The sequence below is a fragment of the Fulvivirga maritima genome (assembly GCF_021389955.1).
In the GTDB taxonomy this organism is placed as follows: Bacteria; Bacteroidota; Bacteroidia; order Cytophagales; family Cyclobacteriaceae; genus Fulvivirga; species Fulvivirga maritima.
On the sequence record NZ_CP089980.1, the window covers coordinates 5394037 to 5451707 of the forward strand.

46 protein-coding genes and 2 pseudogenes (1 of these 48 running past the window's edge) are annotated in these 57671 nt (G+C 37.4%); 18 read left to right on the forward strand and 30 right to left on the reverse strand.

Annotation, left to right across the window (positions count from 1 at the left end; genetic code table 11):
- Positions 1-2101: 2101 nt before the first annotated feature.
- The 6 genes from LVD15_RS22720 to LVD15_RS22745 all read right to left on the reverse strand — a co-directional run bounded on the left by LVD15_RS22720 (position 2102) and on the right by LVD15_RS22745 (position 16583).
- Entirely contained in the window at positions 2102-4489 is a 2388-nt protein-coding gene (locus tag LVD15_RS22720; RefSeq protein ID WP_233777483.1) for an ABC transporter permease, read from the reverse strand.
- A gap of 7 nt (positions 4490-4496) precedes the next feature.
- Positions 4497-6908 (reverse strand): ABC transporter permease, encoded by a 2412-nt coding sequence (locus LVD15_RS22725; protein ID WP_233777484.1) that lies wholly within the window; start codon positions 6906-6908, stop codon positions 4497-4499.
- On the reverse strand, positions 6908-9310 hold the full coding sequence (locus LVD15_RS22730; RefSeq protein WP_233777485.1) for an ABC transporter permease: 2403 nt from the start codon (positions 9308-9310) through the stop codon (positions 6908-6910). The genes LVD15_RS22725 and LVD15_RS22730 overlap by 1 nt, the downstream gene beginning before the upstream one ends.
- A gap of 2 nt (positions 9311-9312) precedes the next feature.
- The gene (locus LVD15_RS22735) at positions 9313-11724 is read right to left on the reverse strand and encodes an ABC transporter permease (RefSeq protein WP_233777486.1); all 2412 of its coding nucleotides are present in this window, start codon (positions 11722-11724) and stop codon (positions 9313-9315) included.
- A gap of 87 nt (positions 11725-11811) precedes the next feature.
- Complete coding sequence (locus LVD15_RS22740) at positions 11812-14217, reverse strand: ABC transporter permease (RefSeq protein WP_233777487.1); 2406 nt, start codon at positions 14215-14217, stop codon at positions 11812-11814.
- Positions 14218-14219: 2 nt separating this feature from the next.
- Positions 14220-16583, reverse strand: coding sequence for an ABC transporter permease (locus tag LVD15_RS22745; RefSeq protein ID WP_233777488.1), 2364 nt, complete (start codon positions 16581-16583; stop codon positions 14220-14222).
- A gap of 186 nt (positions 16584-16769) precedes the next feature.
- On the opposite strand from LVD15_RS22745, the gene LVD15_RS22750 reads away from it, so the two are divergent.
- Positions 16770-18137, forward strand: coding sequence for a sigma-54-dependent transcriptional regulator (locus LVD15_RS22750; protein WP_233777489.1), 1368 nt, complete (start codon positions 16770-16772; stop codon positions 18135-18137).
- Positions 18138-18148: 11 nt separating this feature from the next.
- Here LVD15_RS22750 and LVD15_RS22755 read toward each other — a convergent pair whose 3' ends face one another.
- The 3 genes from LVD15_RS22755 to LVD15_RS22765 form a co-directional block, all read right to left on the reverse strand.
- A complete protein-coding gene (locus tag LVD15_RS22755; RefSeq protein ID WP_233777490.1) occupies positions 18149-18337 on the reverse strand; it encodes a hypothetical protein in 189 nt (62 codons plus the stop codon).
- Positions 18338-18489: 152 nt separating this feature from the next.
- Positions 18490-19971 (reverse strand): peroxidase family protein, encoded by a 1482-nt coding sequence (locus LVD15_RS22760; RefSeq protein ID WP_233777491.1) that lies wholly within the window; start codon positions 19969-19971, stop codon positions 18490-18492.
- Positions 19972-20059: 88 nt separating this feature from the next.
- The gene (locus LVD15_RS22765) at positions 20060-20752 is read right to left on the reverse strand and encodes a response regulator transcription factor (RefSeq protein WP_233777492.1); all 693 of its coding nucleotides are present in this window, start codon (positions 20750-20752) and stop codon (positions 20060-20062) included.
- Positions 20753-20954: 202 nt separating this feature from the next.
- Here LVD15_RS22765 and LVD15_RS22770 point away from each other — a divergent pair, with 202 nt between their 5' ends.
- Both LVD15_RS22770 and LVD15_RS22775 read left to right on the forward strand, forming a co-directional pair.
- A complete protein-coding gene (locus tag LVD15_RS22770) occupies positions 20955-22304 on the forward strand; it encodes a sensor histidine kinase (RefSeq protein ID WP_233777493.1) in 1350 nt (449 codons plus the stop codon).
- Between the two features lie 95 nt (positions 22305-22399).
- Positions 22400-23083 carry an alpha/beta hydrolase family protein gene (locus tag LVD15_RS22775; protein ID WP_233777494.1) on the forward strand — a complete coding sequence of 228 codons (684 nt, stop codon included), beginning with the start codon at positions 22400-22402 and terminating at the stop codon, positions 23081-23083.
- Here the strand turns inward: LVD15_RS22775 and LVD15_RS22780 are convergent.
- Together LVD15_RS22780 and LVD15_RS22785 are read right to left on the reverse strand one after the other, a co-directional pair.
- Positions 23067-23231: a hypothetical protein gene (locus LVD15_RS22780; RefSeq protein ID WP_233777495.1), complete on the reverse strand. Its 165-nt coding sequence runs from the start codon at positions 23229-23231 to the stop codon at positions 23067-23069. The genes LVD15_RS22775 and LVD15_RS22780 overlap by 17 nt on opposite strands.
- A gap of 77 nt (positions 23232-23308) precedes the next feature.
- Positions 23309-23512: a YtxH domain-containing protein gene (locus tag LVD15_RS22785; RefSeq protein ID WP_233777496.1), complete on the reverse strand. Its 204-nt coding sequence runs from the start codon at positions 23510-23512 to the stop codon at positions 23309-23311.
- A 257-nt stretch (positions 23513-23769) separates the two neighbouring features.
- Here LVD15_RS22785 and LVD15_RS22790 point away from each other — a divergent pair, with 257 nt between their 5' ends.
- A complete protein-coding gene (locus LVD15_RS22790; RefSeq protein ID WP_233777497.1) occupies positions 23770-24216 on the forward strand; it encodes a sll1863 family stress response protein in 447 nt (148 codons plus the stop codon).
- A 210-nt stretch (positions 24217-24426) separates the two neighbouring features.
- Here LVD15_RS22790 and yaaA read toward each other — a convergent pair whose 3' ends face one another.
- The gene (gene yaaA, locus LVD15_RS22795; RefSeq protein ID WP_233777498.1) at positions 24427-25191 is read right to left on the reverse strand and encodes a peroxide stress protein YaaA; all 765 of its coding nucleotides are present in this window, start codon (positions 25189-25191) and stop codon (positions 24427-24429) included.
- Between the two features lie 103 nt (positions 25192-25294).
- Positions 25295-26497: a BaiN/RdsA family NAD(P)/FAD-dependent oxidoreductase gene (locus LVD15_RS22800; RefSeq protein WP_233777499.1), complete on the reverse strand. Its 1203-nt coding sequence runs from the start codon at positions 26495-26497 to the stop codon at positions 25295-25297.
- A gap of 159 nt (positions 26498-26656) precedes the next feature.
- Here LVD15_RS22800 and LVD15_RS22805 point away from each other — a divergent pair, with 159 nt between their 5' ends.
- Entirely contained in the window at positions 26657-28204 is a 1548-nt protein-coding gene (locus tag LVD15_RS22805) for a GH3 family acyl-acid amido synthetase (protein WP_233777500.1), read from the forward strand.
- A 373-nt stretch (positions 28205-28577) separates the two neighbouring features.
- Here the strand turns inward: LVD15_RS22805 and LVD15_RS22810 are convergent, their stop codons facing one another.
- Positions 28578-29192 carry a toxin-antitoxin system YwqK family antitoxin gene (locus LVD15_RS22810; protein WP_233777501.1) on the reverse strand — a complete coding sequence of 205 codons (615 nt, stop codon included), beginning with the start codon at positions 29190-29192 and terminating at the stop codon, positions 28578-28580.
- Positions 29193-29314: 122 nt separating this feature from the next.
- Between LVD15_RS22810 and LVD15_RS22815 the strand changes: the two genes are divergently transcribed.
- The gene (locus LVD15_RS22815) at positions 29315-29467 is read left to right on the forward strand and encodes a hypothetical protein (protein WP_233777502.1); all 153 of its coding nucleotides are present in this window, start codon (positions 29315-29317) and stop codon (positions 29465-29467) included.
- Positions 29468-29518: 51 nt separating this feature from the next.
- Here the strand turns inward: LVD15_RS22815 and LVD15_RS22820 are convergent, their stop codons facing one another.
- On the reverse strand, positions 29519-30292 hold the full coding sequence (locus LVD15_RS22820) for a hypothetical protein (RefSeq protein ID WP_233777503.1): 774 nt from the start codon (positions 30290-30292) through the stop codon (positions 29519-29521).
- A gap of 366 nt (positions 30293-30658) precedes the next feature.
- Between LVD15_RS22820 and LVD15_RS22825 the strand changes: the two genes are divergently transcribed.
- From LVD15_RS22825 to LVD15_RS22865, 9 genes are all read left to right on the forward strand, one after another.
- Entirely contained in the window at positions 30659-30850 is a 192-nt protein-coding gene (locus LVD15_RS22825) for a hypothetical protein (protein ID WP_202245152.1), read from the forward strand.
- Positions 30851-30924: 74 nt separating this feature from the next.
- Positions 30925-32829, forward strand: coding sequence for a histidine kinase dimerization/phosphoacceptor domain -containing protein (locus tag LVD15_RS22830; protein WP_233777504.1), 1905 nt, complete (start codon positions 30925-30927; stop codon positions 32827-32829).
- Positions 32801-33523, forward strand: a complete 723-nt coding sequence (locus LVD15_RS22835) for a response regulator (protein ID WP_233777505.1) — start codon at positions 32801-32803, stop codon at positions 33521-33523. The genes LVD15_RS22830 and LVD15_RS22835 overlap by 29 nt, the downstream gene beginning before the upstream one ends.
- 88 nt (positions 33524-33611) lie before the next feature.
- Positions 33612-34748, forward strand: a complete 1137-nt coding sequence (locus LVD15_RS22840; protein ID WP_233777506.1) for a toll/interleukin-1 receptor domain-containing protein — start codon at positions 33612-33614, stop codon at positions 34746-34748.
- 96 nt (positions 34749-34844) lie between these two features.
- On the forward strand, positions 34845-35114 hold the full coding sequence (locus tag LVD15_RS22845; RefSeq protein WP_233777507.1) for a hypothetical protein: 270 nt from the start codon (positions 34845-34847) through the stop codon (positions 35112-35114).
- Positions 35087-35503 (forward strand): hypothetical protein, encoded by a 417-nt coding sequence (locus LVD15_RS22850; RefSeq protein ID WP_233777508.1) that lies wholly within the window; start codon positions 35087-35089, stop codon positions 35501-35503. The genes LVD15_RS22845 and LVD15_RS22850 overlap by 28 nt, the downstream gene beginning before the upstream one ends.
- Before the next feature lie 182 nt (positions 35504-35685).
- Positions 35686-36882 (forward strand): hypothetical protein, encoded by a 1197-nt coding sequence (locus LVD15_RS22855; protein WP_233777509.1) that lies wholly within the window; start codon positions 35686-35688, stop codon positions 36880-36882.
- Positions 36883-36967: 85 nt separating this feature from the next.
- A complete protein-coding gene (locus tag LVD15_RS22860) occupies positions 36968-37294 on the forward strand; it encodes a hypothetical protein (RefSeq protein ID WP_233777510.1) in 327 nt (108 codons plus the stop codon).
- 36 nt (positions 37295-37330) lie between these two features.
- Entirely contained in the window at positions 37331-37747 is a 417-nt protein-coding gene (locus LVD15_RS22865) for a DUF3761 domain-containing protein (RefSeq protein WP_233777511.1), read from the forward strand.
- A gap of 31 nt (positions 37748-37778) precedes the next feature.
- Here LVD15_RS22865 and LVD15_RS22870 read toward each other — a convergent pair whose 3' ends face one another.
- The 8 genes from LVD15_RS22870 to LVD15_RS22905 all read right to left on the reverse strand — a co-directional run bounded on the left by LVD15_RS22870 (position 37779) and on the right by LVD15_RS22905 (position 43435).
- Positions 37779-38426, reverse strand: a complete 648-nt coding sequence (locus LVD15_RS22870; protein ID WP_233777512.1) for a DnaJ domain-containing protein — start codon at positions 38424-38426, stop codon at positions 37779-37781.
- A 1-nt stretch (position 38427) separates the two neighbouring features.
- Positions 38428-38667, reverse strand: a complete 240-nt coding sequence (locus LVD15_RS22875) for a hypothetical protein (protein ID WP_233777513.1) — start codon at positions 38665-38667, stop codon at positions 38428-38430.
- Between the two features lie 61 nt (positions 38668-38728).
- Positions 38729-39319, reverse strand: coding sequence for a hypothetical protein (locus tag LVD15_RS22880; RefSeq protein WP_233777514.1), 591 nt, complete (start codon positions 39317-39319; stop codon positions 38729-38731).
- A 106-nt stretch (positions 39320-39425) separates the two neighbouring features.
- Entirely contained in the window at positions 39426-40427 is a 1002-nt protein-coding gene (locus LVD15_RS22885) for a hypothetical protein (protein WP_233777515.1), read from the reverse strand.
- Between the two features lie 4 nt (positions 40428-40431).
- Positions 40432-41349, reverse strand: coding sequence for a hypothetical protein (locus LVD15_RS22890; protein ID WP_233777516.1), 918 nt, complete (start codon positions 41347-41349; stop codon positions 40432-40434).
- Entirely contained in the window at positions 41252-42457 is a 1206-nt protein-coding gene (locus tag LVD15_RS22895) for a phospholipase D-like domain-containing protein (protein WP_233777517.1), read from the reverse strand. The genes LVD15_RS22890 and LVD15_RS22895 overlap by 98 nt, the downstream gene beginning before the upstream one ends.
- 142 nt (positions 42458-42599) lie before the next feature.
- Positions 42600-43100, reverse strand: a complete 501-nt coding sequence (locus LVD15_RS22900; RefSeq protein WP_233777518.1) for a mismatch-specific DNA-glycosylase — start codon at positions 43098-43100, stop codon at positions 42600-42602.
- A gap of 50 nt (positions 43101-43150) precedes the next feature.
- Positions 43151-43435 (reverse strand): hypothetical protein, encoded by a 285-nt coding sequence (locus tag LVD15_RS22905; RefSeq protein ID WP_233777519.1) that lies wholly within the window; start codon positions 43433-43435, stop codon positions 43151-43153.
- A 582-nt stretch (positions 43436-44017) separates the two neighbouring features.
- Here LVD15_RS22905 and LVD15_RS22910 point away from each other — a divergent pair.
- The 3 genes and pseudogenes from LVD15_RS22910 to LVD15_RS22920 all read left to right on the forward strand — a co-directional run bounded on the left by LVD15_RS22910 (position 44018) and on the right by LVD15_RS22920 (position 49456).
- Positions 44018-45100 carry an efflux RND transporter periplasmic adaptor subunit gene (locus tag LVD15_RS22910; RefSeq protein ID WP_233777520.1) on the forward strand — a complete coding sequence of 361 codons (1083 nt, stop codon included), beginning with the start codon at positions 44018-44020 and terminating at the stop codon, positions 45098-45100.
- Positions 45097-48149, forward strand: a pseudogene (locus tag LVD15_RS22915) (efflux RND transporter permease subunit). Before LVD15_RS22910 ends, LVD15_RS22915 begins: the two are co-directional and overlap by 4 nt.
- Positions 48146-49456, forward strand: a complete 1311-nt coding sequence (locus LVD15_RS22920; protein WP_233777521.1) for a TolC family protein — start codon at positions 48146-48148, stop codon at positions 49454-49456. Before LVD15_RS22915 ends, LVD15_RS22920 begins: the two are co-directional and overlap by 4 nt.
- A 49-nt stretch (positions 49457-49505) precedes the next feature.
- Here LVD15_RS22920 and LVD15_RS22925 read toward each other — a convergent pair whose 3' ends face one another.
- From LVD15_RS22925 to LVD15_RS22950, 7 genes and pseudogenes are all read right to left on the reverse strand, one after another.
- On the reverse strand, positions 49506-49997 hold the full coding sequence (locus LVD15_RS22925; protein ID WP_233777522.1) for a hypothetical protein: 492 nt from the start codon (positions 49995-49997) through the stop codon (positions 49506-49508).
- Between the two features lie 45 nt (positions 49998-50042).
- Positions 50043-51620 carry a leucine-rich repeat domain-containing protein gene (locus LVD15_RS22930; protein WP_233777523.1) on the reverse strand — a complete coding sequence of 526 codons (1578 nt, stop codon included), beginning with the start codon at positions 51618-51620 and terminating at the stop codon, positions 50043-50045.
- A gap of 481 nt (positions 51621-52101) precedes the next feature.
- A complete protein-coding gene (locus LVD15_RS22935; protein WP_233777524.1) occupies positions 52102-53172 on the reverse strand; it encodes a serine hydrolase domain-containing protein in 1071 nt (356 codons plus the stop codon).
- Positions 53173-53873: 701 nt separating this feature from the next.
- Positions 53874-54038 (reverse strand): hypothetical protein, encoded by a 165-nt coding sequence (locus LVD15_RS22940; protein ID WP_233777525.1) that lies wholly within the window; start codon positions 54036-54038, stop codon positions 53874-53876.
- Between the two features lie 465 nt (positions 54039-54503).
- Positions 54504-55709 carry an IS4 family transposase gene (locus LVD15_RS22945; RefSeq protein WP_233776251.1) on the reverse strand — a complete coding sequence of 402 codons (1206 nt, stop codon included), beginning with the start codon at positions 55707-55709 and terminating at the stop codon, positions 54504-54506.
- Positions 55710-56183: 474 nt separating this feature from the next.
- Positions 56184-56354, reverse strand: a pseudogene (locus LVD15_RS27345) (transposase); the annotation flags it as partial.
- Between the two features lie 409 nt (positions 56355-56763).
- Positions 56764-57671: the 3' portion of a hypothetical protein gene (locus LVD15_RS22950; RefSeq protein WP_233777526.1), read on the reverse strand. Its footprint extends 82 nt past the window's final position; only the last 908 of its 990 coding nucleotides appear in the window; the start codon falls outside the window, past its right edge — the gene reads right to left on this strand; it ends in the stop codon at positions 56764-56766.

Here is a 57671-nt window from a genome sequence, read left to right on the forward strand (position 1 = left end):
GATGAAATAATATTGAAAAGCAGGCTTTTCTCAAGTCCTTAGTGGCAGTTCATTTATATGAAATGCTTCAGTGAGCGGAAGACCTCACAGCAAGAAAGAGATTTTTGTTACTTTTTTGATCGATTGTAAAAAAGTAAAGAACCTCCGCTATGAAATGTAGACAGTGGATTCTTAAAGCCAGCAGATGTTTGAAAAGTCCATGCTAGATGAATACATGGATCTCTCCTGCCGTCGAGATGACCTCGGGTTTTAAGGAGTAGGTTATGTCAATTCTATTGGTGAGTTTAAATCAAATATTAGTTCTAAAAGGTCAGTATGAGGGAACAGGTAAAATTTACCTAGATCATGAATCAGTACCGATCGTCTACACTTCGACGGGGCTCAGTGTGACTCGGCTGTGGTTTCATCTTGCTGTACCGTCGTGAGGTGAAAGAGGTTTGAAAAACAGGCTTTTCTCAAGTCCTTAGTGGCAGTTCATTTATATGAAATGCTTCAGTGAGCGGAAGACCTCACAGCAAGAAAGAGTTTTTTGTTACTTTTTTGATCGATTGCAAAAAAGTAAGAAACCTCAGCTATGAAATGTAGATAGTGGATTAACCAAGCCAGCAGATGTTTGAAAAGTCCATGCTAGATGAATACATAGATCTCTCCTGCCGTCGAGATGCCCCTGGATTTTAGGGAGTAGGTTATGTCAGTTCTATTTGTGACTTTAAATCAAATATTAGTTCTAAAAGGGCAGTATGAGGGAACAGGTAAGATTTAACTAGATCATGAATCAGTACCGATCGTCTACACTTCGACGGGGCTCAGTGTGACTCGGCTGTGGTTTCATCTTGCTGCACCGTCGTGAGGTGAAAGAGGTATGAAAAGCAGCCTTTTCTCAAGTCCTTAGTGGCAGTTCATGACTATGAAATGCTTAAGGGAGCGGAAGACCTCACAGCAAGAAAGAGTTTTTTGTTACTTTTTTGATCGATTGTAAAAAAGTAAGAAACCTCAGCTTTGGAAAGTAGACAGTGGATTCTTAAAGCCAGCAGATGTTTGAAAAGTCCATGCTAGATGAATACATAGATCTCTCCTGCCGTCGAGATGACCTCGGGTTTTAAGGAGTAGGTTATGTCAATTCTATTGGTGAGTTTGAAAGAAATGTAAGATCCGGAAAGGGCAGTATGAGGGAACAGGTAAAATTTAACTAGATCATGAATCAGTACCGATCGTCTACACTTCGACGGGGCTCAGTGTGACTTTGTGGGTGGGGAGCAACACCTTCCCTACCTGGTAATTACGAGGAAGATATGACGAAGTAATCCTGAAGCTATGGAAAACAGTCTGCTTTGGGCAGCATAAGTAACTTCGAGATTGCTTCATTACGCTTCGCTGCATTCGCAAGAACCACTATCATCATTACCGTCATCCCTGCCGAAACGAAGTGAAGAGCAGGGATCTCACTGCTCAGGTAACTCAGTCTGATCAGTGAGATTCCTGATATCATTCCGCTATGCTTCATGATTCAGGAATGACGTCTTTTTTCTTTTCGGGTAATTACGAGGAAGATATGACGAAGTAATCCTGAAGCTATGGAAAACAGTCTGCTTTGGGCAGCATAAGTAACTTCGAGATTGCTTCATTACGCTTCGCTGCATTCGCAATTACCAATTGTTAATGATAAGTGCGAAATCTTGCTGTACCATCGTGAGATGAAATAATATTGAAAAGCAGGCTTTTCTCAAGTCCTTAGTGGCAGTTCATGACTATGAAATGCTTCAGTGAGCGGAAGACCTCACAGCAAGAAAGAGTTTTTTGTTACTTTTTTGATCGATTGTAAAAAAGTAAAGAACCTCTGCTATGGAATGTAGGCAGTGGATTATACAAGCAAACAGATGTATGAAAAGCTTTCCTTAAACCAATAAATAGATCTCTCCTGCCATTGAGATTACCCTGGATTTTAAGGAGTAGGTTATGTCAATTCTATTGGTGCGTTAGAAAGAAATGTAAGATCCGGAAAGGACTAAACCGGGATTTTGCCTTAAAGGCACAAGAGAATATTTGCGCCAGACTAATATTGACATTGTAGCATTAGATGGATACAGTCAGGCCTCAATCACTATTCGCTCCGTAAACTATCAATTACCGGCTTGTTAATAGCGGCAATTATTTGTTTCATCAGTACACTGCCTACTATAAAGAAAAAAATGATCAGTGGAAGTACGAAAAAAGACAGACCTAATTCAACTTTATCTGCAAAATCTGAGAGCCATAATTCCATGATAACATAAGCCAATATTATGGCAGCAACATATGCTACTACAAATATTTTAAGATAGCCCTTACTCAAATGAAACATGATATGTCGCAAGCCTGCACCAAGGATTTTCCTTATTCCTATCTGCTTTTCCTTTAGTTGAAGATGCTGCAAGATAATTCCTAATAATCCAATGATTGAAACAAGTATAGAGATTAGGCAAAGTACAGAAAAGAATTTCTGGAATCGGAGATCACTACCATACTGTTTATTAAAGAATTCATCCAGAAAAAAGTAATCAAATGGCGAATCAGAAAAGGATTTATTCCATTGCTCCTGTAGCTGTGCCACCAACTGCCGAGTTTCTGATGATTTAAACTGAACAATATAATAGTTCATGTTACCTGCTGCATAATTATAAATGGTAGGTTTTATATCACTCTTTAATCCTTGTTGGTAAAAATCCTTGACTACTCCACGTATAGTCAACCCGTTATCATTAGCATAAATCACTTTTCCAATAGCCTCTTCAGAATTCTGAAAGCCCAAGGCCTCAACTGCGGTTTGGTTTATAATTATGGTTCCATTGTTGCCCGTTTCTGCTTGAAAGCCTACGCCATTCAATATAGGCATATCAAACACTTCAAAGAAATGGGACTCTACATTAAGATAATTAAAAGAATGGTCAGATGATTTTCCCTGATCACGACTATAATCATTTGATCTCCAATAAATCTCCATGCCAGGCACGGCATCAGCAGCGGTTATTCCAGTGACATCAGGTAATTGCCTGAATAGTGATTTTACTAACGGTAATGACTGCTTAGCATCATCAATATTGGGTTGCCTGATTACTAGCTTATTACTGGCATCCAAGCCAATATCATAGTAAAGAATATAGTCTATTTGTCTACTTACCGTGAGCGTTCCGGCTATAAGGAAAATGGATACCACAAACTGAATCAATAAAAAAACACTTCTCAGCCGTATCCCTCCTATTTTTACCTGACCTCCACCTTTCAATACTAGCTGAGGCTGCCATGCAGACATTACCAATGCCGGGTAAAATCCTGTAAAACAAGTTCCTGCTAAAAGCAATACACATAATTCAGGGATATAATCACTAATCGATTGAATATTAAGTGAGCCATGAATATTAAAATAAGACTCAAATGCCGGCAATATAGTTTGTATTATGGTTATGGCTACCACTATTCCGGCCAGATTTATAAAGAATGATTCAATCATAAATTGCCAAAACAATTGTTCTCTGCCTGCTCCAGAAGACTTCCTCACTCCTACCTCTTTCATTCTTTTACCGGCGATAGAAGCATATAGGTTAATAACGTTGATGTAGGTAATTACCAATATCAAAAATGCCAGCATCAGCAGATAGTTCAGTGTCTCTGCATTAACAGGTACATCAAACTCAGAAAAAACAGACGGATCATTATGAATATCTGTTATATTTTGAAATTCATACTGCCCTTCAGCCTGAGTAGGTAAATCCTCCACATAATGATTAAACTGAATTTCCAGATCATCAATAAAGGCCTTTTCATTGACCAAAATATAGGTAAAGAGGTTATTCCAATGCCAATTACTTTCAATATCTGCTCCCAAATGCTGTTTTACTGTAGCAAATGAAACCAACAGCTCTGGCTTCAAATGACTGTCTTTTCGAATATTTTCATAGACTCCTTTGATTTCAAACTCCTGACTACCTCCCAGGTTAGGGCTATTAATCTTAACATTTAGACCTACAGGATCTGCTTCACCAAAAAGCTTTTGAGCTAATCGCTCTGAGATAACCATGGTTCCAGGCACATCAAATCCCTCTAACCTACTGCCTGGTTTAAATTGGTATGAAAACAAATCAAAATGTCTCTTTTCAACTAATAAAATATCTGATTCCTTTACACTTTTTTGATTGGTTATAACACTGGCATCCCCAAACAGCACTACCCTTGAAAAATCCTTTACCATAGGAAAATTATCTACCAGCGCTTTAGCTACAGCAGGAGATGTACGAGCTGAATTCTGTTCATCACTATTAGGGTTCACCATATTTACTCGGAACAATTGACCAGAATGATCCAGGTATTTATCGTAATTACTTTCATAATCACAATACTTATAAAGCATGATAGCTGCCGAAACCCCTACCCCAAGACACATAATGTATAAAACACCGAGCGTTTTATGCTTAAGCAATTGCCTAAAGGCGATTATGAGGTAGTTCTTCAACATATCGGCACTATTCAGATTTTAAATATTTTACAGGATTCACGCAAATACTTCTGATTATCTGAGAAAGCGTAGTAATAATGGCTACTGCCAAAATCACCATGAGAGGCATCAAATAATAAACTACTCCAATGGATATTTTTGCTGCATACTGCTGAAGCCAAATCTCTGAAATGTAGTGAAATAATGGTAAACTTATTATCGAGCTCACCAGCACTAATAAAACGTATTTCTGAGTAAGTATTTTGCCAAGATCAACGGCAGTAGCTCCCAGCACTTTTCTTATACTTAGCTCCTTCATCCTTAGGTTAGCATTATAGTTAGCTAGCCCCATTAGTCCCAGGCAAGCCAAAAATATTGCCAATATGGAAAAACCCATTAAAGCCTGTAACAGGAGGCGATCTGCTTTAAACTGCATCATCATATGATCATCTATGAAGAAATATTCAAAAGGCTTATCAGGAAATAGCGCTTCCCACTCTATTCTGGCAGCTTCAATGGCCTCTTTGTAATTACCTTGCCGGAAGGCTACGGACAAGAATGCCTTATGTCCATGAACGAGTGTATACATGGTGGCTTCTATTTCACTTCTCGGAGAAACCATATGAAAGTCTTCCAAAATTCCTATGATAATGACCTCTGTGCCGAACAGACTTAGTTTCCTTCCAATAGCCTTTTCTATGTCCTGATAGCCCATATCAGCGGCCATCTTCCTATTAACAACCAGCTGATTTAGAGGATGCAATTCATCTGCCGCGTTATAAAACCTACCAGCCAGCAGTTTTATGCCATACACTTGAGCGAAATTTTCATCAATCATGGTGCGGGCTGCACTTATTCTGGTATCATTGCCAATATCTATTTGTCCTACCCAACTGTAATCCTGACCAGGAATATTAGAACTGATAGTTACCGCCTCTATACTCGGATAATCAGATAGTTCCTTACCTAACAGATGAAATTTATCGAGGTAAGTAGTATCCATGTTCTCCTGTACTGTTTCATAGGACTTGACTACCAATACGTTTTGGTTAAAATCTTTGCTCAGATCAACTATGTAATTGATCTGCGAGTACACCAAAAGGGCCATAGCACATAACAGCATAGCTATACCAAACTGAAAAGTCATCAATACAGATCGGAAGGAATACTTTTTATTTCTGTTCCCTCCTTCTTTCAATAACCTGGAAGGTGCAAAACGACTAAGCACTAAGGATGGATAAAATCCGGCTAAAAGGGTGATTACGATAGTACTTAAGCTGAGGTACGCATAAAACCTAATGTTCATCCACCAATCAGTTTTAATAGCACTTCCCATCCAGAGGTTGAAAAGAGGTGCGCCCAGTTGAATAGCAGTAACTGCTAAGACATGAGCCAGTAACACCATGCAGAATGATTCTAATAAAAACTGTAGTCGGAGCTGATACTGGCTAGAGCCAATGACTTTACGCAGGCCCACCTCGCGTGACCGCTCAAGAGAACTTGAGATTGAGAGGTTGATGTAGTTAAATATAGCGATCATCAGAATAGCAATGGCGATGATTAGCAGCGCATTGACTATTTTTCCATTACCATTGGCTTCCGTTTCTCCCCGAAGGTTAGAATTAAGATGAATCTTTGTTAGCGATTGTAAACCTATCTCTGAACTCAGGTTCTTGCCTTTGTTGTAGTCTTCTAGGTAGGCTTTAGAGAAGTTATTGACTTTAGCTTCCAGGGCTTCAGGATCAACATTTTTATTAGTTAAAATATAAGTGTAAAAGCCATCCCATGATTTAAGGCTCCTATCTCCATAAACTTTAGCCCAACTCATGAGCATATTAAAATGTAGATGACTGTTAGGCGGAATATCTTTAAAAACGGCTGTTATTTCATAGTTAGGATTAAACATTCCTTGCCATTCTAACTGCTCGCCCACCACATCAGTTGTGTGGAAAATTTTCCGAGCCAGTGATTCTGATATAATAAGTTTATTAGGTTGGTTCAGTGCAGAGTGCAAATCTCCAGCTATGGCCTCTAAATCGAAAACCTCCAAGAAAGAGCTATCAACCGTAAAAACAGAACTTTCGGAAAAGCTATCTCTACCTTCGTTATAAGTGAACACAGGCTCATATTCTGATGCAATATTGAACAGTCTGCATGTGTTCTCTATCTCAGGAAATGCCCGCTGAAGCTCTAAGCCTAATTCAGGAAAAACCGAAGCACGTTGATAAGATTCCTCTCCATTTACAGACCTGGTATGAGTAAGCCTATAAATGCTATCTGACTTTTTATTCCAATTATCAAAACTATATTCATACCTCACATACATCAGCAATAATAAAGTAGAGGCCAACCCTACTGTAAGACCAATGATGTGGATCAAAGAAAAAGCACGGTTCTTTCTAATGTTTCTTAACGCGATTTTGATGAAATTTTGCAGCATTACTCTTCTTTTAGGTTATGAATAGGGTTGATTAGAGCTACTTTTATAGTTTGATAAGAAATGGCCATAAGACCAATCAGCGAAAGAAAAATCACAGGTATGATGAATAACCATACTCCTAATGCAATTTTTACAGGGAAGCGTTGCAGCCAGTAGTTCCCCAAATAATAAGACAGCAGTGCAGCTATGACTCCCGCTATTAGGATCAATCTTATGAAATTCCAAGTAAGTAAGCGAAACAGCTCCGGCAAGGAAGCACCAAACAATTTTCTTATGCTGATCTCTTTGAGTCTTAAATTCAGGTGGTAAGAAGACAGCGCCAAAAGTCCGATACAACTAAGACAAATAGCTATGATTCCAAAATAAGAAATAATGGATTCTAATTGTTCATCAGACTGATACTGATGGTTATAATGATCGTCTAAAAAGAAGTAATCCGCTGTTTCTTCAAAAGTACTTTGGTAAATACCATTTATTTCCTTGATTACCAAAGACCTATTAGCAGATCGTAGATTAACTGAAAAGAAACCACCATAGACATTGAACCCCACATATATGGTAGGCAGAATGGCATTTTGAGCTGACTCATGTCTATAATCTTTAATAACTCCGATAATATGTATATCCTTAATATCTTCTCCTTCCCAGATCATAGGTGCTCCTATAGCATCTTCTGCACTATTAAAACCCAGGTTGGCAAGTGCCCTTTCATTAATGATCAGACAATTTCCCTTCTTAATTTCGTCTTTGGTGAAATTGCGACCAGCTATTAGCTCCAGATTATATGTAGATAGAAAATCATCATCCACCCAAAGCAGAAAATTGGAGTTGATATGAGAAGGGTCAGCTTTTGGTTTATGAATACTGGTAATATTGTCTTTAACCCTTGAGCCTGGCACCTCAGAGGAAAATGTTACTTTCCTTATATCTGCTTGCCGCCCAAGTTCTTGCTTAAATCGATCAACCCTATTGAAAAAAGTTGAATCAGTAATTACCGGCTTTTCTATCACCAATACTTTTGAAATATCAAAACCTGACTTTTGGTGTTTTAAGTATTGGATCTGGCTGTAAACAATCCACGTGAGAATGACCAAGCATATGGCTGCGGCAAACTGTACGACAATCATAACATTTCTGAAGGTGAATTTTTTGTAAGAACGATTCACTCCACCTTTCAAAGTCTCCATTAAATTGCTTGAGTTGAAAGTTAAAGCTGGAATTATACCAGTAAGCAATGTGCCTAGTAATAGCACTATGAAGGAATTGATTATCACCTGATTATTCAACAACTGTGGTATACTTACTCCTAACCAATTGTAAATGTGAATTCCTAAAGCCTGAAATAGTGTAAAAGCCACCAAAAAGGCAATGAAATTATGAATGAAACCTTCAGTTAAAAATTGCAAATAGAAAGACCATCTACCCGAACCCAAGATTTTTCTAACCCCTACTTCTCGTGACCTTTCTGTTAAACGGTTTATGGAGAGATGTATATAATTGAGCCATGAGACTCCCAAAATGACCCATGAAAGAATATATAGAAAATTTAGCTCGTTAGTGTTTATTATAGGAGATAACGCATAATCCCTGGCAATACCTGTATGAATATGATCAATCCTGTCAAAGTTAAATCGGACATCATAGCCTTCATCTTTCCAAAAGTGCTCATGGGGCTTAATTACTTCAGCATACTTATTGATAACACTTTGAACTGAAGACTGCTTATCTAGTTTAATATACAGGTAATCACTAGTCCACTCCCAGTCGATAGCTCTACCCTTTCCCAAGAGTTCATAATTAAGCAAAATATCAGGTCGAAAATGAGAGTTTTCTGGTACATCTATTACAGCTTTTACCTCTAAATTCAGTACCGTCCTGTCTCCCTTAAGTGTAATTATTTGGTATAGAGCTTCTTTAGTCCCAAATAGTTTAAGCGCTGTTGATTTGCTAATTACTACATCATGTAAGTCATGGAAAACAGAGGATTTCTCACCTTCCAAAAGAGGATAGCTAAATACATCTAAAAAAGAGGCTTCTGTGAAAAAGGTTTTATCCTGATGCAGCTGCAGTTCCCCAACCTGAAGTATGCTTCTACCATAATAGGCATTAACCCGTACCTGTTCCTCTATTTCAGGAATACTCTCTTTCATAGCAGGTCCAGCAGCAGGCCAGTTCATCGCTCCATCAGACTCAACAACGCCATCCTTCTGCCAAATTTGACCTACTCTGTAGACTCTTTCCTTATCTCGATGAAAGTTGTCAAAACTATAATGATAAGACACATACTGGTTGATTAGAAAATAAGCCAAAAGGCTCAGGCTCAAGCCAAAAAATGAAACAAATGAAAACCACTTATTTTTAATGATTTGTCGCCAAGCTATTTTAAGATAAGTCTCAAGCATAACTATTCACTTTTCAGGCTATCCACCGGGTTAATTCTTATCACCTTGATGAGCTCTATGGAAACGGTAAACATAATAATTACTAAAAAGCCAATTATGCCGAATGTGTATAGTATGTAAGGCTGAGCAATTTTATAAGCGAAACCTTGCAGCCACTGATTCATCATCATATAAGCAGCCATTACTCCCATGAATGCCGCTATGCTATATACACTCAGTAGCTCTTTCCCTAACAACTTCCAAATATTTAAAGCACTGGCTCCCAGCACCTTTCTTATACCTATTTCTTTAATTCTATAGGCGAAATTTTGCATAGTAACACCAAATACCCCCACCAATACAATCAATATGGCAAAAATAGACGCCGTACTAAAAGCCTTTTTAAATTGTGTATCATCAGCGTATAGCTCTGTTAGCTTGTCTTCCAGAAAGAAGCTTTCAAACGGCACCAGGGGAAATACTTGTCTCCATTTAGCCTCAATAGCCGCCGTGACGTCTTTTGTGTTTCTATTCAACTTAAAACTTAAAAAACGAAAAATCTCAGCAGAATCTACAGGAGTAAAATACAGGCCTCTCATATTTTCGTGTAATGAACTGAAATGAAAGTCCTTTACTACTCCAATGATTTCTCTCTGCTTCATGACTCTTTCATCTATCATTTCTCCCACAGCGGGTTTATCGCCAAATAATGATTTTGCTGCTGTTTCATTAATCACTACCTTATTCAATGCCTTGTCTGAATCATTAAAAAAACGACCCTCCGCCATTTCAAACTCATATACATCCTGATACTCAGCGTCACAAATAATTTGACCGAACAGCTCGTAACTATCTTCGTTAGCCGAGGAAGGTTTCACTGATTGTTCCATGCCAAATCGGCCATCCGGTATCTCATAAGACAGACTCACTTGTTGCACACCTGGTATTTCGTTAAACTCGTGCTTCATGCTTAGCATTTTGGATACACCTGAAGGACCATACCATCTGGGCACTGAAGAAACCACGAGGACATTACTATTATCATATCCTAAATCTTTATTCAAAAGATAATCCATCTGAGAGCTTATGGTGAGCGTAGACAAAATAAAAAACAGAGCCAGGCTGAACTGAGCTACTAGTAATACCTTTTTAATATCGAATGCATTATGACGAACTATTACTTTTCCCTTTAAAGCTTTCACTACATGTAGCTTAGATAAGATCAGAGCGGGGTAAAGTCCGGATAGTATACCTGTAATTATGGCTATGGAACCCATTATCAATGTTAGAGGCCAGAAGCTAATATTAGAAAAACCAGTCTTCTGAAGCAGCTGAGCATAATATGGAATAACAAGCTGAATTAAGCTCATAGCCAGAGCAAAGGCCAAAACAGAAAGCAGCGTTGACTCTAACAGAAATTGCCAAATCAGCTCTTTTCTATTACTGCCAATAGCCTTCCTTACTCCTATTTCTTTCATTCTCCTATTAGCAATACCAATGGATATATTTACAAAATTGATCATGGCCATCAAAAGAATGAACAAAGCCACCAAGCCCAAAACTAAAAGCACACGCTGCTTAGCCTCTTCATTTTGAATCAAATTATAAGATTTCAAAGGAGTTAATTTTGCAGTCAGGTCTTTTGCTAGGAAATCAGGAGCATTAGCACTAATCAATTCATGCAGTGGCTTTTCCAAATCTTTCGGATACACTCCTGGTTGAAGCTCCAAACGGGTCTGCAGTATGTAATTACCCCATGATTGAAATACATCCTCGGATCTAAAATATATTGCATTAGCGCTGTTAACATATATATCTACCCTGTCGCCCAAATTGTCAGTTAAAGAATTTTCAGGTATTTGGTCAATGACTCCAGATATCCTATATTCCTTAAATCCTCTAGAGTTATGATTTTCATTTTGCGTTTCCAGAATAAGTGTTTTTCCTAATATGTCGGTAGAGCCAAAGAACTTGAGAGCCACATCGTGTTGTAGCACTAGTCCATCGGGATCATCCATAGCCGTTTGAGGATTTCCTGTTACCAGTGGAATTCCGAACATGGTGAGCATATTGCCATCAGCAATTTGTAAATTAAGTCTGAAGTTCTTCTTTTCTCCATCAGATACATTACAACTGACTGCGTCTATGGTGAAATAATTAGCCACCAATTGTGGGTATTGCTCTTTCAGTTCTTTACCCAATGGAGCCAGTGTAGTGAACTCGGGTCTGCTAACTCCTGCTGCCCATTCAGACTCTAGCATGTAGTGATTTTCGGTGTGCTTAAACCAGTTATTCGCTTGCCATTCATCCGCCATAAATAGTAAAATCAGAAAGGTGGCACTTAGCCCTGTAGCCAGACCTAAAATATTGATAACGGCAAACCATTTTTGCTTCTTAATATTCCTCCAGGCCAGTATCAGAAAGTTAGTAAACACTATATTCTATTTTAAATTGTGGAATTTAATAAATTGATAATCAAATAATTATGTTGAAGTTAACTCGAGTTAACTTTAACATAGTCATTACTCTTGCCTCAAAGAGTCTACCGGATTAGCTATGGCGGTCTTTATGGTATTGAAACCTATAGTAACCATAGCCAAAAGCCCTACAACGAACAATGGAAATACGAATAACCACCATGATAATTCTATATGATTAATATAACTCGCTAACCATTCTTTTAAAGAGAAATAAGCCAGAGGAATGGCCAAAACATTAGCGATTAAAATAGAAATGGCTATACCCTTAGATAACAAAGTCACTATTTCACCCAAAGAGGCACCTAATATCTTTCTGATGCCCATTTCCTTATTGCGCTGAGCTATATTAAAGGAAGAAAGTCCAAACAAACCAAGACAAGCAATGAATATAGCCAGAACTGCAAACACCGTTATTACTGCTCCAAAATTGGCATCAGCCTTAAATTGCTGATCATAAGTTTTATCTAGAAAAAAGTAATCAAAAGTACTTTCAGGGAACAAGGTATTCCATTCTTTCTCTATAGTACTCAGGGTGCTTTTAGTGTCTTTACCTCCAATTTTAATGGAAATATAGTCTTCCAAAGGTCTATAAGGAAACAACATAGGCAGATGGCTATCTTTCGGAGATCTCTGATAAAAGTTCTTTATAACTCCAATGATTGTAGAGGGCTTCTGATCATAATAATAGGTAATCTTTTCACCAATCGCGGCTTCTGGCGATTCAAAGCCTAACACTTCTGCCGCCCGTTGATTAATAAGTATTTGACTGCCCTGGGCTGTGGTATTGTCGAAATTATGCCCACTCATTACCTCCATGCTTAATGTAGGCACAAAATCAGCATTCGCTCTTATCACATAATAAATTAAGCCATTACCTTCACCTGAATTATCTCCCCATCTTCTTATTCCAGTTGAGCTGCTCAGCTCATGTAAACTAAGGCCTGGCACTGACTCTGAAAATGCCACGTTTTGAATATTCGGATAATTAAGTAATTGATTTTTAAATCCTTGAAGCTTTGTATCGAGAATAGAATCATTTTCATTGATTTGCGGACCTCTCAAAGTCAATGTGTGTTCCAGTTTCATTCCCAAATCTCTGGTTCTTAGGTGGTCTAGCTGCAAATAGACTACGGCCGTACCTATAATCAGAAAAATGGTACACGAAAACTGAAAAACAACCAATGCCTTACGCAACCACTGACCATGACTTGAGTTTTTCAGTTTACCCTTTAAAACCACCACTGGCTTAAAACCTGATAGCACCATGGCAGGATATATTCCTGACAATAAACTGCCTATAATGAAAATGGCAAATAGCAATATCCAAAACTGATAATCGGTTACTACATTAAGTGCTATAGGTTGGCCCGAAATATCTCTGAAATAAGGCAGGCTTATCTGCATAAGCGTAAAGGCTATGATTATAGCGATGAGGTTTACCAGAATCGATTCAAATAAAAACTGAAACACCAACTGGCCTTTAGCTGATCCTAGCACCTTCCTCACTCCCACTTCCCTGGCTCTACTGATAGCTCTGGAAGTAGATAGGTTTATGTAGTTGACCCAGGCAATAGCAATTATAAAAATGGCTATGAGTAATAAGAAAGAAACCGTTTGTGCTCCTCCTGTAGGCTCAGGCTCATATGTTTTATCAGAATACAAATGAATATCACTAATGAGCCCTGCTTTAAATACTTCTTCTTCAACATCTTCCAGTGCTTCAGACAGCTTTTCTAACTTTTTATTGAAAGCTGGCAAATCAGTTCCGGGCTGCATGAGTAAGTAAGTATATTCATTATTACCCTGCCAGGCATATTTTTCATACCAATCATATATTTTAGGTATAGACTGATGAGATAAAAGCAAATCAAACTTGAGATGTGTATTAGGAGGAATATCCGCCATAACTCCTGTAACCTGATACTCATTCCCATCTATATTCATTGATTTGCCTAAGACATCATCAGTATCAAAATATTTCAACGCTGTAGAATGTGTGAGCACCACTTGAAAAGACTTATTGAGGGCTTCCTCTTTATTGCCTTTTAACATGTAATAGGAAAATACATCAAACACTGAAGGATCAGCGAAATAGACCTGACTTTCATAAAAGCTTTCACTGCTCGATTTCACCTCTACCACATCAGTATAAAACATGCGTGCATATTCTTTTACTTCAGGATATTTATCCTTTAACAAAGGGCCTAATGGCCCATAGGTCTCACAATCAGTTACTATGTATTCATTACCATCGTACATATCCAGGGTTACCCGGTAAATGTTATCTACGTTAGCATTAAAGTCTTCATAACTTTTCTCAAACCTCACATACTGTATAATCAACAGGAATGCGGCCATGCCAATAGCTAAACCCAGAATATTGATTATTGAAAAGGCCTTGCCCTTAATCAAATTTCTTATACCGATTTTCAAATAATTCCTAATCATTATTACTCTTGTCTTAATGAGTTAATAGGATTAGCTACGGCTGCTTTTATGGTATTATAACTTACTGTAACTAAGGCTATGAATACCGCCACAACACCAGCTATTATAAATGGTATGGCGTTGAGATCAATCCTATAGGCAAACTCTTCCAGCCAGCGATTGATAAAATAATAGGCCGAAGGAATAGCTATGATAAACGATATGAATACCAGCTTAAGGAAGTCTTTTGAAAACATACTGGTAAGGCTTAAAACTGAAGCTCCAAATACTTTTCTCACGCCTGTTTCTTTCGTGCGTTGCTCGGTCATGTAAGCCGTAAGCCCAAACAAGCCTAGGCATGAGATAAATATGGCTACAATGGCAAAAATATTAGCGAGTTTTCCTGCTGTAGTTACCTGATCATAATTTTGTGAAAGATCTGAATCTAAAAAGGAATAGGTAAAAGGATATGACTGATCATATTTTTCAAAAATGCCTTTTATCTCACTTAAGGTTTCTGAAGTATGCTCTCCAGTAAGCCTAATGTACGCTCTGTAGGTAGCATCTCTTTTCAATCTTAAAATTACTGGCTCTATTTTTTGAAATAAACTCTGATGATGAAAGTCCTTTACCACACCTACAATAGGCGCTTTAGCTTCCCAAACAGTTATTTCTTCACCAATAGGATCTGTGAGGCCCATCGCTCTAATAGCGGCCTCATTAACTATATACTGGATCTTATCATCATTAGGAGCGGCTGTAAAGTTACTGCCAACCACTAAGTCTAGATTAAAGGTTTTTAAAAAGTCTTCATCTGTCTGCACTACATGAAACTGAGCTTCTTCATCTTGCCTTCCGGGCCAGCTTACGCCCCATGAAGTAGAGGTGATATTCAATGGGTTTTGATCTGCTGCTGCCACTGAGGCCACCCCTGGCAGTGCACGAACTTCGTTCAGGTAACTTTCTCTGTGAAAGGTGGCTTTATACAGCGGCTGTTGCACCAGGTTATCTCTGGCTATACCCAGATCCTTGTTCATTACAAACTGAATCTGCTCATAAATAATTATAGTGCCACTGATTAAGGCTATAGATAAGGCAAACTGCAGCACTACCAACATACGCCTAATCCCTCCAAATGATTTTGATTTATGATTGGCTCCCTTTAAGATAGTGACGGGTTGAAAACCAGAAATATAAAATGCAGGGTAACTACCCGCCAATATGCCTACCACCAGGCTAAGGCCTAATATCACCAAAAGAAAAAGTGGATCAGTATAAGGAATGGTCAGCTGCTTATCTACCAGCTGGTTAAATAATGGTAAACATACATCTGCCAGAGTCACGGCCAATACTGCGCTAATCAGTGTTATAATAACAGATTCACTCAGAAATTGAAATATGAGCATACCCCTTTTAGCTCCAGAAGTCTTTCTAATGCCTACCTCCTTGGCTCTTAATCCAGATTTAGCAGTAGATAGATTCATAAAATTCATCACTGCTATTAAAACTATAGCCAATGCCACAATAGTAAACATGCGTACATATTCTATTTTGCCAGTGGCATTTTCTACACCGGCACTCATATCAGATTTTAGATGATAATCATTAAAAGAGTATAAATGCAACCGGGTATAATCTTCACCATCTTCTTCTTTAGTATACTCCTTCATGAAATCACGTATTTGCTGATCTACCTTATATCTATCAGCACCCTCCCTGAGCATTACTAATAAGGTTTCATTATAATTATACCAATCACTGTCCGAAAAGCTACTTTGTGGCTCAAAAGGCAAGAGAAAATCGAATTCAAGCGAGCTCTGTTTTGGCAAGTCCTCCAATACACCCGTAACCTTGTATTGAATGATGCTATCTCCTTCGGCCATTTCCACTATTTTGTTAATCGCTGATATATCACCAAAAAGAGATTCTGCGTACTTCTTCGATAACACTACACTATAGGGATCATCCAAAGCAGTATTAACATCTCCTTCTACCAAAGGGAAAGAAAACATATGTAAAAAAGTTGAATCTACATATATGCCTGAGGGCTTCACCTTCTTTTCTCCATGAGTAAACAGTCTCCCCACTTCACTTGATATACGGCTGGTTTTTTCCACATCACTCACCTTTTCTGCCAAAAGTGGCCCTACCGCAAATGGTGTGGCATTCCAGTAAGAAATTTCTCCACCAATCTTAATTTCAGAAACCGTTAAGTATAATCTATCATGATTCTCATGAAACTGATCATAGGCCAACTCATCTCTGACCCATAATGAGATAAGAATAGCACAAGTAAGACCGAAAGCCAATCCGATAATATTGATCAAAGAAAATGTTCTCTGTTTCAAAATACTTCTAAAAGCTACTTTTATGTAATTTTTGAGCATATCTATTTAACCTTTTTCTTTTATTAGAAGCCACGCACATGCCACAAACACAAAATACTGAATATCAATATTTTAAGTAAATAAAAATTTTAAAATTCACCTTAATCGTATCATAATGATACAGTTTATTTGTGTCAACATGATACAGTTTTTAGATTTAGGAAAATAAAGCTGTCGATTAATTTAATGAAAAAGAAAGCCACTATTCTAATTCTTGATGATGATGATGATGTTCTCATCACCGCTAAAATGATTTTAAGAGCTCATTACCAAAAAATCATCACTGAAAATAGCCCTAAAAGTCTGGAAAGCCTACTAAAAAAGGAGCCTATAGATATCATCATCCTTGATATGAACTTTAAGGTAGGAGCTACGAGCGGTAATGAAGGGTTATTTTGGCTTCGGAAAATCAAGGAATTGACCCCGGCTACTTTAGTAATTATGAATACGGCTTATGGAGATATACAGCTGGCAGTTGAATGTATGAAAGAAGGTGCGACAGATTTTTTAGTGAAGCCTTGGGAAAAGGAGAAGCTCCTGGCTACGGTAAATACTGTTTACCAACTGGCATTATCTGAGAAAAAAATAGAACGCCTAACTGAAACCAAAACTGTACTCCATCAAGACTTGAGTGATCAGATGGGGGAAATGATTGGCAGCTCCGAGGCTATGAAAAAAGTGTATGATGCCATTAAAAAAGTGGCAGCGACAGACGCCAACGTGCTTATTTTGGGAGAAAATGGCACTGGAAAAGAACTAGTGGCAAGAGCTATTCATCAGTTATCTAAAAGAAAATCAGAGGCCTTTTTAAAAGTTGATTTAGGCGCAATATCAGATAACCTGTTTGAATCTGAGCTCTTCGGCCATACTAAAGGCGCATTTACAGATGCTAAAACAGATAAGCCGGGCCGTTTTGAAATTGCTGATCAAGGTAGCCTGTTTTTAGATGAAATAGGTAACATATCATTAGCACATCAGGCCAAGCTGCTTTCCGTATTGCAAAACAGGCAAATTACGCGTGTTGGTGCTAACAAGTCTACGGCCATTGATATCCGGTTAATATCTGCCACCAATAAAAACATTAACGAAATGGTAGATCAGGAGCAATTTAGAGAGGACCTGGTTTATAGAATTAATACCATTGAAATCTCCTTGCCCCCACTACGCGAACGAAAAGGAGATATTCCTCTACTGATTAACCATTTCATAAAAAAGTATGGCTCAAAATATGACAAAAAGTCCTTATCGGTTAATGATGAGGTAATGAGCAAACTGAGTCAATACCCATGGCCCGGAAATGTAAGAGAATTACAGCATGCTGTGGAAAGAGCGGTCATTATGTCGGCAGCCGGTACACTTACAGAAGATGACTTTCTAACGAAGAAAACTGTAAACTTCAATGTAAGCGAAGCATCTCTAAACGTAGGAGACGTAGAAAAGCAAACCATTATGCAAGCTTTAGAAAAAAGCGGTGGTAACTTAACAAAAGCGGCCAAAACGTTAGGTCTTGGCCGCAGTACTTTATATCGAAAAATGAATAAGTATGGATTATAATTTCTTACTTATCACTTATACACATATTCGTAACTTAGAGGATTCTGATCATAATCGCTATGCAGTACATTTCCTCCCGGAGTACCCGACGGACTAGTCGAGTTTTCTTCTGTTGGTCTTAAAGATTTCACAAAAACATTTCTCTTCACAAAATTGCTCAACTCCGTAGCATGTTGCTTGTATATATCATTTATTTCCATGGTGATTATTTTTTTAATCTTGCCTGGTTAATATCAAAAACCTGACCAAGAATTAAAAAGAGCTTTAATTTTCGTTAAATCGAGCTTATACATCAATTAAGCACTCATCATATTTCCACAACATGGAACATTTTGTTGAATTTAGAAGACAATTAGCTGATATACCGTACAATATCTGCCAAAGTGAATGTTTTTTCGCCATGTTTGTCACTCATCAAACATGGATCGGGCTGCCAATCTTTCTTTAAAAAGCTGTCACATTGTAACAGCATAGTGCCGAACACCTCCAGCAAAATGGCAGACGCCACAGGTCCCAGTTTTTCACCCTTCCCTATAATGTCCGCTTCACGCAGAAGATAAAAGAACAAAGGAGTATGATCGCATAGCTTATCTGCTATTTTCTTACTTATATCATTATCTGCAAAAACCTTTTCGAGCTTCAAATCCTGATTAGGATCTATCATGGAATATTTCTCTGACAACGCCTTTGCTACTGACTGCCCGGAAGGCAAAAGCATGACATAGCCGCGCAACAAGTTTCTAAAGGCTAAGGAATGATCATTCTGAGAGGAAAATTTACCTACTATTTCATCTGGCATTCTTATGAGTTCATCAGTAAGCAAATGGTCTATGGCCTTACAGCGTGCATAGTCCTGACATGGGTCTACATCAAGAATAAAGCGCCAGTCTATGGTTAGCTCCTTGGGTACATGACTAAAGCCAGAAGTATTAAAACGCTCATCAAACAACTCTATAGCTGTATATTCTGAGTTTATGGGGTATAATGATCTTACCAATGTATGACCAAAGCGATAGGCCGCCACAGAAAACTCTACCGGCATACAGATACGTCCAAAAGGATCTACAATATCATACTTGGGGTATTCATTATTCTTAATTTCGTTGAGCACGTAATCATAGATCTTTTCATCACATACTCGTTTAAGAAAATCATTTAAGACCAGGTATTGATAATGGTAAATTACATCTTGCTTGGCCTCTTTAAAATCTCTACCTACCAGCCGCCTATTATGAAAGCGAATAAAAAGAAGCTGCATCTGAGCCACAAAGATATTTTCATCGTTTCTGGGGTCTCCTATTAGAGCCGTTCCGGTTTTGGTTCTGGCCAAATCATTTTCATTAAACTCATTGCCCGTAAGCAACCTGCCATGCTGACTGTCATCATACAAATACGGACTGGCCTCAGGGCCAAAGCCATAGATACAATCAAGGTCTAATGAAGCTGATCTGAGGTTAGGCAATGCCTCATGATGATGGTGCCCTTTATGAGCAGGACAGCTTACCATCATCAATTTCTCGGCTTTCTGCTCCCCTCCATGCAAGGCTGTGGTAGTATCAAGAGTAACATCATGATCAATAAACTGAGCAAAAAAAGTATATGCTGCAGGAATATCACTGTTGGCAGATTCTAATCTAACATCATGCATTACCCCATTAGCTCCACCTAAAAGTGCTGCAATGCGTGCCGCTTCCTTATCTCCACTAATGCCATAGTCTGCTGCCCAGGTAGATAATTTAGGAAACATTTTACAGAAGGTTCCTAGTTGCAAGTGGCTGCAGCCTTGAGCCTTAGCCATGCCATGAATATGCTTTTCGCCTAATATTTGAGCCATAGTTATAAAATTTAGTTACGACGCTAATAATTGAAAAAGGACATTCACGTTCAGACCTCCGAGTAATGGAAGGTGGTGGTTCAGGGGATTACACTAAATCAAATGCTTGTGCATATTTCATTAGCGTAACAAAAGAATTGCTATTGAGCTTTTTATTAATGTTTTTTCGATGTTGCTCTACGGTCTTTCTACTTATAAACAAATAATCAGCTATAGAAGGATTGTTATGGCCCAAGGCAAGAAGTGTTAATACTTCTCTTTCTCGCTCTGTGAGACTAGCGAAGACTTCATAACGCTTTTTTACGAATTGTTCTTCACCCATCATGCGCTGTAGCTTTTTAGATGAGTAAGACACCTTGTCCATAGATTCTGTGGTTACATAAAAGCCATCATGCAAGCGCGACCTTTTGGCAGTAAGCAAAGTAGCTTTGTATTCTGCAGTATCAGGATCCAGCATTTTTATAATATTACTATAACTACGGAAGTAATCATTCTTATCATAAAACTGGCTCAAATCATGCCTAACATGATGGCAGGATGAATGATAATACTTAGTAACAAAAGTACTTTTTAAACTACGAGCTTCAGATAAGCTCAGATTGAGTTGCTGGCATCCTTCAGGATTAAGATATTGTATAGATAGATCAGTGTTATCCAAATGAAAGACAAAAGGCATCATCTCCCCTACTTCTTCCAAAGCTATTCTTCCTTCGCAAAGCCATTTATCAATCAATAACAGGTTAACACTGCCGGTATGCAGTATTTCCTGAGTATGATTCATAAATTTGTAAAATTAAAGCCTACAATAAATAATTTTAGTATTATTTTAAAACACTATTAAACAACTTATAATAAAAATACAATATATATGCATAATATTTATTGGAATTTCAATATATAACTATTATTCAACACTCACAAATCTTACTTAAGTAATTTTATATAGCTTCTCTTAAGCCCATATTGTAGTATATTTAAGAACTATGCAATTCAGACTTTCTTTTAGAGCTAAAATTATCACTCGCCTACTGTTGATTATAATTCTCAGCGTATCAGGAATTTATATACTTACGCATACTTATTTCTGGCTGGTGAGCTTTTGGTTGTTCTTGTTTAGCTTTATCCTCACCTATCGGCTGATCAGGTATCTGGAAAAGGTAAAGGCTGACCTTACTGGCTTTCTCATTAGCGTAAAGCAAAATGACTTCAGCGGAAATTATAGCAGACTACTGTCTGATAAACATGACCTGGATCTGCACCAGGCTTTTAATATTATAACCGGCGAATTTCAAAAACTAAGGAAGGAAAAGGAATCTAATTATCATTTTTTGCAAACCATAGTTGAGCATGCCACGGTACCTATGCTGAGCTATAGAGAAGATACTAATGCCATTAATGTCATTAATCAGGCGGCTAAAGAGTTGTTTAAAAAACCTTTTATCAATCAAATTGATTCATTAAAACTCATCAATGCAGACCTTACTTCACTCATACTACGGATAGAAAGTGGCCAAAAAGAGCTCATTAAGCTATCTATAGATAATGAATACTTAAACCTATCGGTCAGTGCAAAACAAATTAGGCTAGAAGGCGTGCCTTATAAACTGATTTCATTACAAAATATAAAAGCTGAACTAGACGAGAAAGAAGTAGAATCATGGCAGCGCTTAATACGAGTACTGACGCATGAAATAAAAAACTCTGCCATCCCCATTTCTACCCTTACTTCTGTAATTATACAGCTCATCACCAACCATGATGGGCATCTCATAGACCTATCTACTTTAGATGAAGAAGACCTTAATGATCTGCATTTAGGCATCAAAACTATTGACAAAAGAAGCAAAGGGCTGGTACACTTTATAAATGCCTATGGAGAGCTGGCCAAGGTGCCACAGCCGGAGTTAAGAACCATTACTTCGCAAGAACTTTTCAATTCTATAATTCCCCTTTTTAAGCAGCAGCTGGAAGAGAACGACATTCATTTTTCCCTCTCAGGAGAGAGCATGCCTTTACTTATAGACCATGATTTGATAGAGCAAGTACTCATTAATATCATTAAAAATGCGAAGGAGGCATTAGTCAATACCAAGAATGCTGAAATATACATCCATACTTACCAGCATAAAGGGCAGAAGATTATTCAAATAGATGACAATGGGCCGGGAATACCGAAAGAAGAATTAGACAATATATTCATTCCTTTTTTCACCACTAAAAAAGATGGCTCAGGTATAGGTCTAAGCCTATCCCGACAAATTATGCGAGCACACAATGGTAACATACAAGTGAGCAGCACAGATAAAGGCACGTCATTTTATTTGCAATTTTAGTTAGTGTAAATACCCTTAGTCATAAGATCGGTTAAATCACAAATAGGTCTTCATTCCTGTTGGTTTATATTACCTTTGAAGAAGAAACTATTAATATGGCTAAAACGACTACTACAGTATTTATTTCGGATGACATCGGTTCCGTTAGCGCAGAATGGTTATATGCAAAAGATGCCGTAGCTCAAATGGTATTGGGTCATGGAGCCGGAGCTGGCATGTACCACCCTTTCATGAAGCTCCTGGCTGTTAAATTACAGGAAAACGGCATTTCTACCCTTAGATACCAGTTTCCATACATGGAAGCAGGTAAAAAAATGCCTGATCGACCAAAAAAAGCAACTAAGACTATTGAACAGATTATAAAAGCTGTACATCAGGATTTCCCTGACACTCCCCTATTTGCTGCGGGTAAATCTTTCGGCGGCAGAATGACCTCGCAATTATTGTCTGAATGGCAGCCTGACTATATCAAAGGCCTTGTTTTTTATGGCTTTCCCCTTCATGCACCAGGTAAACCCTCTATAGATCGTGCAGAGCATTTAAAAGCTGTGGAGCAGCCCATGTTATTTTTACAAGGCACGAGAGACAAGCTGGCCACACCCGAACTGTTAGACCAGGTTACTAGCGGATTGACGCTTTCTACAGTAAAATATTTTGAAGGAGCTGATCATTCATTTGCCTATTTAAAGAAAAGCAATGTTAATGTAGATGAATCTATAGAAATGCTGGCCACAGCTACCCGAGAATGGATTGATAATATCCTTAACGGCGAATCTTAACAAAAAGCCATATTACTATAGCCACAATTAAAAATACCAGCAAAATACCAGTCCAGAAACCGGCTTTAAAAATACCTCCTATTACTTCACAACCAGGTAATAACAAGGCGAGAAACAAAAGCACTGTAGACCATTTAAGAGTTTTCATATTAGAGTGGGTTTTGCTATATAAATCAAAAAAGGCCTTGTTTGTTCAACATAGGCCTTTCATAATTCGTTCTGAGCTTAATCAGCCATTTCTTTAATCTTCTTTTTCCCTTTTTCTTTCACTTTTTCTGATTGGTTGAAGAACTCATCCAGCTTCTTATCTATAGAATCCTCGATAAGCTGCAAGGTATCTTTCCCTTTTCTAGGTGCAAACAGTACTCCGGCTACCACGCCTACACTAGCACCTAATAAAACTCCTAAAATGATTTTACCTTTTTCCATTGTGATATTGGTTTTATTATAAACGTTAGGATAGAAAATAATATGCCAACTGACTTTATGAAATTAATTAGTTTACCGTCTATTTAAAAGAGAGGCCCCAAAAATAGTGTAGTTACTGGTGGATAAATCTCAACTACCGTGTATTAAATACCACACCATAATTTTAATAAAACCTCAAAATATTAAAATAAAGGACTTTTTAATATGGCACACCTTTTTCTAAGGTTGTGATGAACTAAAACCAAATATGAATTACCATGAAACTATTTAATTTATTATTCGCGATTATATTTTTATCATCAGTGATGGTAGCATGTGATGCTCAAAAGACCACAGAAGCTGATAATGATGATCAAATCACAGTAGAAGATTTTAAAAGAGAAAGAGACGAGCTAAAAGCTGATATAGAAAGTGAATTAGAGAAAATAGACAATAAGATTGACCGCTTCACTGCTAAGAAAAAAGATCAGGCAGATGAGCTAAGCGATGAAGCTGAAGAAGAATATGATGAGCTTATCGACAACTTAAAAGACAAAAGAAAAGAGCTTAATGAAGAATTAGAAGAAGTTGAAAAGTCTTCTGAAGAAAACTGGGAAAACACTAAAGCCGATATCAAAAAAGGTTTTAATGATGCCAAAGCTGGAGTAGAAAAAGCTGCGCAAGACGTAGAAGACTTTTTTGAAGGTGACAACGATAACGTTTAATCCATAGAAGAACCACAATAACCAAAACCTAACCAATAGAAAGATATATGCTTAAGTTATTTATGCCTTTTCCACTAATACTCACCTTATTATGGGGAATATTACATGTGGGTTACGAAATGGGTAACTGGACGTATATCTTTCTTATTTCTGCTTTAGGTATACTGCTATATCGCCTACATAGGTATAACAACAACCTCTACATGTAGCTTATTTCCGCTTAAATGCTAGCATGTTTTCAGTAGAATCCTTCTCATCGTACCAATACCCATCATAATCAAAACCTTTTAGCTCATCTACGCTGGTAAGGGCATTTTTGATCATATATCTGGCCATCATTCCACGAGCCTTTTTAGCATAAAAGGAAATGATTTTATACTTATCGTTCTTGAAGTCTTTGAACTCAACATCAATCACTTTTCCCTTAAGGGCTTTTAAATTAACAGACTTAAAATACTCCTGAGAAGCCAGATTAATCAAAACATCATCTCCTTGGGCTTTCAAATCCTTATTTAAAGTCTTAGAAATGGTATCACCCCAAAATTCATATAAATTAGCGGCCTCTCCTACCTTCAGGCTTGTTCCCATTTCCAATCGGTAGGGCTGTATTAAATCTAAAGGGCGCAAGAGTCCATATAGGCCAGATAAAATACGGAAATGATCCTGAGCAAAATCAACCTCCTTTTCTGAGAATGATTCAGCTTCTAACCCTTGATAAACGTCTCCCTGAAAAGCAAGCATAGCAGGCTTAGCATGTTTGGGATCTTTCTTCTGAGTAAAATTATGATAACGTTCTACATTTAAAGTAGCCAGCTTTTCACTTATACTCATCAACTTTTCAATGTCTTGCTCTGATTTTTGCTTCAAAACCTCAATAAGCTCAAGGGCTTCTTTCTGAAATCTTGGCAATGTCTTTTTTGTAGAATAAGGTGTTTCGAAATCTAAAGTCTTAGCTGGAGAAACTATTGCTATCATTAATCTATATTTTTTCTGTAAAACTATGATAAGCACCACTGCTGTGCAATGAGATCATATAGTACTTATCTATGGCGCCAAAGATAGGATCTATGAAGAACTTTTAACCAAGCTTGCCGGCAATATAACCGGTAGTCCAGGCTGCCTGAAAGTTAAAACCGCCTGTAACGCCATCAATATCCATCACCTCTCCGGCAAAGTACATTCCTTCTACCACACGGCTCTGCATGGTTTTCACGTCAATTTCCGAAAGGCTAACACCCCCGCAAGTAACAAACTCCTCTTTAAAAGTGGTCTTACCTTTCACTTCATATATATCATTGATCAGTACATTCACCAGCTTATTGATACCCTTATTGCCTAACTCACCCCAAAGAATATCATTTCTAAGTCCGATTTTATTAATCAGAAACTCCCACAATCTGGATGGAATTTCAAAAGGATGTCCATTAAGCATTTTCTTCTTAGTATGCGCTTGTTGAAAATCGGCAATTGTAGTCCTAAGTATACTTTCGGCTTCATTAACCCAGTTGACTTGAATTTTAAAATCATAGCCAAGATCAGCCAGTATTCTTGCCCCGAAGGCTGAAAGCTTTAATACTGCAGGGCCACTCATTCCCCAATGGGTAATAAGCAATGGTCCTTCTGATTTTAGCTTGCTGCCCTGCACCTTCACCGCAGCGTGCTCTACAGAAAGCCCCATGAGCTCACGAATAGGATCATTAGGCATATTAAAAGTAAACAATGACGGAACCGGAGGCTGAATACTATGTCCTAGTTTTTCAATCCATGAAAGCATAGTCTGCTTTGGCGTTCCTCCTATAGTAACTATCACTTTATCCACCTCATAAACAGCACCTTCTGTTTGCAATTGAAAGATGGAATTTACTTGTTCAATATCATTTACTCCACATTTCAAATTGACCTTCACTCCTAGCTTTCGCGCCTCAGTAAGCAAACAATCTACAATAGTTTGAGAATCATCGGAGTCTGGAAACATGCGATTATCTGCTTCCGTTTTTAGACTTACACCCTGGCTTTCATACCAGTTCACAGTATCCTCTACGGCAAATTGACTAAAGGCCTTTTTTAAAAATTTTTCCCCTCTTGGGTAATATTTAGATAGTGCAGCATTATTATAGCAAGCATGCGTAACATTACACCTTCCACCACCTGAAATCTTCACTTTAGAAAGCACTTTAGTGGTTTTTTCATAAATAGTAACATCTGCCTCAGGGTGATGCTGCTTACACGAAATGGCCGCAAAAAAGCCTGCTGCTCCACCACCTATTACTGCTATCTTCATATTTATTCTTTCCTTATAAAAGTTGCAAAATAACCACATTTTGGGGAAATATTATACCAACGAGGAAATGAAAGGTCTGCTTCTACCCACAGATAGGCTAAGATGATACAAAGGCATTATTTTAGCTTAATCTCCTCTGAAAACCATATATAAACACTAATGGCGGTACTAGGAAATCTGATTAAAACGGCAATTGATTTAAGAGATAAGTTCACCAATGACTATCCTGATGCGGAAGCGCAACACCAAACACTTAAAAAGTTATTAGAAACAGCCAAGGATACAGCCTTTGGCAAACACTATAATTTCGAAGAAGTACTTACAAGTGATGATATAGAGAAAGCTTACGCTGAACGCATTCCTCTTCATAACTACAAGAAAATTCATGACGAATGGTGGCATAAAATACAAGAAGGTGAAGAAAATATTACCTGGCCAGGCAAACCTAACTATCTGGCGCTGAGCTCAGGAACCACCGGTAGCCACAGCAAACGTATACCTGTAACCGATGAAATGCTAGAGTCGATAAGAAAAGCGGCAATTATGCAAATTACCAGTATGGCCCATTTTGACATGCCTGCAGAGTTTTATGAAAAGGAAATTATGATGCTGGGCAGCAGCACCGACCTGAATATAAATGGTGAATTTGCTGAAGGAGAAATCAGTGGTATCAGTGCTAGCAATATTCCTTTTTGGTTTAAAGGATATTATAAACCAGGAGATCAGATTTCTAAGATTGAAGACTGGGATGAAAGGGTGCAGAAAATTGCTGAAAATGCCAGTAATTGGGATATTGGAGCCATTTCAGGCATACCCTCTTGGATTGATCTCATGCTTAAAAAAGTGATTGAATATAACCACTTAGACAATATCCATGAGATCTGGCCTAACCTAGCTGCTTATACCTCTGGCGGGGTGGCTTTTGAGCCTTACAGAAAGAATTTTGATCAGCAAATGGGTAAACCCATGGTTTACATAGACACCTACCTGGCCTCTGAAGGTTTTATAGCCTTACAAACCAGGCCTCAAACTGACAGTATGGCCATGCAGTTAGTAACAGGAAATGGTATTTACTTTGAGTTCGTTCCCTTTAAACCGCAATATCTTGATGAAAACGGTGAAGTAAAGCCAGATGCCCCTACCGTAACCTTAGATGATGTAGAAGAAGAAACAGATTATGCATTAGTGATTTCTACTGTAGCAGGTACATGGAGATATCTTATTGGTGACACCATTAAGTTCACTGATAAAAGCAGACAAGAAATAGTGATTACCGGTCGTACCAAGCATTTCCTTAATGTGGTTGGTTCACAGCTATCTGTCGATAAAATGAATGCAGCCATTAGCGGCATAGAAGAAAAATATAACATGACCATTCAGGAGTTTACCGTAGCTGCCGTGCGTGAAAACGGTGATTACATCCATAAGTGGTACCTGGGTTCTGACCATAATCAAAGCAATGAAACCCTGGCCCAGTCAATTGATGAGGAGCTTAAAAGTAGAAACAAAAATTATGGCGTAGCCAGAAGTAAAGCCTTAACGGGTGTTAAAGTGGAAGTGATATCTCCTGAAATTTTTCATGCCTGGAGCGAAGCAAAAAAGAAAAAAGGCGGACAAGTGAAAATGCCCCGAGTAATGAAAGAAGACGAGTTTGCAGAATGGGAAAGCTTCGTAAAAGAGAAACAAATGTCCGTTTCACGGGTGTAGATTAATAAGGTAAGTTAGGTGATCTCGAAGCAATGGAAAGCAAGCAGGCTGGAAGGAGAAGAAAGTTCGAGATGGCTTAACTACTCTATTTTCAATCGTCAAGTTTATTATAATAAACGCCGAAAATTCATCTAATTAATAATCACAACAGCTCCCGAAACATTAAACTTTTAGATGAGACATTTACACCTAATTTGCCAAGTAATATATTTAGGATAGAGTGAAACGGATTATTAAGAAGTCCTCTGGTTGTAGAAAGTCGCAAAAAATAGGCTTATTCTCAAAAGACAAGCCTATTCTGACTTAAAGTAAAATTCACCCATAATATTCTCACTCGGCATTTCTATTTCATATAATACTCCTGTCAAAGGATCTAGCTCTGCTCCAATTCTAATTTCAAATCCTTACTTCCGAAAACCTGTAAAGTATCAGTAAGGTGATTTCTGCTATCTAAATGGCCGATAATAACGCCAATTCTTGCAGAATCTAATTCAGTATGAAGTAACTCTATTTCATACTTATTCTTATCAATATTTTCTACACTAATAGGTAAAAAAGCATCATAAACATACCCCATTGTATCATACCCTTTATAATAAACTAAACTATCAAAATACAGTAAATATTTTCGATGTATTTTTCCATCATTATAATATTCAACACCATAACTATTTAGTTTATCATCCACATATTGTTCCTCTGCATATATACTTCCGTCAGGATAATATCCTCGGTAAGTACCATTTCTCTTGTTATGTGAAACCTGAAATTCAGAACGCAAATTCCCAAGACTATCATACATTTTTACAACTCCATTAATCATACCATCACTATATGGCTCAATGGATTTGATTTGCCCGTTAGAATAATAGGATATTGAATTACCATTGTATCTTTCATTTTTTAAGACAGCAGTTTTTTCATTCCTTGAATTATCTTTTGAGCACCCTAGAATAAAAAGTATTACTATTATTACACGTAAATTCATAAAACAGTCAGTAAAATAAATTAGCTATTCTAAGCTTGTATAAAGGCTTATGCCTCAAAAAGAAACCTGAGTTTTAAATATAGATAAATAATTACTTTCTAAATAAAGTGACCTATCAGGAAATGTCTAATAACACTCTGCCTCCAGCACATTATCAAGTAGCGACCTCCCTACCTGGTAATTACGAGGAAGATATGACGAAGCAATCTGGGGCTGTGGAAAGCAAGCAACTCTGGACAGTGAAAGAAAGTTCGAGATGGCTTAACTACGCTTAGTTGCGTTGGCAATAACCAGTTGTTTGAGCAATTCAGTCAGCTACTGACCAACTAATACAAGTCCTCAATACCATAACTAGTAGGATGATTAATACTTATATTATTGTCTTCAAAATCTTTAAAATATCTAGCGAGAGCTTTATAATTCTCCTCAGAAGAGTTATTGAGGTCAGCAATGCTAAACTTTAAATTGCTCAACTCGTCATCTCCTGACTGTTTTACGAGTACACATCTACCCGCAATAGGATCATTTCCCATAGACGTACCGGCAAAAGTACCTTGAATAACATCAGGAGCCGTAGTCTTGCCTAATTTATAAATGTGAAAAAACATTTTACCTCCATCTCCACGAATTAGTGCTGTCATAGCTCCTTCGGCAAAAGATAACTCACCCGTATATTGTCTTTTAGGGCCATTTAGCAAAAAGGCCATTCTTTTTTCTATAACATTATGATTTATCTCCACTGGCGACTGGAGAATATAACCCTGCTGCTTATTATTCATTCTCAAATAAGAATAATATTTACCTTCCATAGCCAGCAAAGACTCATGAATGTCTGGAGATTTACTGGATACGAAATGATCAAAGTTATTGTAGCCCAAATGATTAACAAGTAATTCAATATTATGCTGTGCTAAACTTATCTCTTCACTCTCACTTTTTTCACACTTTTGCCAAACTTCATACAGGTAGCGCTCTCCTATATTCAGACCACAGTCATACCAAACGCTACTCAACCCATGATGATCTGCCAGTAAGCCATATTTAGCAGTCAAATCAATTAACAGCGTTTTAATTTGTCCAACATTATAATTATTAGCCATAATCCAAATAAACGAAAAGCAACCGTAATTAAAAGTAAAACGACCGTAAACAGACGTACAACAGCATTACACTTACCCCTTTTCATTTTCTCATCTTTGTATTGTAATGATTGATTAATCACACCGAGGCAGTTTTCGCGAAGCTGCTTCACCGGCCCTGCTGCTGAGGCTGTAGCAGGATTGAACGTGGGAATACTATCCTCACAGTTCTCAGTTTGCAGGGCCACCTCCCACAGTTTAAACGGCTGCCTTCAACGGAAATCGTCACTGAATTCAATCCTCTGACTAGGCCTAGTCTTGAGTACGTAATCACTGTGTCCTTTTCCGTCCACCGCAGCCCATTACTAACAATTGAATTAAAAAAAAATGAAAAAGTTTAGATATTTTTCCCTCACAGCCCTGCTGTTCAGTTCGTTGATATTTGCTTGTAATGAAGAAAGCGTTAATCCTTTAAGAGGAGGAGGTGATGAAGAAGAAGATGACCCTATTGTTGTACCACCTCCACCGCCGCCTTCAAGTAATAATGTGACGCCAATCGATTCCCTATTAATAGTGTAGATTTAGAAAGCCATCCATTGATATTGGGTGGCTTTTTCTTTTATTAATAAGATATTTATTATAAATTTCTGGTGATGATACGTTGGCTTTTCTTCTTGCTTTTAGTGAGCAATACACTTTTTGCACAAAGCAATAACCATAGCTTATTATTGCAATATAAGGACTCTGTGCAATCATCTCCTGTAGTTAAAAGCTACTGGTATAACCAGGTAGCTTACAACTATAACCTTCTAAGAAAATATGATAGTGCCAAAGTATATCTGTACTTAGCTATTCACTCAGAACTAATAGATATTCCTGATCAAAAGGCCTTCATTTACTCCAATTTGGGTACTGCTCATTACTCCTCTCAAATTGACAGCAGTATGTTTTATTATCAAAAAGCCAAAGAAATATACCTACAGATAAAAGATACTATTAACCTGGCCCTCATGAGTGCCAATTTGGGTAAAGTTTATAATGAATTAGGCGTATATGATAGAGCTTTAGAAAATCTACTAGAAGCAACCCTTTTTTTTGAACAGACTAATGACTTAAGAAATTTAGCATCATGTTATAATACCATAGCTTCCATATATTCAAAACAAGGTGACTATTATAAGGCATTAAATTATCACCATCTGGCCTTGAAGCTACGGAAATCATTAAATATACCTCGTCAAATATCAGCGACTTATAATAATTTAGGCATTCTATTTAAAAAAATAGGGCTATATGACAGCACCTTAGTTTATTACAAAAAATCATTGGTAATAAAGAGACATACTAATGATTATCTCGGTTTGGGAGTAGCTATGAATAATTTAGGATCACTATATCTGGAAATTGACAATTATGATTCGGCGCATCACCACCTTACTCAAGCATTGCACTGGAGAAAAGAAGCGAATGATAAAACTGGCACCTCCATTACATTGAATAATCTGGGGCGGCTATATGTGCTTAACAACATGCCAAAAATAGGCCTTAAGTATTTACTACAAGCCAATGAAGAATTAAAGAATCTTAAACTTCTAGAAGAGTTAAAAGATAATTTAGAAAACCTCTTATTAGCTTATGAAGCTATGAACCTTCAGTCAGAAGCCCTTTCAACATCTAAAAGCTTAATGGTGGTAAAAGATAGTTTACTCAATCAGGAAAAGATTGAGTCTCTGATAGAGATGCAAATCAAATATGAAACGGAAAAGAAAATTAGGGAGATAGCATTACTGGAAGAAAAGCAAAAGGTACAAGAAGCCCAACTTGAAATACGTCAAATCTGGATTTTCACTTTAGTATTAATCACCTTCCTACTATTGATAATAGGTTTACTAATTTATACAAGGTGGAATAAGGAAAAAGCAGCGAAACAGGCAGTAGAAACCTTGATGCAAGAACTTCACCATAGAGTAAAGAATAATCTTCAGCTTTTATCTAGTATATTTAGTTTACAATCAAGAGCCATTAGAGATGAAAATGCTCTTGAAGCCGTAAAAAGTGGAGAAAACAGAGTAAATGCTATGGCTATTATTCATCAAAAACTGTATAGAAAAACAGGCAGTAGGTTAGTGAATATAAATGAATATATTACTGATTTAGTGGATGAATTAGCGGCAAGCTATGGGTACAATAATGACAATGCTACTATTAAAACAAGCATAGAACCTCTCAACCTAGATGTAGACAAGGTCATTCCTCTGGGTCTAATTGTGAATGAGTTAGTGAGTAATTCATTAAAATATGCCTTCCCTGCTTCAGGTAAACCATACCTTGAAATTGTAATAAGTGAAGAAAATGCGCTACTCACTTTAAATATATCAGATAACGGTCCTGGTTTTCAATCGGAAAGTATCTCCAAAAACTCAATGGGCTTAAACATCATCAGGACCTTAGGCAGACAACTAAAAGCCAGCATCTGCTGGGAAACTAATAACAAAACATCTTTTACTTTAACCCTCAATTTACCCCCTCATGGAAAGAATAAAAATACTTATCGTTGAAGATGAACTTTTGATAGCTGAAGATTTAAAAATGAAGCTGGAAGATCATCAGTTTATAGTGCTCGACACTGTAGATTCTGGAGAGGAAGCACTACTTGTACTACAAAATGAAGAACCAGATTTAATTTTAATGGATATTCATTTAGCAGGTGATCTTGATGGTATTGAAACCGCTGATATCATTCAAAATAAATATCAAATTCCTGTAATTTACCTCTCAGACCATACTGATCAGGAAACTGTAGATAGAGCAAAAACCACCAGACCCGTTAGTTACCTCTCTAAACCTTTTAAAGAGGGGGATCTGCTGCGCACTTTAGAATTGGCCTTTTATAATGCTACCCATAAAAATTCAAATATCCAATCCAGACTAACTGATCGTATTCTCGTTCGCACTGATAATCAATCTGCAGTTATGATCAACTATAATGACATCTTATACTTAGAAGCTAACCGAGCATATAGTTATATCATTACTGAGAACAAAAAATATATCCTTTCCAACAGCTTAAAAACCGTTTTCGATCAATTTGAAAGCGATGATTTTGTCAAAGTTTCGCGCAGTTATGTCATTAATATTAATCATATAACAGGCATAAATGGCAACATGATCAATTTGGGTACTCAACACAGCGTTCAAATGAGCAGCCAATACAGAGAAATGGTAATTAACCGTATTAATGTAGTTAAATAAATGGTTCGGAAACCAAACAGGGTCACACGGAAATAAAAATTGATCAAAAAGAGCCTATAAGCTAACTACGCCTATCAAATGATAGGCTATGACAACAGATACATATGAATATGACGTCTTCATTTCTTATGCCATTGAAGACAAAATAAGTATTGTCACCGAATTGGTGCATAAACTTAAAGAATCAGGCATTCGTGTTTGGTATGCAGGACATCAACTATCTATGGGGCATGGTGTTAATGAAACTATAAAAGATGGACTGAGCAAATCCCGGCATGCGGTACTCATACTAAGCCATAATTATTTCTCCAAATCCTGGCCAAGAAGAGAATATAATGTACTCTGGGCAAAGGAAAACCAAGTGAGGAAACTGCTTCCCATTTGGCATGGTGTATCTGAAGATGAAGTTAAAGAATTTGATGCTACCCTGGCTAATAATTACGGCATACCCAGCAGCGAAGGGGTAGATCATGTAGTGAGAATAATAGTTAAGACCATTAATGACGCTAAAGGCACTTCCCCCAGTACATTTAGTATTGCTCAGAAAAACATTCAGCAAAGAAGTCTTACTATCAGCATTCCCTTAGTACTCATGATATTGGCCTCGTTTATTTATTATCACCTCAATATAGACCTGCCACCGGAGAATGTAATAGCATCGACCATTGAAAAACGGATTAAATTACAGGAAGCAAAAATCAATAATAACCACCAAACTACTATAAATACCAAAAAAGGAAAAACGGCTCAGATATCTGACATCACTCATTACTACGAATACTACATGAGTTTAAAAGCACAGTATCGTAATGAATATTACTTTACTACCGGATACCATAATTTCAATTACAAAAAATATGTAGAGCCTGCTGTAGAGCTAAATTTAGAAGCTCTGGCTCCCTATGATAAATATGGTTTCTCCGCTGCAGATATGTTTATAATTAACAATAATTTGAAACTTCCTGCCATTGACCTGGAATACAGATTTATTAATAAAACTCCAATAGAATACACCATAGTGAGCCACTATCAAAGAGATGAGCATACATATACCGTTAATGTAGACTATGATCATTACATTAGATACCTTTCGGTACACCTCTCCTATTCAAAGTATACTAATTGGATAAAGAAGAGACAGACCAGCTTGTCTGGTTTGGAGCCACATGAAACCTATGTATTTAAGAAGGAAAACGGACAATGGATTTTCTCCGGTGTAGATTAAAACGATGCATTGGGAAACTAATCATCCCCATTGGGAAAAATAAATTCTGCCCAATAGATCCAAGCCTTAGGTTTACAATAAACATTTAGGATGAATATGGATGATATTCTGATGGATTGGCTAGACTATAATCAAAAGAAAGAAAAGGACTATATGTATTTTTCATGCTCTACTCCCTGGGAAGTAAACTACCTGATTATTAAAATACAAGCGGCAGACTCCACTATTAGAAGGGAAAAAATAATCAGAGCTATTCAGGACTGCTGCAAGTCCATACCCTCCCCCAAAACCAAGAGAACTATTTGTAAAATGTGTATTAACTCAACTGAACTTGAACAATGGAATTATGGAATTTTGAAAATATAGTAACCAGATCAGAATCTAGTAACCTTATTCTGACTACGCACAGAATCAGATATCAATATAGAAAAAAAATCACTTCTCTCATGCTTGATCAAATCAGCGGAATTGAAGTGGGATACAAAAGCAAACCTTTCTACTTACTGATAGCCATTTTATGTGGTGGTGCAGGAGGAATTGCCGCCATGGGGCAATATGCAGATGCAAGTATTCCATTATTTTTTGTAGCCCTGCTAACTCTTGTTATTTACCTTAATTCAAGAAAGCATAGCATAACAGTGAGCTCTGCCAGTACTAAAATCATATTTTTCACTTCAGGCATTAATCAAGAAGGAATAAGGCATATTGTTAATCAGATAGAACATACAAGAGCCAAACTCATTAAGGCGCTATAATCCTTAACTTAAGCATCACAACTTTAAGTATTTAGTTGCAAAAACGTATTTTCCAACAAGTAATTCTGTGCAATCATAACTCAATGTCTGTTCATTTTTACTTGTTCGGAAAGTACAATAAGTGATTGGGAAATAAAATTAGTCAGTATTCAATATTTCATCCTATTTACAGAAAAAATAAGATGATGAGATTTCGAATATTACTTCTAGCTCTGGTGTTGAATTATCACCTAGGCTTCAGTCAGGATAGTGCTACATTAATTCTAGTAGCCAATAAAAATGCTGATGTATTTATAGATGGCACAAATATAGGCATGCTTTCTCCTAACAAGCCACAAAAGTTTGATGCAGTCTCAGGAGAGCATTATTTACAGATTATTTCGAAAGAGTCTCCCACTGAAGAAAAAAATGAAATCTTAAGCTTAGATGCAGGAAGTCAAAAAGTACTTAAATTCAATTTTGACATAAAGGAAACCATTCAGCCCATACCTATTGCTGAGCTGAACTTTGATATACCAGGCATATTATTAAGTGATGCTGAAAGTGGTTCTAATAACAAGCCTGTTTTCTATTACGCTTTAGATGCCGGAGACCAATTGATCATTAACCTTAAAATGAGCAATAAAAACGGCTCTAACTCCACCAAAGTCTTTTCATACCCGGACGGCAACATACTGTTTTCAAAAGATGATTTTCAGGACCTCAATCAAAAAATCAATATTGATAAAAAGGGGATATACGGAATAAGTTTCGCAACCAGTCACTCATTTAACAGAAATATGAAAATGAAAGTGACTCGTGTACCGAGCTCCAAGGAAAGTGTTCAGTTCAATACTAAAGTTGTCTCAAAAGAATACTATAATGCTGTTACTGTGCAATCACCACAAGCTTTCTATATCAACAGTGAATCAAATGCCGCTTTTAAAAATGGGAAATCAAAAGTTTTTATACCCTTTACTATACCAGAGAACGCAGTAAAGTGGTACTATACTTTCAGTGCTACAAGAGATAAAGACAAGATCAATGAGAGCTTGAAAAACTTCAATTTGCTTTCCGAAATAACTAAATACTTAAATTCTAAACCAGGTATATCTTTCGCCCTGAACATGATTAATCAACCACCCGGATCTGATTATTGTGATATTTATCTAATTGACCATGAAAATCTATCTCTTTCACAAAATGACCAAGCCTTCTCATACCTTCCCGTTGGCTCAAGGGTCAATTATAAATCAGGAACAGTAGAGGTAAAAGAATTCATTAATACTCCCATGTATCTAGCCATAAATAACCCAGACTTTAGCCATGGTATAAATGTAAGTATAGAGATAGTGGCTATTGTAAAAGAAACTCAATTAGAGATGGCCGAAAACCAATAGGCCTCATTGGGAAACCCAATTGGGCCAAAGGGAAATGTGATTATAGATTAAGACATCATTCTTATTACTTGTCATAAAAAAAAGAATGAAAAAAGTAATCGCACTTCATATAATGATCCTGCTTTCCATATTAGGCAGCTGCAGCGCAGAAACCAGTCCCATTTGCCCTGATAGCAATTGTGACAATTACACCACCCAAGAACAAGCACAAGCCGCATTTGATGCTGACCCTGAATGCTTCAAAAACCTTGATGCAGATAATGACCGTAAGGCATGCGAACATCTACGCTCAGAAGGAGGCTCTACCAGCTGCCCTGATACTGCTAACTGTGGCTGCTCAGGAAAAACCAAGAGCGAATGTGGCGGACCATGCTGTCAATGGATAGTGGGTACTGGCTGTAAGTGCAATTGAACCAATCCTATTTCAAACTATAACCTAACTTAATCAATGAAAACAACCATTAAATTATTTGCCTTGTCTATTTTTATGATTCTTGCCGAATCATTGTCTGCCCAAAGTTATTATGTAAACACTGAAACACTGAATTTAAGAAGTGATGAAAGTTTGCAATCAGACATTATTGGGGAGCTCTCTTATTGTGATAACATTACCCTGGCGGCTGATAGCCTCACAACAGGTTGGGTGAAAATTGAGTTTCGAGGTAGCACTGGCTATGTTTCCAGCGAATACATTAACGAAGGCACTTGTCATAAAAATATATATACTTATCGAGTAGGAGCCATTTGCAGAGATGGAAGCTCCAGCAGTGCTACAGGCCGTGGTGCCTGCTCTCATCATGGAGGTGTATCTCGCTGGAAAACACAGGAAAAAACAGATTATATAATCTCCAATAATCAAGAATAAAATTCATCTGTACTTCACCTTAAGATTACACTTAAGGTGAAGCTTTTTCTCTTTCATCAGTTTCTATAAGCTCGCCCCATACCCACCCTTCATAACTCTTATATTTAATCTTTTTCCAGTGACCTTGTTGGCCTAACACAAAGTCTTCAGGACCTTGATCATCAATAATAAACACCTTTTTATTATTAGGTATTGTAACCAATATCTGAGCATTAGACGCTGGACTTTCTCTTACATTGACTCCCTTTCTGGCTATTACTACGCCCTGACGCTGATTATTGGAGATAATGTCCGAAGAAATAAATAACAGAAAAGCCATCAAAATATTAGCACAGAGCAATCCTCGTTTTATATTTCTCCATCTACGTACGGGCTTCCAAACGTCCACTTCTTTTCGTTTAGCCTTTGGCACCGGATATTTGGGTGAATCTGGTGCATACGTTGAAAAGTTTAACCTCTTTGCAGACTGCTGCTTGAGGTTTTCATCATAAATGGCCCTCTTGGTAAGATCTCCTAAAGTAGTATAAGCCTCATGTACCTGTTTGAACATACTGGCATAAAAGGAGTCGTTATCATTTTTATCAGGATGAAATTTTAATGACAATTTTCGATAGGCATTTTTTATTTCTTCCTGACTAGCGGAAGTATCTAACCCCAGAATGTCATAGTAATTTTTCATTTTATCTCAGTAAGAAAAACAATTGAATAAAGGCGATTATAAAATATAACCGCACTCTTCGCTTTACTGATTTTAGATCTTCATGTGCGGCACATTCTTCACATACTGTTCTTAAGCCATAGTATGCCCTTGAAGAGGCACCACCCGATCGTCTTCCATACCAACCACCCACAGAATATCCCGTATTAACGGTTCTTCTGTAATTGGCTCCACTGTTGCCACATTGATAACAATTTGCCATACGTCTAATTATATAAAGTCTTATAAATAATGTAGAAAATGAGATAGCTCAATATTTAAGGTTATATCTTGCCCAGTATAAACTCTAAAGACTCTGCCTCTCCCTCCACTAATGGCAGCAGTTGTAACATATTCTCTTCATAAAGAAAAAGCTTACCATTTCTAACATCTAACACAGCTAAAGAATAATCTGATTCAGGAATAGTAATTCTCATCAATGCCAAAACACAAGATATCTTATCCTTAGAAGGTTTAGCAGATTTTAAGTATAACTTAACTAAATATTTTTCTCCGTTCCACTCCAAACCGACTTCCGGATTAATAGGTATATTAAGATTCCCGTGGAACCAATTTTCTCTCTCAGGGGGAAACCAAGATATCCTTTTATTACCCATGAATCTTTTATACCCAGCTTCCATCTTCTTATAATTTTCCAATTTAGAGGATGGCAACTCTCCAATTATTTCTGATATGTCGTTTTTCGGCCTTCCATGTTTGTGAAGTTCTTGAATTGCATCTCTAAAACGTTTATAATAATCCTTAATTGGATCATAAACTTCGCCAATTTGATTTTTTATTTTTTTTGCACAAGTCATTTTAGGGCTACCAGACTTCAACACAAAGTCTATAAAAGAAGTCAATGAAATATCCATAGTATTATAATTTTGATTTACCCTAAAAACCTCATTATAATCGTTGTATTCAACCTTTATTTCCCTGCACCCTGTTTCCGTTTCCGAAGCCCACAGTTTTCCAGTATTAAATTCCTAAAAAGTCATCTACTACCTGCTTCATTTCCTTCTGATCTTTGAAAGTAGAATACATATGCAGGTTCTCTGGCTTTAATCCAGACTCAGTAAGCCACTTTTTCCAGAAAAGCATTATAACTTCCCTATCTGTAGGTGAGACTGTGGTTACTCCATTAACTATGCTTCTATCATCCATTTCAAGCACCAATAATTCCACTTCACTGAGCAGCTCATTATCTAAAGGAATAAGTCCATAACCTGATTCCTCAAAAAATTGCTCCATGCTAGGATAATCAGATCGGTTAAACTCCCGCCTGAACCTGGCTATTAAACTAGAGCTAAGAAATTTAGTGCGGTTAGGATTTTGTTTATCTACCATGGTCTTATCATTGCCATATCTACCGGCTTCTATGTAGCCATCAGTAAGCAAAATGATTTTATTAAGCTTCTTTTTCACATAAATATGAGCACGATCCATTTTCTCAAAATGAGTAGTATCAATTACAGTATTGTCAAACTCCTTATCCAGATAATACCAGACATCAGCAGGCAGCAACTTACTGCCCTGGTTATATTCATAAACTGCCTGAATAGATGATTTTACTTTATCGAGATCTTTCCTATAAGTTCTACCTTCTGTTCTTTCAAACAGGTAATCAGATCGGTCCTTCTCCCGATTTTCAAACTCTGACATATCCAGATCAAACTTAAAATCAATTGCAGGGTTCTTTATCCTGTCAATACTATATTGATTAACAGAATAAAATTTAAAACAATCACTGGTATTTCGCTCCATGGAACGTTTAATCAATGGCTTTAAATCATTCAATACATTAAAAATAATGGTGGTATCAGCCACACTTTTCGGCTTCATCACCCGGTTACTCAAATCAGATAATACCACTACATTATTACCATATAGCATTATTGGCTTTTCCTTCTCTGTATCAATAGATGCTGCTGAGCACTGAATAAGAAACGGTACTATGCTTATAATAAATAGCTTTCTCATTATTTTACTGATTATTGGTTGACTTAAGATTTTGAGTTCTCCATTGCATCACCTGAGCATCGGCTTCTATGGATTTTCTTTCAGCTATGTGTACTGAAAACTGATCAAAAAGTGCATCTGTCCAGCCCCCCATAAAGATGGCTATCCTCTCCAGCATATAAACGGTAGAAAAAGTAAAGTTCTCATTTTCAATGCGTGTGATGCTTATATGAGTGACGTTCTCAAAAACAGATTTCTGATAGTTGCATTGCTCAGTAATATTATGCTGTAACCGTTCCTTCTCAGCCTCTTTGCTTTGCTTGGCCTTTTCATCCTGCAAGAGGTCTTCTTTGTAATTAGTGATAACGGCCTTTCTATCATTAATCTCACTATTTACCTGCGCCAGCTGCTCCTTTAACTCTACTATCTTGTTATTTGAGGTTTCAATTTCCTTCATGCTTTTTAGATATTGAATATCCTTATTCCTATCATCTAGGACCTTTATAAAGTGACCTAGCAGAAATTCAAAAGTGAGTAATGCTAACAGTCCGAAAACAAATACCAAATAAAAATTGCTATTCAGCACAACCATACCTATTTCCCATGGCTCAGACCGATCCCCCTTCAAAAACTCAATATTATAAATGGATTCTGCTACTTTATATGCAGTAAAACCATCTACAAAAATCATCATGAGTACTAACAAGGAATAACGTCCCCATTTATTTTCGATCTTATTGAGCACAAAGATTAGCCCCATAATAAAAACAGGAACTAACAATATAAAGGCGGCGCTCACCCAGCCTCTTTCCTGTGACTTTACTATGGCATCTCCATCAAATATTTCAGGAACTGTTATTGTGCCTCCGGTTAATCCTTCGATACGGGCATCCTCCTGAGAAAAAAATAAGAATATAAGCAGCTGAAGAATAGAATATAACACAATAGGCCACTACAAGAATGAGAAATAGTATGTTAGGAATAAAAGAGTACCAGGCAATTTTAGGCCTAAAACTATTGCGCTTCAGCTCATCTATTTTCCCATTATAAGCCGCTATTTCATCAGTAAATTTAGACTTATCTCCCTGTGATAAGTTTTCTATTTCTGTTTCCACTATTACCAGTTCACTTTTAGTAACAGTCATCTCTCTATCAATTTGCTCATTTGCCAGGCGAGTTTCTTTTTCCAGTAGCGCTATTTCATTTTGAGATTTTAGATCAAGGGTACCCTTAGACCTTTCTAACTGCTCAAACAAACTGGACTTAATAAGCTCCTTTTTCTCATTAGAGACCTTTATATCCCGCAGAAAATGAGTATAAACATTATCTAACTCCTGAGGCACATTACCTGCAAAACCAGAACAGTTAAGGCAACGCTCTTTACCCATGGCTCTAAGCTCCAAATCATCATAACTATGTACTTGTGCATAAATAAGCTTGTCTAATAAGGCCTCATAATCCTGAATGTTTTTATCTATATCATTAGTTTCAGATGCGGTTTCAGGATGATAACCTTCCACCTTATTGATGTTATCCGGATCAAAATCTTCTGAACTCTCCAAAAGCTGATTAAACTTATCTGAGTACTGAGCAACTAACTGAGGATCTTCTGTATAAATAATATTCTCTTCGTTATTATTTCTGGCATTTTTACTCCAGTTGTATGAGCCAGAAATAAGGCTGGCCTCATCTATTATGCAATATTTACTATGCATACTGCCGTAAGATGATTTAACCTTTTTCATTCTTACAACGGCACCAATATCTACCAGCTTTTTAAAGGGGAGATAATAATTACTCTGATTGTTATCTAACACTATTTTGATCACTAATTGCGGGTTTTGCTGAGCTCTTCTTTCCAGAGCATCAAACAAATCAAGATCAGTAAACCAAGAGGCCGCAACATACACACTTTTGTTGGCTGACTCTATTTTAGATGAGATAAGTTTAAAGATCTCCTCCCCTTCATGTAAAGAATGTTGTCGACTGCCTGTAGCAGTCTGAGGCTTACCGTTACTTTTCCATTTCGGGGTTAATGTTGGGAATTCCATAGGCTTTATTGATGTTTATTTTTAATCAATTAACCTACGAATGAGAAGATTACGAACTTTTGTTTCCTAACGAGGCGATTTGGTTTCCGGAGGGTATAATTTATTGAAGTAACACTAATGACATCTCCAAAAAATGGCCACTTCACTTATCTATAATAAGTTGCTTCAATTGAAACCAATACTCTTCATCCCAGTACCTTCTGGCACTGCCAGATGTTGAAGGCAGCACGAATATTTTGGACTCCCCGATAGTTTTCTCTTGCAAACCATACTTCACATGCTTAGTAACTCCTCCATAGCCAAGAACAAATGAGGCTCCTTTCTTACTATTAAAGGCCACATATTTAGGTTGATAGGCTAAAATTTTGTCAATGAAATTATCCACCTCATAACTATCATCAGAAACCTCATTGTCATTTACATATTGGGTATGCACCAAATCGGTTAAACCTATCCTGTATTGATTAATCTGAAAACAGTCCTTAGGTTCTAACTTGCGGTTAGTAAATCCTGCCTGGTATAGTATATCGTAAAATTTGTTACCGGGGCCTGCATAATAAAACCCTTTCTTAAATGAGGCTGTACCTTTAGCCGTACCGCAAAAAACAACATCTAGATTATGAGTAAGAACATCTTTAAACATAGTAGGAGATTAAAATGTAAAAGTAAGATCTATTTCAATAATGCTCTAAACTACTTCAATCCATCAAATACCCTCGCCTTCTCTTCATCAGTTAAAGGATAAATCTTGGCGCTTATATTCTTCAATTCATGAAGAATTTCCGCATCTCTATTTTCTTGAGTATTAAGAGCTGAAATGGATCGGGCAAAACAATAGGGTATGATAGTAATGCACATAGCAATTGCAGCTACACTAGCTTCCTGAGGCGCACTTTTTGCACTTTCAAGACCAGAATACAAGAACAAACCTCCTGCAGAGGCACCTACAAGTGAAATTATCCAAACTATAGTTTTCATAATAATCTCAATCTCCAGGTTGATGTTTATGAGGCTTCAAATCCGGATGTTTAGGCTTAGTTTCCGGATTTACTCTTCTCCTTCTATCGGGTGTACCATCTTCCTTTTTAGGTTTTGGCCCAGGTTTTATCATGTTTATCATCTTCTTTTAATTGTTGGTATTACTATAAATTAACTGAAGCAGGAAGTATTAATAAATTAAACTTTCCGAACAACCTGTTTCCCTTTCCCAACGTAGGCATGTTACAATAGGTCAATTCTGACCTTCTACCCTTAGACAAGCTCAGGCCGACTCGGTTGGAGCAACAGCCATTCTCGGTTTGATAATTATTAGGAAGATATGACGAAGTAATCTAGCAGCTATAAAATATAACCTTCGGATTTTTAAAACTAGCAGATCTTTAAATACCTTTGCTATTCATGTACAGACATGTCTCTTTTCTTCAACTTGATTTAGATTTTAGTAAAAGCATTCAGCAATTAATCAGTGTAAGTAAAACAGTCACTTAACAATAAACATTTTTACAAACGGTAAAGATGTTCTATGGCTTTCCTACTTTATTTGTAATATAATATAGTTGTATGAACGCTAACGTCAAAAAAATACTTATCGCCGTCATTATTCTAGCTGCCTTGGGCTTTATATTCTACCCAAGAATTTTTAATGATAATGAAAACAATGCCACTCCTGCTGCTGATAGTTCTGAGAAGAATGATAAAAAGCTGCCCGTTTCAGCATTAGTGCTCCAACAAGGGGCTCTGAGTAACACCTTAAGGTCAACGGGTTCTTTATTGGCTAATGAGTCAATAGAATTAAAATCTGAGGTCTCTGGCATTGTAGAAAGCATCCATTTCAAAGAAGGGCAAAAGGTTAAAAAAGGGCAATTGCTACTTACCATTAATGATGATGAAATTCTGGCTGAAATAGAAAAGCTGAAATTCACCAGAAAGCTTAATGAAGACATCACTGACAGGCAGCAGAAACTACTGGCTAAAGAAGCCATAAGTAAAGAAGAGTATGAAACTGCTATGACTACCTTAAATACTACTTTGGCAGACATAAAAGTAAGAGAAGCTCAACTCAATAAGCATCATATAAGAGCGCCTTTCTCTGGCATCATCGGGCTTAGAGAAATTAGTGTGGGTAGTTATCTTAATCCTGATGACCGTATTGCTAATTTGTACAACATTGATCCCATTAAAATTGATTTTTCTGTTCCTGGCAAATACATTTCTGAAGTATCTTCCGGAGACAAGATCACTTTCACTACAGATTCTTATGAAGAAACATTTAGTGGTGAAATCTACGCTATAGAACCACAGATAGACCCTCAGACCAGAAGCCTGAGAATAAGAGCTCTATGCTCTAATGATGACAACAAACTTCTACCAGGCCAATTTGCCAAAATCAATGTTACCCTTTCCACTTATGAAAGTGCATTAATGGTGCCTACAGAAGCTATTATTCCAGAGCTTAACGGTAAAAAAGTATTTGTATATAAAAACGGCTTGGCTGAATCTCGTCAGGTGCAGACAGGCATTAGAACTGCTGACAATATTCAGGTTACAGAAGGCTTATCTGCGGGAGACACCGTATTAACTTCTGGCACCCTACAGCTAAAACAAGGATTACCGGTTACAATAGAAATCAACAGCCAGCCATGAGTTTAGCCAGCATAAGTGTAGACAGACCCGTACTAGCCATAGTAATGTCCATTACTATCATTCTCTTTGGTATAGTAGGTTTCAATTTTTTAGGAGTAAGAGAATACCCCAGTGTAGACCCTCCTATTATCTCGGTTTCCACCAGCTACTCTGGTGCTAACTCAGATGTTATAGAAACACAAATTACAGAACCGTTAGAAGAATCTATCAACGGTATTGAAGGTATTAAAACGCTAAGCTCCACTTCTACAGAAGGTCGTAGTTCTATCAGAGTAGAGTTTAGTCTGGATACAGACCTGGAAGCTGCGGCTAACGATGTGAGAGACAAAGTATCGCGGGCCATTCGTAACCTGCCGGAAGATGCTGATCCGCCCATTGTATCTAAGGCCGATGCCAACTCATCCCCTATCATTGCGTTGAGGATTTTTAGCAAGAAAAGAAATCTGCTGGAAATCTCAGAAATAGCTCAGAACACATTTAAGGAGAATTTTCAGACTATTGAAGGGGTAAGTGAAGTTCGTATTTGGGGTGAAAGGAAATACTCAATGAGACTTTGGATGGATCCTGATAAACTAGCAGCCTATGACGTAACTCCTCTCGATGTTTACAATGCCGTAGAAGCTCAAAATCTGGAACTGCCATCTGGGCGTATTGAAGGTAATGCTACTGAACTCACCATCAGAACATTAGGCAGACTTAACTTGCCTGAACAATATGATGACCTGATCATAAGAAATGATGAATATGGCCTTATTAGATTCAGAGATGTTGGCCACGCGGAATTCTACCCTGAAAATGACCGTACCATACTAAAAAACAACGGTATTCCTATGGTAATGACTGCCATAGTGCCACAACCAGGAACTAACAACCTAAGTATTGCAGAATCATTTTATAAACGATTAGAGGAGATCAAGCGTAACCTGCCAGAAGATATTGAAGTAGGCGTTCGTTTTGACAATACAGAATATATTGAAGAGTCCATCAATGAGGTGCAGGAAACCATCTATATGGCCTTTATTTTAGTAGTATTGATCATTTTTATATTCCTGAGAGATTGGAGAACCACCTTTATTCCGGTAGTGACAGTGCCTATTAGTCTTATTGGTACTTTCTTCCTGATGTACCTGTTTGATTTTTCTATTAACGTACTAACCCTTCTGGGTATAGTGCTGTCCATTGGGCTGGTGGTAGATGATGCCATTGTGGTTCTAGAGAACATATACAGTAAAATAGAGCAGGGAAAGAACCCTGATGAAGCCGGTAAAGAGGGAACCAATGAGATATTCTTCGCTGTAATAGCCACTACAGTAGCGCTAACGGCTGTATTCTTCCCTATTATTTTCCTTCAAGGAATTACTGGTCGTTTATTTAGAGAGTTTGGCCTGGTGGTAGCTGGCTCGGTGGTTATTTCCAGTTTTGTAGCCCTTACGCTTACGCCTATGCTTTCCTCTAAAATGCTGAAAAAGAGAGAGAAGCATAACTGGATTTACAATAAAACAGAGCCATTTTTTGTATGGTTAAATAACAAATATGGTAATGCTTTAGAGTATTTATGAAAGCCAGATGGATAGCCTTTATCATCATTCTGGCTTCTGCAGGTGGCATTTACCTATGCATTAAGGTGCTGCCGCAGGAGTTAGCTCCTATGGAAGACAGAGGTACTTTTAGGATTATGGCTACAGGCCCGGAAGGCGCTACATTTGAATATATGGATTTCTATGTAGACCAAATGGTACAACTAGCTCAGGACGAAATGCCTGAGTCTGAGTCTATCATCTCTATCACCTCTCCTGGTTGGGGAAGCTCCGCTGTTAACAGTGCCTTTCTGATCGTAAACCTAAGCGATGCCGCTGAGAGAAAAAGGAGCCAGACAGAAATAGTAGATGCATTAAAGCCAGAAATAGCTAAAAACACCAGAGCACGAGCTTTCGTTTCGCAACCTCAAACCATTGGGGATAGCCGTGGAGGGCTGCCAGTACAATATGTGGTTCAGGCCACTACCGTAGAAAAACTAAAGAAGGTGCTTCCCGCTTTTCAGGAAAGAGCACAGCAAAGTGAAGTATTCGACTTTATTGATTTAGATCTCAAGTTTAACAAACCAGAGCTTAACGTAACTATAGATAGAGACAAAGCCAGAGATATGGGCGTTTCTGTCCGTAACATCGCTCAAACGCTTCAGCTTTCACTAAGCGGTCAGCGCTTCGGTTATTTTGTGAAAGATGGTAAGCAATATCAGATTATAGGTCAAGTAGAAAGAGATAACAGAAATGATCCTTTAGACCTTAAATCTATTTATGTGAAAAGTGATGATGGTGAACTCATACAAATGGATAACCTGGTTACACTTACAGAACAGAGTACGCCACCACAATTGTACAGGTATAACCGTTTTGCTTCAGCCACTTTCTCTGCCAGTTTAGCTCCAGGATATAGTCTGGGTGCAGGTATTCAAGAGATGGACCGCATAGCAGATGAAATATTGGATAGCTCTTACAGCACTTCTTTATCAGGTAGCTCATTAGAGTATCAGGAAAGTGCCAGCAACCTCTATTTTGCTTTCGGATTTGCCCTTATTCTGATTTACCTGGTGCTTTCTGCTCAGTTTGAGAGCTTTAGAGATCCATTAATCATTATGTTTACCGTACCGCTTGCTTTGGCAGGAGCCCTGGGCTCTTTATGGTTGTTTGATCAGTCACTCAACATCTTCAGTCAGATAGGAATTATCATGCTCATTGGTCTGGTAACTAAAAACGGTATCCTAATAGTGGAATTTGCTAATCAAAGAAAGGCACAAGAGCTAACCATGCAAGAGTCCATCATAGGCGCCGCCAAGGCTCGCTTTAGGCCTATTCTTATGACTAGTTTATCTACCATTCTTGGCATTCTCCCTATTGCACTGGCCTTAGGAGCAGGATCAGAGAGCAGAGTTTCTATGGGTATAGCAGTAATTGGAGGTATGGTCTTCGCTACCCTACTCACCTTATTTGTGATCCCCGCCATTTATACTTACATCACCAGCAAGCAGAAAAGATTAGCGCGAGTATGAAAAAGTTGTATATAGTTATTTTTATGGTACTCAGCTTACCATTTTTAACACAGGCACAGGATAATTTACTTACTCTGGAAGATGCTATAAAAATAGCGCTGGATAATAATTATTCCATCAAGATAGCGCGTAATGAATCTGAAATAGCTGAAAACAACTACACCTGGGGTAATGCCGGCTTCTTGCCTACGGTAACAGCAGATTACCAAAGGTCTTATGGTAATCAATGGTTCGAGCAGCAGCGTGCCACTGGCGACCTTAACTCTGGCGATAATGTGCAAAGTAGAAGACAAACCTACGGCGCTACCCTCAACTGGACAGTTTTTGATGGCCTTAAAATGTTTACCAGCTATGATCAGCTGGCCGAGCTTAATCAGCAGAGCAATGAAAGCTTGCAAGCCAGCATTGAAATGTTGATTTATGACATCACTTCAGCGTACTTTTCAGCGGCTCAGGAGAAAGAGCGGTTGCAGTCGTTTACCAGTAATGTTGGGCTCTCAGAAGAAAGGCTACAAATAGCTCACGATAAATATGATCTGGGAAAAGCCTCTAAACTGGAATTTTTACAGGCTCAGGTAGATTTAAATACGGATAAATCATCTCTGGTACAACAAAGAGAACTGTTGGCAGTAAGAAAATTCGAACTGCTCCGCCTTATGGCTGTTGATAATGACACTATCGATTTTGTCCTTAATTACGAACTAACAAATGATACTTCATTACAATTGCCCTTGTTACTAGACAACCTGGAAGCACAAAACACTCAGCTATTAACATTAAAAAGAAACCAGACTATAGCGCTATATAATGAAAAGCTAGCCAAAGGAGATTTACTGCCTCAGGTAGATTTTTTTGCAGGGTATACACACTCCAGTTTCGAAACGCCATCTGGTTTCGCTTTAAGCGGAAACTCTAATGATGTTAGCTATGGGGTAACCGCTTCCTGGACTTTGTTTAATGGCCTTAATGTATGGCGACAAACTCAAAATGCTAAAATTCAGCATGAAAACTCTAAGTTCGAATACCAAAATCAGTTGTTAGATTTTCAAACCACGGTAAAAACTACTTATATCAATTATCAAAATAATCTCGACCTCTTGTCACTAGAAGAAGAGAACCTGGATGTAGCCAAAGAAAATAATGATATAGCCCAAGAGCGTTATAACATAGGGCTTTCCAATGCATTGGAACTCAGAGAATCACAAATAAATTTGATTAATGCTGAAATCAGATATCAAAATGCTGCCTTTGCGGCTAAACAAGCTGAAGTACAGCTGAAATATCTCAGCGGCCTTTTAGTTGAATAGATAAATAAAGGTTTAAAACCAAAGTTAAATTCCATAACAGAAGTACACTCTATTGATGAGTGTACTCTAATTCCTTCATAAACATTACTAACTGTTTCTCCGTCTTTTTAAGATCATTATACAAACGCAATGCATTAACAGCAACGGATAATAATGCGACCATTAATCCATAGATAGCATTAGTCATTTCCGCTACAAAAAAATATAATACAAGGGCAACTAAAAGTGAACTGAGCATAAACATGGAAGAGGACACCAGCCTGATGGTTATTTGTTTAGCTCCCTCCTGCTCCTTAATGCCAATCACTTTAACCACTGAAACATGGCTTCCCCATCTGCCTTTTGTAATTGCCTTAACCGAAAAACTCCCTCTTTTCTTATCTACTTTTCCTACCCACCTTTTTTTAGAGTCTAAAATTTCATCATGAATCAGCAAATCTGGAGAAAACGGTTTCCTTCTTATTAAACTGACCTCCATCATTGCCACGGGATCATAATGCGCCTGTTCAAATGAGAGCGTTTTCTGTTTTAGGAAGATCATCTAAATCAATTATAAAGTGAAGGTGGAATGCTTTGGCTATAGATTTTAATTTTTCCGCCTTTGTCCACCAACATACTTTCTGCTATCTTCTCTGCGAACATTAATTTTTGGATTACGCTTTTTAATTTCTTCTATGTTTTGATCGGTAATAATTTCATGATCTACCAAAACATGAGTTAACTTTTTTAAATCAGCAACTTCACCAGGAATAGTTGGAATGTTATTGTTATGTAGCCAAAGATTTTGAATACTCTTCACCTGCAATACTTCTAATGGAAACTCTTTAAATCTATTATACTCTAAAGATAAAATCGTAAGCTGATTCAACTTGCTAATACTATTGGGCAATTTATCAATTTCATTACTCCCTAAATGAAGAGAGGTAAGGTAAGTAATGTCTCCTATACTATTTGGAATGCTCTCAATATTATTATAACCTACATCCAAAAACCTAAGGTTCTTTAAATTTCCTATGCTGCTGGGCATAGTTTCTATTTGAGATGCATTAGCCTTTATTGCTACTAAATTGTAGCATAAGGCAAGCTCTTCTCTTAATCGTTTCATACCACCTCCAGATACATCGATAACATTCAGTTTTTTGAGGTACCTGATTTCTTGTGGCAAATCAGTCAGTTTTAAGTTATTTCTAAGGCTTAAATAACTCAGTGAATACAATTTTCCTATTTCAGGAGGGAGTCGGCTAATATTAGAACCCTCAACTGATAAGCCTTTTAGATGATTTAATTTCCCAATTGAAGGAGGAATATACTTCAAATTTGATAAATCTAATTCTAAATATTCCAGACTAGGTAGGTGACTAAGTAGCTTAAATAATTTATCAAAATCAGTAATTTTATTTCTGGATAAATCAAGTGCTCGCAGATTTGTAAACCCTAGTATGTCATCAGGAAGTTCCGTTATATTAGCGGAGCTTAAATTTAGTAATTCGATACTTTTATCCAAACCTGCCAAATCATCGACTTTATGCCGAGGCTCATAGTATAACTCTTTTGAATAAGCGGGGATGTAAACCATGCTATATTCTAATGGTAACTGTATCTGAATTTCTTTTCTGATTTCTTCTATGTCTATAGAAAGAGGTACACCTTCATAATCTTTGATATCAAGTTTTTCTTCAGAAATGGCTTTCATCAAAACCGTATCTCTCTTAATACCATAATTTTCTAAAAAGCCTGCTTGCCAGAAGGCTGACTTTTTATTTCCTGAAAAATAAGTTGAATAGATTTTATAATAAATCAATGCTTCAAATCTATCCTTTCGAGATGGGTATAATGATGCTTCTTCATAATCAAAGGCTGCTTTTTCATAATCCCTATTCAAGAAGTAAGCATTAGCTTTCATTTGAAGGGTATAGGAGGATATTCCGTAATATTTTTCCAAGAGTTCAACATCCTTTATTGCCTCTTCAAACTCTCCTTTATTAATTAGAACCGAATGCTTCAGCAACCGTCCTAAAATAGAAGCCTTATAACGCTCTAAATATACATCTAAAACCTCCAAAACCTCTTCAGAATTCCCTACAGAGTCTATTCGATTTAAACATAGAGCCAGACTAAAATATAAAGAAGAATCATTAGGATTACGTCTTAGGCCTTCTTTCACATACTTATATGCTTGCTCCCACTCTCCCAAGCTCGAATGATTTTGATATCCTTCCATTAACTCTTTATCAGACAAAGTCCTGAGACAGGAAGACAGCACCAAAACAAGAGCAACTATTATGTGCAGCCTCATATAAATGATAATATTCTTATTGAAATTATAAAATCTAAAATTACAATAAGTATTCAATACATAACTATATATTCAGATTTCAAAACAAAGATCTAAAGTTGATCACTTTAACAACTATAACCCCAACAGGGCGTAGCATCTGCTCAAATTACTTTTTTTTAAGCACAAACTTGTATTCATGCAATACTCTCTGTGCCTTTTCGCATCAGCCATTAACTTATTTCATTCCGAGCGAATGCTCTTGCTTATGGTAGTTAGTAGGACCGCTACGCTTAACCTACGACTAGTGGCTTTTTACATAAAGAGCCGGGGTTACATTGGGCTAATTATCACACTGACACTCCTGCTACTATTTCAGTGCACTCAGCACCTTCCCGAGAATCTTATAAGCCCTTCTATGTGGATATCCTTGACCATAAGCACTAGAGGTCAATGCTATTACTATGCTTTCTTTTGGAACTACTACCAGATGATTCCCTCCATTTCCTGAAGCGAACAGATATTCGTATTTTTTACCATGATACACCCTTTCAGCCTTATACCAAAGCATTCCATAATAATCAGTCAAGAACCAATAATCTTTCAAATCAAAAGCCTTGTGAGTTAACAACCTTTTTAGATAATCTTGTTGAATTATTTGCTCTTCACCCCATCCCCCACCGTTCACTACTAACATACCCAGTTTAGCAAAATCCAAAGTGGACAGGTATAAATTTCCAGCAGCTACGGTTTGATTAGCTGCGTTGGTGTACCAATAAAATTCTTTAATACCTAAAGGATCAAAAACTTTTTCCTTGGCATAATCTCTCAGACTCATTCCTGCTTTTTCCTCTATTATTGCTCCTATGATGGCTGCATTGATATCTGCATAAACCCAGGCTACACCTGGTTCTTCAATAGTAGGAATACTTAGTATATATTGAACCCATTCATCTCTTCCTATCCATTGACCAGCACTACCAGGGGCATCTGCATTATCAGTATCTGCATTCAACCCTGAGCTCATATCCAGCAAATGGCTGATTTTGATTTTCTTATAATCCTCATGCATATCGGGATATTTCTCTTTTGGAAAAAATGAGTAAACATCCTGATCTAAGCTTTTAACCAATCCATCTTTCATGGCCACACCTAACAGCAAGGAGGTAATACTCTTACCTGCAGACCTGATATCATGAATGTGATTGCGCCAAAAGGTATTAAAATACCACTCAACCGCTATTTGATTATCTTTGATCACCACTAACCCTCTGAAATCTTTGTTTTCAAAGTTTTCAATACTCGTATAGAGATTGTCCAAAGAATCTCTATTAAATCCAGCCTCTTCCAGATCAATCTCAGGAAGATTTGGTGCAGGTTGCGCTTGTAGGAATGAACAAATGGATGAACATAAACAAGCTGCAAGAATGATTTGTCGCATGTAGGGTAGTTTTGCGGTTGGTAAGTCTATTTCTAATTATTGTAAGTCTCTGCGTGCAACTATGTGAGCCACAGAAACTATAAGCTTTCAAAATATGAAAATCTTTTGGAGCTCCATACAGCCATGAGCACTTATTTTAAATAAATAGCCAACTTGTCGTACACTCGCTCAAATTATTTCATTATCCTTATCAATGATATGCTTGAAATACTGCCTTTGCTTAATAGCTAAAGCTATCCACTGATCCAGTTCCGAGCACATGCTCTTGTTCATGGTAGGTGGTAGGATCGCTGCGCTTAAGCTATGATCAGTGGGGAAGCCTACAAAAAAGCGGTTTGTCCTCATTGCGGAAAAGGTAAACTCATTACCATCATGCGCTTTGATAACAGAGGACCTCCTAAGAACATCTGCCTACTAGAATTTAGTTAGCGACTTTTTTTATGCACAATTCTGGTGCAATGGAAATCCTATGCCTAAAATCCAATAAAACGGACTTTAAAACTGAATTTCAACTCATAGACACCTCTCAAGAGGCTTTACATGCTTAAAGCCAGCCGCTGATCCAAAGCCACAGCCCTTAATCTCAATAAGCAGGGCTTCAATATCATATATCAATAATGACTAATCCCCATAGACTGTGCCACGGTTCGTTCAACACTGTCTTCATGCTTGGCTCGATGAGCCACACGAAGACTTAGTTATTAGGGCATGTCTATTCTTCTTAATGTATCACCATCCCATGTCAGTAAGTTGGGATTAATGGATTTGTATTGTCTTGTATATTTTGACCCATCTTCAGAGTCAATAAGTGTTACAATGGAGTCATTAATATTAAACTCGTAGGTCAAGTCTTCAAATGCTAGCAATTCAGGCGGATTTTCAGTTAATGAATCAAAGCGAAACGTAATTATCTTACCATTAAGGTCATTGATGAAATCGAATTTGATGCAAAAAAATATTTCCTGATTAGTGATTCTAACTTTTTGATCTTCGAAATAGGAATGCTTTTGCCAGCCTGAATCAGAATGAATTAAATATTCTGTTTTGTGCCATCCAAGTCACTAAAATCCTCTGAAATGGATAAGGTATCAGAAATCAACTTAGGGTTGTATTGCCATGTTCCTTCAAATATGCTTTTTGGAGTCTTTGTGTCTGGAATACAGGCTGATAAAATTAAGATTAAAAGAAAATAGTAATATTTCATATCGCAATATGCCCTAACAAAATAGTATTTTATATCACTAGTGTCCGACTAAACTCTGGTCTAAGAAATTTTAGCGATTCTAAGCAAAAATAAAGTGGTTTTCTTCTAATCTGGAAAAGTGAGCCCTCTATGGACTAAATAAAGGGTATTGATTGGTTTTATATATTGTTTTTTGAAGTTCTAGGTCTGGATTGTTTAGAAAGCGGGTAAGGTGAACATAGGCCATCAAGTGAAACCTTACCAATGAGACCATATTAGAGAAGGCCCATCTTTTTTTGATCTGTTTTCGGACTACTTCCATCAATAATAGACAGATCAGGGCACTCCAAATTTGGATCTCAATAGCATTTTGGTTGTCCCCCAGAAAATATTTGAGAGGAAAGTTCTGCTTCAGCTTTTTAAATAAAAGCTCTATCTGCCATCGGTATTTATAAATGGCCGCTATTGTGGCTGCTTCCAACTCCATATTATTGGTCATAAACACTAATAATTTATTATTGAGGTCATCATAATAGGCTATTCTTCTATTTTGAAGCTCTTGCACTTGTCCATCAGTCTTGAAACTGATAACAACTTTTTCATCCTTAAGTACACAAAAGTCTTTATCTTCAGGCAGTTCTAGCTCATCTATTGATTGATATCTGGCATTTTCCTTCATTCTAGTAATGTAAAATATCCCTTGATGACTCCATTGTGCGTATTGTCTATAATCGATATACCCTTTATCCATCACCACATAGGATCCTTCTGGGAGTTGTAATTGCTTTAAAAATGTATGATCATGCTGACTTCCCTTGGTCAACCGTACTAAACATGGCATTAATTCTGCCGCATGAATCATTACATGAGCTTTAATGCCTCCCTTGCTTTTGCCATCTTTTCTAGGGCGTCCTGCTACCTTGAGAATATCTTTAAACAGACTAATAATCGTTGAATCAACAATATAAAGTTTATTGAGAACTTCCATTCTCAAGCGGCTGTCCGGCAAAAGGTGCCGATACTTTTTAAACAATTTCATGTAAATGTCTGCAAAGACTATACTACTGCGTTTTTTGTTGCTATCTGATAAAGTGGAACGTCTGGGTATAAATTGAATACCTAAATGGATCAGCTTGTTTTGGCAGGCCAAAAGCCCCGTAGTAAGCTCTCTGAGAGCACTTGCCCCACTGAAACAGCAGTATAACATGCTTACTAGGTGATGCCAAGTATTCAATTTCTTGTAATATCTGTCAGATTGGTATTTTGATATTATTTGATTTAACACCGATTTATCTATCAGCGATAATAGTTGAGAAAAGATTGGCTGTCCGTAGAAATATGTATTTTTACTCATGTGTGATTTTTTGTTGTGGTAAACCGAAAATACACATTATGGGGCACTCTTGAAATTATTCAGAGGCCCCTATCTTTTTTCTCGGACACTAGTGATTTTATATAATGTTTGCATAAAAATAATGAATGAATAAGTGACATCCTATCCGGCACATATTATATAAAATTCAGTTGGACTACGCCTCCCCCTCAGGCTATGGGCATGGCAGTGCGCTTGGTTAGCTCTGGGAAGTGATTCTGGAGTTCGATAATAGGGTATTTGGGTTCTTTGATACATGATTCGATAATATTTATAATTTACAATGTAGACTAGACACAGTTTTCCCTGCCAATACATTAGCCATTAGCTCGTAAAACAACAAGTCAAAGAACATGCACTATACCCAGGCTATACAGGGTCTAGAATGGTTTTTGGCTCCATGATACCCTTTCCACATTCAGTACATTTATTGAGATCTTTCCCCTGTAATATTTCCTAAACTGTGCTGGCAGATAATCCTCTAAACAAAGCCGTATATAATGACTTACCGAGCAGTGAATAGCATTTCTCCAGCTTCTCTTTATTCACCGAGGCCAACAAACCATAATATCGTATTTTGTAAAACCCACTTGGTAACACATGATGCATAAACCTGTTAATAAAATCATCGGCTTCTAGTTATCCTTAGTCCTACCGAAAAGTGACTAAGGATTTATTAATACAAGGAGTGTCTCTGAAACGGCAAATATGCCCTTTGCAAGTAACTATATAAGCCGATTATTGGGCTTAGCCCCCCTATTTTATTCCGAGCATATGCTCTTGTTCATTGTAGGTCGTAGGACCGCTGCGCGTAACCTACGACCAGTGGGAAGCTTAAATTACTGCCAACGACGTGGCTATGCACCGTGGCGTGTTTAAGTTCGTATTTCGTTTCGTTTATCTAAGTAGCGAATTCTTCGAATTCGCATAGTAATTTGTTTTTCACACTAGGCGAATTCAGAGAATTCGCGGGGCTTGTAAGTAACCACAAACCTATCGTGACCCACTGGCACGACATGGTGTCATAGGTGATGTTCTATGCTTTTTTAATGTTCTCGTGAAACCATTTTGATTCAGTTTCACCCATTAAATCAAGCTTCTTGGAAGTTATAAAATCAATGAGTTTATCAACTCTTATGTCTTGGTATTTTGTCAGGAATTTGAGTATGTGAACTAACTCTGGCTGAGAACCGCCAACATAATGAATCTTCGACTTACGAGCTTTTGATAAAATGTTCTTAGCTCTCTTAATTAATAAATCAATTACGGTTTCATTTCCATATTTACATAATGCTTGTGTTGACATAGATTTAACGTCATTGTTTTTGTTCTTTTCAAAGATTTCTTTAAAAAACTCCAACTCATTAGCTCCGTTAATCGAAGCAATGGTTCCTAGAGCTGTGTTAACTGTAAATGCTTTGCTGTTTGTTCTAGCAATCTCTTTAATTGACTCTAAAGAATTTATTGAGCCATGCTTGCTTAATACCCCACATAAAGAGCTCAATTCATGAGGTTTCTTTTTGTTTTGCGTAATTAGTTCCAGGCAGATATCTTCTATCCTTGCAGAATAAGAATTGTCGAGTTTTTTGAGCAAACCGAGTGAACTAAGCTTAATTTGCCAATCTTTGTTTTTTACTAGTTCAAACAAGTGTTCCTTCTCACTTCTTATTTCAAGGTTCGAACAAACTAAATCTCCAAGAGCTACATCCTTGACCCATCTTACTTTTTCTTTCTTGACGAATTTGATGATGAAGTCAGCGATTGAATGATCTTCAATTCTGTCTGCAAGACCTACTAAAACATGAATGATATTGATTTTTTCCTTGGTTACTTTTTCTTGTTCTAGTCGTGTTGTCAGCAAAGGAATAAAATCAGGATTATCCAGTTGTTTACTTTCATTTCTTGCTTCCCAAGAAATGGTCAAATCAGAACTGTATGTAACGC

Coding starts and splice junctions, on each gene's coding strand:
- LVD15_RS22720 (WP_233777483.1), bottom strand. CDS start 4,489: ATGTTGAAGAACTACCTCATAATCGCCTTTAGGCAATTGCTTAAGCAT.
- LVD15_RS22725 (WP_233777484.1), bottom strand. CDS start 6,908: ATGCTGCAAAATTTCATCAAAATCGCGTTAAGAAACATTAGAAAGAAC.
- LVD15_RS22730 (WP_233777485.1), bottom strand. CDS start 9,310: ATGCTTGAGACTTATCTTAAAATAGCTTGGCGACAAATCATTAAAAAT.
- LVD15_RS22740 (WP_233777487.1), bottom strand. CDS start 14,217: ATGATTAGGAATTATTTGAAAATCGGTATAAGAAATTTGATTAAGGGC.
- LVD15_RS22745 (WP_233777488.1), bottom strand. CDS start 16,583: ATGCTCAAAAATTACATAAAAGTAGCTTTTAGAAGTATTTTGAAACAG.
- LVD15_RS22750 (WP_233777489.1), top strand. CDS start 16,770: ATGAAAAAGAAAGCCACTATTCTAATTCTTGATGATGATGATGATGTT.
- LVD15_RS22755 (WP_233777490.1), bottom strand. CDS start 18,337: ATGGAAATAAATGATATATACAAGCAACATGCTACGGAGTTGAGCAAT.
- LVD15_RS22760 (WP_233777491.1), bottom strand. CDS start 19,971: ATGGCTCAAATATTAGGCGAAAAGCATATTCATGGCATGGCTAAGGCT.
- LVD15_RS22765 (WP_233777492.1), bottom strand. CDS start 20,752: ATGAATCATACTCAGGAAATACTGCATACCGGCAGTGTTAACCTGTTA.
- LVD15_RS22770 (WP_233777493.1), top strand. CDS start 20,955: ATGCAATTCAGACTTTCTTTTAGAGCTAAAATTATCACTCGCCTACTG.
- LVD15_RS22775 (WP_233777494.1), top strand. CDS start 22,400: ATGGCTAAAACGACTACTACAGTATTTATTTCGGATGACATCGGTTCC.
- LVD15_RS22780 (WP_233777495.1), bottom strand. CDS start 23,231: ATGAAAACTCTTAAATGGTCTACAGTGCTTTTGTTTCTCGCCTTGTTA.
- LVD15_RS22785 (WP_233777496.1), bottom strand. CDS start 23,512: ATGGAAAAAGGTAAAATCATTTTAGGAGTTTTATTAGGTGCTAGTGTA.
- LVD15_RS22790 (WP_233777497.1), top strand. CDS start 23,770: ATGAAACTATTTAATTTATTATTCGCGATTATATTTTTATCATCAGTG.
- yaaA (WP_233777498.1), bottom strand. CDS start 25,191: ATGATAGCAATAGTTTCTCCAGCTAAGACTTTAGATTTCGAAACACCT.
- LVD15_RS22800 (WP_233777499.1), bottom strand. CDS start 26,497: ATGAAGATAGCAGTAATAGGTGGTGGAGCAGCAGGCTTTTTTGCGGCC.
- LVD15_RS22805 (WP_233777500.1), top strand. CDS start 26,657: ATGGCGGTACTAGGAAATCTGATTAAAACGGCAATTGATTTAAGAGAT.
- LVD15_RS22810 (WP_233777501.1), bottom strand. CDS start 29,192: ATGAATTTACGTGTAATAATAGTAATACTTTTTATTCTAGGGTGCTCA.
- LVD15_RS22815 (WP_233777502.1), top strand. CDS start 29,315: ATGTCTAATAACACTCTGCCTCCAGCACATTATCAAGTAGCGACCTCC.
- LVD15_RS22820 (WP_233777503.1), bottom strand. CDS start 30,292: ATGGCTAATAATTATAATGTTGGACAAATTAAAACGCTGTTAATTGAT.
- LVD15_RS22825 (WP_202245152.1), top strand. CDS start 30,659: ATGAAAAAGTTTAGATATTTTTCCCTCACAGCCCTGCTGTTCAGTTCG.
- LVD15_RS22830 (WP_233777504.1), top strand. CDS start 30,925: ATGATACGTTGGCTTTTCTTCTTGCTTTTAGTGAGCAATACACTTTTT.
- LVD15_RS22835 (WP_233777505.1), top strand. CDS start 32,801: ATGGAAAGAATAAAAATACTTATCGTTGAAGATGAACTTTTGATAGCT.
- LVD15_RS22840 (WP_233777506.1), top strand. CDS start 33,612: ATGACAACAGATACATATGAATATGACGTCTTCATTTCTTATGCCATT.
- LVD15_RS22845 (WP_233777507.1), top strand. CDS start 34,845: ATGGATGATATTCTGATGGATTGGCTAGACTATAATCAAAAGAAAGAA.
- LVD15_RS22850 (WP_233777508.1), top strand. CDS start 35,087: ATGGAATTATGGAATTTTGAAAATATAGTAACCAGATCAGAATCTAGT.
- LVD15_RS22855 (WP_233777509.1), top strand. CDS start 35,686: ATGATGAGATTTCGAATATTACTTCTAGCTCTGGTGTTGAATTATCAC.
- LVD15_RS22860 (WP_233777510.1), top strand. CDS start 36,968: ATGAAAAAAGTAATCGCACTTCATATAATGATCCTGCTTTCCATATTA.
- LVD15_RS22865 (WP_233777511.1), top strand. CDS start 37,331: ATGAAAACAACCATTAAATTATTTGCCTTGTCTATTTTTATGATTCTT.
- LVD15_RS22870 (WP_233777512.1), bottom strand. CDS start 38,426: ATGAAAAATTACTATGACATTCTGGGGTTAGATACTTCCGCTAGTCAG.
- LVD15_RS22875 (WP_233777513.1), bottom strand. CDS start 38,667: ATGGCAAATTGTTATCAATGTGGCAACAGTGGAGCCAATTACAGAAGA.
- LVD15_RS22880 (WP_233777514.1), bottom strand. CDS start 39,319: ATGGATATTTCATTGACTTCTTTTATAGACTTTGTGTTGAAGTCTGGT.
- LVD15_RS22885 (WP_233777515.1), bottom strand. CDS start 40,427: ATGAGAAAGCTATTTATTATAAGCATAGTACCGTTTCTTATTCAGTGC.
- LVD15_RS22895 (WP_233777517.1), bottom strand. CDS start 42,457: ATGGAATTCCCAACATTAACCCCGAAATGGAAAAGTAACGGTAAGCCT.
- LVD15_RS22900 (WP_233777518.1), bottom strand. CDS start 43,100: ATGTTTAAAGATGTTCTTACTCATAATCTAGATGTTGTTTTTTGCGGT.
- LVD15_RS22905 (WP_233777519.1), bottom strand. CDS start 43,435: ATGAAAACTATAGTTTGGATAATTTCACTTGTAGGTGCCTCTGCAGGA.
- LVD15_RS22910 (WP_233777520.1), top strand. CDS start 44,018: ATGAACGCTAACGTCAAAAAAATACTTATCGCCGTCATTATTCTAGCT.
- LVD15_RS22920 (WP_233777521.1), top strand. CDS start 48,146: ATGAAAAAGTTGTATATAGTTATTTTTATGGTACTCAGCTTACCATTT.
- LVD15_RS22925 (WP_233777522.1), bottom strand. CDS start 49,997: ATGATCTTCCTAAAACAGAAAACGCTCTCATTTGAACAGGCGCATTAT.
- LVD15_RS22935 (WP_233777524.1), bottom strand. CDS start 53,172: ATGCGACAAATCATTCTTGCAGCTTGTTTATGTTCATCCATTTGTTCA.
- LVD15_RS22945 (WP_233776251.1), bottom strand. CDS start 55,709: ATGAGTAAAAATACATATTTCTACGGACAGCCAATCTTTTCTCAACTA.